The 57,389-nt window shown below is 69.1% G+C and carries 50 protein-coding genes, 2 tRNA genes, 1 other RNA gene and 1 pseudogene (1 of these 54 running past the window's edge); 21 read left to right on the top strand and 33 right to left on the bottom strand.

Features of this window, described 5'->3' with window-relative positions; translation table 11 throughout:
* On the top strand, positions 1 to 651 hold the 3' portion of the coding sequence (locus tag GP2_RS14235; protein WP_006901223.1) for an SDR family NAD(P)-dependent oxidoreductase. The gene continues 81 nt to the left of window position 1, outside the view; the window shows 651 of its 732 coding nt (coding positions 82-732); its start codon lies off the left edge, out of view; the stop codon is at positions 649 to 651.
* Positions 652 to 774: 123 nt separating this feature from the next.
* A complete protein-coding gene (locus GP2_RS14230; protein WP_006901222.1) occupies positions 775 to 2,238 on the top strand; it encodes a flavin-containing monooxygenase in 1,464 nt (487 codons plus the stop codon).
* A gap of 140 nt (positions 2,239 to 2,378) precedes the next feature.
* Here the strand turns inward: GP2_RS14230 and GP2_RS14225 are convergent, their stop codons facing one another.
* Positions 2,379 to 3,368 carry a hypothetical protein gene (locus GP2_RS14225; protein ID WP_006901221.1) on the bottom strand — a complete coding sequence of 330 codons (990 nt, stop codon included), beginning with the start codon at positions 3,366 to 3,368 and terminating at the stop codon, positions 2,379 to 2,381.
* Positions 3,369 to 3,493: 125 nt separating this feature from the next.
* Here GP2_RS14225 and GP2_RS14220 point away from each other — a divergent pair, with 125 nt between their 5' ends.
* On the top strand, positions 3,494 to 4,450 hold the full coding sequence (locus GP2_RS14220) for a hypothetical protein (protein WP_006901220.1): 957 nt from the start codon (positions 3,494 to 3,496) through the stop codon (positions 4,448 to 4,450).
* Here the strand turns inward: GP2_RS14220 and GP2_RS14215 are convergent.
* Positions 4,447 to 5,079, bottom strand: a complete 633-nt coding sequence (locus tag GP2_RS14215; protein ID WP_006901219.1) for a GNAT family N-acetyltransferase — start codon at positions 5,077 to 5,079, stop codon at positions 4,447 to 4,449. The two genes, GP2_RS14220 and GP2_RS14215, sit on opposite strands and share 4 nt — an antisense overlap.
* Positions 5,080 to 5,182: 103 nt before the next feature.
* On the opposite strand from GP2_RS14215, the gene GP2_RS14210 reads away from it, so the two are divergent.
* A complete protein-coding gene (locus GP2_RS14210; protein ID WP_006901218.1) occupies positions 5,183 to 5,704 on the top strand; it encodes a DUF1275 family protein in 522 nt (173 codons plus the stop codon).
* 26 nt (positions 5,705 to 5,730) lie between these two features.
* Here the strand turns inward: GP2_RS14210 and GP2_RS14205 are convergent, their stop codons facing one another.
* The 4 genes from GP2_RS14205 to GP2_RS22210 all read right to left on the bottom strand — a co-directional run bounded on the left by GP2_RS14205 (position 5,731) and on the right by GP2_RS22210 (position 9,011).
* Positions 5,731 to 6,816, bottom strand: coding sequence for an HNH endonuclease (locus GP2_RS14205; RefSeq protein WP_006901217.1), 1,086 nt, complete (start codon positions 6,814 to 6,816; stop codon positions 5,731 to 5,733).
* 171 nt (positions 6,817 to 6,987) lie between these two features.
* On the bottom strand, positions 6,988 to 7,506 hold the full coding sequence (locus GP2_RS14200) for an OsmC family protein (RefSeq protein ID WP_006901216.1): 519 nt from the start codon (positions 7,504 to 7,506) through the stop codon (positions 6,988 to 6,990).
* Positions 7,507 to 7,601: 95 nt separating this feature from the next.
* Complete coding sequence (locus GP2_RS14195) at positions 7,602 to 8,423, bottom strand: universal stress protein (RefSeq protein WP_006901215.1); 822 nt, start codon at positions 8,421 to 8,423, stop codon at positions 7,602 to 7,604.
* A 138-nt stretch (positions 8,424 to 8,561) separates the two neighbouring features.
* Positions 8,562 to 9,011 (bottom strand): PASTA domain-containing protein, encoded by a 450-nt coding sequence (locus tag GP2_RS22210; protein ID WP_051997228.1) that lies wholly within the window; start codon positions 9,009 to 9,011, stop codon positions 8,562 to 8,564.
* A 258-nt stretch (positions 9,012 to 9,269) separates the two neighbouring features.
* On the opposite strand from GP2_RS22210, the gene GP2_RS14185 reads away from it, so the two are divergent.
* From GP2_RS14185 to GP2_RS22205, 3 genes are all read left to right on the top strand, one after another.
* Positions 9,270 to 10,928, top strand: coding sequence for a nuclease-related domain-containing DEAD/DEAH box helicase (locus GP2_RS14185; protein WP_006901213.1), 1,659 nt, complete (start codon positions 9,270 to 9,272; stop codon positions 10,926 to 10,928).
* A gap of 195 nt (positions 10,929 to 11,123) precedes the next feature.
* Positions 11,124 to 11,732, top strand: a complete 609-nt coding sequence (locus tag GP2_RS14180) for a DUF5995 family protein (RefSeq protein ID WP_006901212.1) — start codon at positions 11,124 to 11,126, stop codon at positions 11,730 to 11,732.
* Positions 11,729 to 11,968, top strand: coding sequence for a hypothetical protein (locus GP2_RS22205; protein WP_006901211.1), 240 nt, complete (start codon positions 11,729 to 11,731; stop codon positions 11,966 to 11,968). The genes GP2_RS14180 and GP2_RS22205 overlap by 4 nt, the downstream gene beginning before the upstream one ends.
* 64 nt (positions 11,969 to 12,032) lie before the next feature.
* On the opposite strand, the gene GP2_RS21660 is transcribed toward GP2_RS22205, so the two are convergent.
* Positions 12,033 to 12,257 (bottom strand): amphi-Trp domain-containing protein, encoded by a 225-nt coding sequence (locus tag GP2_RS21660; RefSeq protein WP_006901210.1) that lies wholly within the window; start codon positions 12,255 to 12,257, stop codon positions 12,033 to 12,035.
* A gap of 175 nt (positions 12,258 to 12,432) precedes the next feature.
* On the opposite strand from GP2_RS21660, the pseudogene GP2_RS14170 reads away from it, so the two are divergent.
* Positions 12,433 to 12,848 (top strand): annotated as a pseudogene (locus tag GP2_RS14170) (NUDIX hydrolase).
* Between the two features lie 90 nt (positions 12,849 to 12,938).
* Positions 12,939 to 13,015: transfer RNA gene (locus GP2_RS14165), tRNA-Asp, on the top strand.
* Between the two features lie 25 nt (positions 13,016 to 13,040).
* Here the strand turns inward: GP2_RS14165 and GP2_RS14160 are convergent.
* The 16 genes from GP2_RS14160 to GP2_RS14085 form a co-directional block, all read right to left on the bottom strand.
* Complete coding sequence (locus tag GP2_RS14160; RefSeq protein ID WP_006901207.1) at positions 13,041 to 14,786, bottom strand: penicillin-binding transpeptidase domain-containing protein; 1,746 nt, start codon at positions 14,784 to 14,786, stop codon at positions 13,041 to 13,043.
* Between the two features lie 364 nt (positions 14,787 to 15,150).
* Positions 15,151 to 16,947, bottom strand: a complete 1,797-nt coding sequence (gene nuoN, locus GP2_RS14155; protein WP_006901206.1) for an NADH-quinone oxidoreductase subunit NuoN — start codon at positions 16,945 to 16,947, stop codon at positions 15,151 to 15,153.
* Entirely contained in the window at positions 16,944 to 18,572 is a 1,629-nt protein-coding gene (locus tag GP2_RS14150) for an NADH-quinone oxidoreductase subunit M (protein WP_006901205.1), read from the bottom strand. Before GP2_RS14150 ends, nuoN begins: the two co-directional genes overlap by 4 nt.
* A complete protein-coding gene (gene nuoL, locus GP2_RS14145) occupies positions 18,569 to 20,482 on the bottom strand; it encodes an NADH-quinone oxidoreductase subunit L (RefSeq protein WP_006901204.1) in 1,914 nt (637 codons plus the stop codon). The genes GP2_RS14150 and nuoL overlap by 4 nt, the downstream gene beginning before the upstream one ends.
* Before the next feature lie 11 nt (positions 20,483 to 20,493).
* Complete coding sequence (gene nuoK / locus GP2_RS14140) at positions 20,494 to 20,793, bottom strand: NADH-quinone oxidoreductase subunit NuoK (RefSeq protein WP_006901203.1); 300 nt, start codon at positions 20,791 to 20,793, stop codon at positions 20,494 to 20,496.
* Between the two features lie 4 nt (positions 20,794 to 20,797).
* Positions 20,798 to 21,619 (bottom strand): NADH-quinone oxidoreductase subunit J, encoded by an 822-nt coding sequence (locus GP2_RS14135; protein ID WP_040527084.1) that lies wholly within the window; start codon positions 21,617 to 21,619, stop codon positions 20,798 to 20,800.
* Positions 21,616 to 22,221, bottom strand: coding sequence for an NADH-quinone oxidoreductase subunit NuoI (gene nuoI, locus GP2_RS14130; protein WP_006901201.1), 606 nt, complete (start codon positions 22,219 to 22,221; stop codon positions 21,616 to 21,618). The genes GP2_RS14135 and nuoI overlap by 4 nt, the downstream gene beginning before the upstream one ends.
* Positions 22,214 to 23,581, bottom strand: a complete 1,368-nt coding sequence (gene nuoH, locus GP2_RS14125; RefSeq protein ID WP_006901200.1) for an NADH-quinone oxidoreductase subunit NuoH — start codon at positions 23,579 to 23,581, stop codon at positions 22,214 to 22,216. Before nuoH ends, nuoI begins: the two co-directional genes overlap by 8 nt.
* The gene (locus GP2_RS14120) at positions 23,578 to 25,989 is read right to left on the bottom strand and encodes an NADH-quinone oxidoreductase subunit G (protein ID WP_006901199.1); all 2,412 of its coding nucleotides are present in this window, start codon (positions 25,987 to 25,989) and stop codon (positions 23,578 to 23,580) included. Before GP2_RS14120 ends, nuoH begins: the two co-directional genes overlap by 4 nt.
* Entirely contained in the window at positions 25,986 to 28,049 is a 2,064-nt protein-coding gene (nuoF, locus tag GP2_RS14115; RefSeq protein WP_006901198.1) for an NADH-quinone oxidoreductase subunit NuoF, read from the bottom strand. The genes GP2_RS14120 and nuoF overlap by 4 nt, the downstream gene beginning before the upstream one ends.
* On the bottom strand, positions 28,046 to 29,422 hold the full coding sequence (gene nuoD / locus GP2_RS14110; protein WP_006901197.1) for an NADH dehydrogenase (quinone) subunit D: 1,377 nt from the start codon (positions 29,420 to 29,422) through the stop codon (positions 28,046 to 28,048). Before nuoD ends, nuoF begins: the two co-directional genes overlap by 4 nt.
* Positions 29,422 to 30,174, bottom strand: a complete 753-nt coding sequence (locus tag GP2_RS14105; RefSeq protein WP_006901196.1) for an NADH-quinone oxidoreductase subunit C — start codon at positions 30,172 to 30,174, stop codon at positions 29,422 to 29,424. The genes nuoD and GP2_RS14105 overlap by 1 nt, the downstream gene beginning before the upstream one ends.
* Positions 30,171 to 30,725: a NuoB/complex I 20 kDa subunit family protein gene (locus GP2_RS14100; protein ID WP_006901195.1), complete on the bottom strand. Its 555-nt coding sequence runs from the start codon at positions 30,723 to 30,725 to the stop codon at positions 30,171 to 30,173. Before GP2_RS14100 ends, GP2_RS14105 begins: the two co-directional genes overlap by 4 nt.
* Positions 30,726 to 30,766: 41 nt before the next feature.
* On the bottom strand, positions 30,767 to 31,159 hold the full coding sequence (locus GP2_RS14095; RefSeq protein WP_006901194.1) for an NADH-quinone oxidoreductase subunit A: 393 nt from the start codon (positions 31,157 to 31,159) through the stop codon (positions 30,767 to 30,769).
* Between the two features lie 148 nt (positions 31,160 to 31,307).
* On the bottom strand, positions 31,308 to 31,727 hold the full coding sequence (locus tag GP2_RS14090) for a DNA-binding transcriptional response regulator (RefSeq protein ID WP_006901193.1): 420 nt from the start codon (positions 31,725 to 31,727) through the stop codon (positions 31,308 to 31,310).
* Positions 31,728 to 31,832: 105 nt separating this feature from the next.
* A complete protein-coding gene (locus GP2_RS14085) occupies positions 31,833 to 32,909 on the bottom strand; it encodes a D-alanine--D-alanine ligase family protein (RefSeq protein WP_040527083.1) in 1,077 nt (358 codons plus the stop codon).
* Between the two features lie 185 nt (positions 32,910 to 33,094).
* Between GP2_RS14085 and GP2_RS14080 the strand changes: the two genes are divergently transcribed.
* Positions 33,095 to 34,399 (top strand): UDP-N-acetylmuramoyl-tripeptide--D-alanyl-D-alanine ligase, encoded by a 1,305-nt coding sequence (locus tag GP2_RS14080; protein WP_006901191.1) that lies wholly within the window; start codon positions 33,095 to 33,097, stop codon positions 34,397 to 34,399.
* A 17-nt stretch (positions 34,400 to 34,416) separates the two neighbouring features.
* On the opposite strand, the gene GP2_RS14075 is transcribed toward GP2_RS14080, so the two are convergent.
* From GP2_RS14075 to GP2_RS14055, 5 genes are all read right to left on the bottom strand, one after another.
* Positions 34,417 to 35,469, bottom strand: a complete 1,053-nt coding sequence (locus tag GP2_RS14075; RefSeq protein ID WP_006901190.1) for an AraC family transcriptional regulator — start codon at positions 35,467 to 35,469, stop codon at positions 34,417 to 34,419.
* Positions 35,466 to 36,143 (bottom strand): hypothetical protein, encoded by a 678-nt coding sequence (locus GP2_RS14070; RefSeq protein ID WP_040527082.1) that lies wholly within the window; start codon positions 36,141 to 36,143, stop codon positions 35,466 to 35,468. Before GP2_RS14070 ends, GP2_RS14075 begins: the two co-directional genes overlap by 4 nt.
* 96 nt (positions 36,144 to 36,239) lie before the next feature.
* The gene (gene gad, locus GP2_RS14065) at positions 36,240 to 37,637 is read right to left on the bottom strand and encodes a glutamate decarboxylase (protein ID WP_006901188.1); all 1,398 of its coding nucleotides are present in this window, start codon (positions 37,635 to 37,637) and stop codon (positions 36,240 to 36,242) included.
* A 120-nt stretch (positions 37,638 to 37,757) separates the two neighbouring features.
* Complete coding sequence (locus GP2_RS14060) at positions 37,758 to 39,719, bottom strand: YhgE/Pip family protein (RefSeq protein ID WP_006901187.1); 1,962 nt, start codon at positions 39,717 to 39,719, stop codon at positions 37,758 to 37,760.
* A gap of 5 nt (positions 39,720 to 39,724) precedes the next feature.
* Positions 39,725 to 40,456 carry a P-loop NTPase family protein gene (locus GP2_RS14055; RefSeq protein ID WP_006901186.1) on the bottom strand — a complete coding sequence of 244 codons (732 nt, stop codon included), beginning with the start codon at positions 40,454 to 40,456 and terminating at the stop codon, positions 39,725 to 39,727.
* Positions 40,457 to 41,149: 693 nt separating this feature from the next.
* Here GP2_RS14055 and GP2_RS14050 point away from each other — a divergent pair.
* A complete protein-coding gene (locus tag GP2_RS14050) occupies positions 41,150 to 41,965 on the top strand; it encodes a tyrosine-protein phosphatase (RefSeq protein ID WP_006901185.1) in 816 nt (271 codons plus the stop codon).
* A 40-nt stretch (positions 41,966 to 42,005) separates the two neighbouring features.
* On the opposite strand, the gene GP2_RS14045 is transcribed toward GP2_RS14050, so the two are convergent.
* Positions 42,006 to 42,803, bottom strand: coding sequence for a MerR family transcriptional regulator (locus tag GP2_RS14045; protein WP_083900247.1), 798 nt, complete (start codon positions 42,801 to 42,803; stop codon positions 42,006 to 42,008).
* Positions 42,804 to 42,862: 59 nt separating this feature from the next.
* Positions 42,863 to 43,357: a hypothetical protein gene (locus GP2_RS14040; protein WP_006901183.1), complete on the bottom strand. Its 495-nt coding sequence runs from the start codon at positions 43,355 to 43,357 to the stop codon at positions 42,863 to 42,865.
* Positions 43,358 to 43,479: 122 nt separating this feature from the next.
* On the opposite strand from GP2_RS14040, the gene tgt reads away from it, so the two are divergent.
* From tgt to GP2_RS14025, 3 genes are all read left to right on the top strand, one after another.
* On the top strand, positions 43,480 to 44,739 hold the full coding sequence (tgt, locus tag GP2_RS14035; protein WP_006901182.1) for a tRNA guanosine(34) transglycosylase Tgt: 1,260 nt from the start codon (positions 43,480 to 43,482) through the stop codon (positions 44,737 to 44,739).
* Between the two features lie 276 nt (positions 44,740 to 45,015).
* The gene (locus tag GP2_RS14030) at positions 45,016 to 46,446 is read left to right on the top strand and encodes a hemolysin family protein (RefSeq protein ID WP_006901181.1); all 1,431 of its coding nucleotides are present in this window, start codon (positions 45,016 to 45,018) and stop codon (positions 46,444 to 46,446) included.
* Complete coding sequence (locus GP2_RS14025) at positions 46,439 to 47,449, top strand: hemolysin family protein (RefSeq protein WP_006901180.1); 1,011 nt, start codon at positions 46,439 to 46,441, stop codon at positions 47,447 to 47,449. The genes GP2_RS14030 and GP2_RS14025 overlap by 8 nt, the downstream gene beginning before the upstream one ends.
* A gap of 9 nt (positions 47,450 to 47,458) precedes the next feature.
* On the opposite strand, the gene gluQRS is transcribed toward GP2_RS14025, so the two are convergent.
* Positions 47,459 to 48,373: a tRNA glutamyl-Q(34) synthetase GluQRS gene (gene gluQRS, locus GP2_RS14020; RefSeq protein ID WP_006901179.1), complete on the bottom strand. Its 915-nt coding sequence runs from the start codon at positions 48,371 to 48,373 to the stop codon at positions 47,459 to 47,461.
* A gap of 184 nt (positions 48,374 to 48,557) precedes the next feature.
* Between gluQRS and GP2_RS14015 the strand changes: the two genes are divergently transcribed.
* Both GP2_RS14015 and GP2_RS14010 read left to right on the top strand, forming a co-directional pair.
* Positions 48,558 to 49,610, top strand: coding sequence for an ATP-dependent DNA ligase (locus GP2_RS14015; RefSeq protein WP_006901178.1), 1,053 nt, complete (start codon positions 48,558 to 48,560; stop codon positions 49,608 to 49,610).
* A gap of 5 nt (positions 49,611 to 49,615) precedes the next feature.
* Entirely contained in the window at positions 49,616 to 50,698 is a 1,083-nt protein-coding gene (locus GP2_RS14010) for a DNA polymerase domain-containing protein (protein ID WP_006901177.1), read from the top strand.
* Positions 50,699 to 50,753: 55 nt separating this feature from the next.
* Here the strand turns inward: GP2_RS14010 and GP2_RS14005 are convergent, their stop codons facing one another.
* Both GP2_RS14005 and GP2_RS14000 read right to left on the bottom strand, forming a co-directional pair.
* On the bottom strand, positions 50,754 to 51,710 hold the full coding sequence (locus tag GP2_RS14005; RefSeq protein WP_006901176.1) for a calcium/sodium antiporter: 957 nt from the start codon (positions 51,708 to 51,710) through the stop codon (positions 50,754 to 50,756).
* Positions 51,711 to 51,822: 112 nt separating this feature from the next.
* A complete protein-coding gene (locus GP2_RS14000; protein WP_006901175.1) occupies positions 51,823 to 52,671 on the bottom strand; it encodes an NmrA/HSCARG family protein in 849 nt (282 codons plus the stop codon).
* A gap of 80 nt (positions 52,672 to 52,751) precedes the next feature.
* On the opposite strand from GP2_RS14000, the gene GP2_RS13995 reads away from it, so the two are divergent.
* The 5 genes from GP2_RS13995 to GP2_RS13980 form a co-directional block, all read left to right on the top strand.
* Positions 52,752 to 52,837: transfer RNA gene (locus GP2_RS13995), tRNA-Ser, on the top strand.
* A gap of 125 nt (positions 52,838 to 52,962) precedes the next feature.
* An RNA gene (gene ffs, locus GP2_RS21255) (signal recognition particle sRNA small type) lies at positions 52,963 to 53,057 on the top strand.
* Positions 53,058 to 53,131: 74 nt separating this feature from the next.
* The gene (locus tag GP2_RS13990; RefSeq protein ID WP_006901174.1) at positions 53,132 to 54,406 is read left to right on the top strand and encodes an aspartate aminotransferase type Ic; all 1,275 of its coding nucleotides are present in this window, start codon (positions 53,132 to 53,134) and stop codon (positions 54,404 to 54,406) included.
* Between the two features lie 109 nt (positions 54,407 to 54,515).
* Entirely contained in the window at positions 54,516 to 55,964 is a 1,449-nt protein-coding gene (locus GP2_RS13985) for a glycosyltransferase 87 family protein (protein ID WP_040527080.1), read from the top strand.
* A gap of 43 nt (positions 55,965 to 56,007) precedes the next feature.
* The coding region (locus tag GP2_RS13980; RefSeq protein WP_006901172.1) for a DNA polymerase III subunit gamma and tau at positions 56,008 to 57,389 on the top strand (1,382 nt) is incomplete at its 3' end.

Here is a 57,389-nt window from a genome sequence, read left to right as displayed (position 1 = left end):
CGCGTGGTGGCGACCGACATCAAGCCGGAGCGGCCCGCCTCGCTGCCCGACGATGTGCGGTACGTGCCCCTGGATCTGCGTTCCGGTGATCTGGACGAGCTGCTGAGTCCGTTCGCCGACGGCGGCCTGGACCACCTCGTCAACGCCGCGGGCGTGGCGTTCTTCGACCGGGACGGGTCGGCGCTCGACGCCGACGAGGCGGTGTGGGATGTGACGCTCGGCGTGAACCTGCACGCAACCCGTGCGCTCATCTCCGCGGCCGTCCCGGCGCTGCGGAAGGGCAAGGGACGCAGCATCGTCAATGTCGCCAGCATCGCCGGCACGCGGGGGATGGATTCGCCCCTGGACGCGTATCAGGTCAGCAAGGCGGCGATCGTGTCGCTGTCCAGGTCTCTCGCACTGCAACTGGCTCCGGAGAACATCCGGTGCAACACGGTCTGCCCGGGCGCGATCCTCACGCCCATGATCGAACATCTCTACGTGGAGGATCCGGCGCGCCGGACCGACATGGAGGAGCGCACGCCGATGCGCAGGCTGGGGTACCCCGAGGAAATCGCCGCAGCGATCGCATTCTTGCTGTCGGATCAGGCATCTTTCATCACTGCCACGGACCTCGTCGTCGACGGCGGCTGGAGCGTGCAGGTCAAGTAGGGAAGGTGTCCGAGTAGGGCACAAGAGGCCCTTGACACATCCAAATAAGGTCTAAAGACTAGGCCAATAGTCAACAACCGCCGTGAGTGGTCGGCGTCGGATCATCAGCAGGGAGACATCCACATGGCAACACCAGTACGAGTGGCGATCATCGGAACCGGGTTCAGTGGTATCGCCGCGGCCGTCGAGTTGCAGCGCAAGGGAATCGACGACTTCGTCATGTTCGAGAAGGCCCCCGGCCTCGGTGGCACCTGGTTCTACAACCGGTACCCCGGGGCGGAGGTGGACCTGGAGTCCCACATCTACTCGTTCTCGTATGAGCGCTACGACTGGTCCCGCACCCACGTCGACTGGCAGGAGCTGCTCGGCTACCTCAATTACGTGGCCGCCAAGCACGGGCTGATCGAGCACATGCGGTTCAACGAGGCGGTCGAGGACGTGACCTGGTCGGACGAGAAGCGCCAGTACACGATCAAGACGAGCTCGGGTGAGGACCACGGGCCGTTCACCGCGGTGATCAGCGCCGTCGGATTCCTGAACATCCCGCTCATCCCGCCCTTCGCTCGCGGCGACCACGATTTCGAGGGCGCCATCTGCCACACGTCGCGCTGGATCGAGGGACTCGACATGGCCGGCAAGAAGGTGGGTGTCGTCGGCACCGGCTCGTCTGCGGTGCAGATTGTGACCGAGGCGGAGAAGGTCGCCTCCGAGGTCAAGATCTTCCAGCTCGAGCCGAACTGGATCCTGCCGAAGAACGCCCGGGAGTTCACCGCGACCGAGCGTCGCCTGAACCGGTTCGCCCCGGTGTACTGGTACCGCCGTCTGCGGCTGTACTTCGACTACGACAAGCGCCAGTTCTTCGCCGGCCACGCCCGCGCCAACGGGCGGCCGAACCGAATGCGGTACGCACAGTCGCTGGCGTTCCTGCAGAGCGAGCTGGGCTCCCATCCGGAGCTGTTGGAGATGGCCACCCCGAAGTTCGCGTTCGAGGGCCGCCGGACGGTCCTCAGCGACACGTACTACAAGGCGCTGAAGAGTCCGCACGTGACGCTCGTCCCGCATGGTGTCAAGGGGCTGACCAAGCAAGGTGCGATCGACGCGAACGGCGACGAGCATGATCTCGACATCATCGTGCTCGCAACCGGTTTCGACGCGGCGAACTACCTGGGCAACTTCGAGGTGCATGGCGAGGGTGGGGCCGATCTACACGAGCAGTGGGCCGGTGAACCCGACGCTCTGCTCGGCATGATGGTGCCGAACTTCCCCAACTTCTTCATCATGTACGGCCCGAACACCAACTCGGTTCCGCTCGTCTCCTTCTACCAGTCCCAGGCGAAGTTCGCCGCCGGCCTGATCGCGAAGCTGCGCGACAAGTCCCTGACCCGGGTCCGGGTACGCGAGCGCGCCTACGCCATGTACAACGAGTGGCTGCAGGACCAGCTGGCGAAGACGGTCTGGGCGGACACCTCCAACTACTTCCGCGCGAAATCGGGCAAGGGCAGGATCGTCTCCCAGTGGCCGCTGGGTGCCACCCCCTACCTGGTCGCCACCAAGGTGGCCCGTCGACTCGGTACGCGCGCGGACTGATCCGGCCGGTGCCACCACCCGGTGGCGAGGGCGGCCGCCCCAGGAGGGCATGACGAGTGCGGGGTCGCCGGTCCCGGAAACATCGGGGCCGGCGACCTCGCGCGGTCAGGGGACGTAAATGACATCCTGTGGATGCCCGATCATGATCCGACGACGTGCGGCTGCGGCGGGGTGAAGCTCGTGTTGTCCGGCAGCGGCGACTCGCCCTTCTCTGCGCCGATCTCCTTCACCGTCTTGATCGACGAGAACTTCGAGTCGCCCTGGCGGGCGAGTGAGTCGTCGTACCACTCGAACCACGGGTAGCCGTGTTCGACGTACTCGGCAATCGTGGGCGGCTCGTGGTGCGGCCGGGTGCCGGTGAGGGCCTCCCAGTCGGCGCTGTTGACGATGCGCAGGGTCGACCGGCTGGTCGCGGTGGTGTCCCAGTTGCCGCGCGGCTCGACCGGCGTCGCGATCGACTGGGTGATCGTGCCCCCGGCGCCAAGGCCCATGCCGGTCGCCCCGTCCGGGTCGGGCACACCCTCGCACAGGAGGCCGTCGAACACCGCGCCGGCCGGCATCCCCGGGGTAGCGATGTCGTGCCGGGCGGCGACCCGCTCCTCCCAGACGTCGGCGCGCAGCGGCGTGACCTCGATTCGGATCGATCCGTCGTCGTCGCCGGTCAGTTGCTCGGCGGCGGTGTAGCCGCGGCCGAGCGGCATCGCGACGAACTGCCGAACGGTCGTGGCGTCGACGCGGAACCCGTCGAGCCACGGTTGCTCCGGCACCTCGAAATAGTCCTCGCCGAAGAAGTCGATCTCCTCGGCGAAGTCCTCGCCGGTGACGGCGTTCACCCCGCCGACCGAGATCCGCACCAGGAACGGGTAGTCGGACGGGCAGTGGAAGCTGAACCACGCGGCCTCGGCCTGCCACATCGGGAGCACCACGTCGGTCGGTGTCCAACCGTGCGCGCGTGACCAGGTGTCGGCGGCGGTGCGCAACTCGAATGTGCCCATTCCCGGCGGCAATCCGTAGGTGGTGTCGTCGTCGGGGACGCGAAGGGTGCGCATGACGTTGATGCGGAGACGTGCGTCGGCGTGGAGTTCTGGGAAGGCGAAATCGAGGGATCTCTCGGTGACGGTGACGGGCATGCGATGACCTCCGATCGGGATGGACACAAGGCACGTTAGGCCCGGGGTACGACAGGCCCGCGACGCCTCGTTATCGGTGCTAAAGAACTGCTCCGACGGTGGGCTCGTCGTGCTCTACTGGACTCATGGTGTTCGTCGCGGTGGCCGTCTTCGTGGTGGTGCTCGCGGTGGCCCTCGTCCTCCTCGCGTCGGCGGCCATCGGAGCCTTCTCCGCGATGTTCGGCGGCATGAAGAGGGACCTCGGCCGCCGCCGCTCGGGTGCCGCCGTCACCGCGGACGAACGCCCGGCACGTCTGGTCGGCGCCGCCGACGCCGCGGGTGATCTCGCCGACCGGCTGCGCCTCGCGCGCGCACGCCGCTGGACCGCCTGCCAGGACATCCAGCAGCGTCTCGAGGGCTCACGACGTCCCGACGACGACGGGGTCGGCGACTTCGGGGTGCTCGCCCTCGACATCTGGGCGGGCCGTCCGCTCGACGACCAGCAGATCTCGCAGTCCACCCGTCGCCACCGGCCGGGCCGGGAGGAACGCGCCGAACTCGAGAACATGGTGCGGGACCCGGTCGGCCGGATCGCGTGGACCACAGCGCTCGTCGCCGACCGCGTCAGCCGGAACCCGGCCTGGGGGCTGGAGTTCTTCGACCTGCATTCCGTGCGCGTCGACCTGGCCGGCGAGGTGACCGCGATCGCCCGGGCCGCCACCCGGATCCGCGACCAGCTCGCGATCCTCGGCGACCCGCCGGACGGTCCACTCGGCACCGACGACGAGGTGATGGCGACCTACGCGGAGAAGGCGGGGCTGCTCTCGACCCGGCTGGACGGTCTCGTCGAACGTCTGGAGGCCTTTGCGAGTTACGAACAGATCGTCGCGCGCATCCAGCAGCGTCAGGAGAAGCAGGCGTGGCTCGACCGGGTCAGCGCGATCGACGAACTCGAGCACGCCATCGACGCCGAACGCGATCGGGCCGAGGGCGATCGGGTTCGCAACATGGCCGACGAGTCGGGAATCCTCGCGTCGATCTACCTCGACGAGATCGCGCCGCTCGCGAGATCGCTGAAACGCGACGTGATCCCGGGTTCCTAGGGTGCCACCGCCCTCTGGAACACGACCTCCATGCGCACGACGAACCCGAGACGCTCATAGAGCCTGATCGCGGTGGTGTTCCGTCCGTCGGCGTGCAGGATCGGTGTCTCGCCGCGGTCCCGGATCTGCTGCACGAGTGCGAGAACCAGGCGTGTCGCGAGACCTCGGCCCCGATGGTCGGGATCGGTGCACACCGCGCTGATCTCGGTATGGCCCGGCAGGCGCAGTCGTTCTCCGGCCATCGCAACCAACCTGTCGTCGTGCCGGATTCCCAGATATGTGCCGAGTTCGATGGTGCGGGGCCGAAAGGGGCCGGGTCGGGTTCGTCGTGCCAGGTCTGTCATCTCGGGGACGTCGTCGGTGGTGAGGAGCACCGCTTCGGGGACGGCGAACAGGAGCAGTGCCCCGCCGGGGCCGACGAGTTCGGCGGCATCGGACCAGTCGCTCCCCGTCGGTGCGGTCGGCAGCGCGGCGATCGGGGCGACGCCGGGGTGGAATCGGACCGCGCGCCCGACGCGCTGTGCGAGCCCCGCGTGGGGGCCGCTGAGCGAGAACCACGCGGGATTGTCGAGCGCGGCGTCGTCGGAAGGCCGTGTCGGAGCCGCGGATTCGTCGTCGTATCCGGCCACGGGACGACGATACCCGGCGACGTGGTGTGCACTCCGCCGGTCGCGGAGGCGGACGAACCGGCATACGATCTGCTGGATCGTGCGATCGCGGGAGGAGTCGAGCGTGGGCACAGACGAGATCGCCGCGAGTTCGCCCGCGCCGCCACCGAGGCCTACCGGCGGTACCCGTGACCTCGTCCTCATGCTCGTTCTGACCTTCACCACCGGGATCGTCGACGCCGGAGGCTTCCTCGCGTTCGACACGGTGTTCCTCGGCAACATGACCGGAAACGTGCTGATCCTGGGCATGGGAGCGGCCGGTGCCCATGGGTTGCCGGTGTTCTCGCCGGCCCTCGCGCTGCTGGCGTTCATCGCCGGAGCAGGGGTCGCGAGCCTGTTCCTGCGGGCGGGGCCGGCGGGCTGGAGTTCCAGGCTGGTCTCGGTCCTGTCGGTCTCCACGGTGCTGGTCGCCGTCACCGCGGTGCTGACGGGATTCGACGCCGGCGATCACGCGGCCCGGTTGTCCGCGGTGGGACTGACCGCCGCCGCGATGGGGATGCAGGCCGCGGCGGTGAGTGCCGGGGTGGTGGTGTGCGGATACGTCCTCGCCGCCCATGCGGGCGCCGACCCTGCGACTTCCGTGTGACGAGACCGGGCCGAGTCGTCTGGTCCTCAGAGCGGCAGGTGGTCGTGGAACCAGGAGATATCGGCGCGAGTGAGCGCTCGCACGGCGGACCGCCCCTCCCACACCGGGGTGTTGATCGGCTGGGTCAGATACAGGCCGTGTCCGGCTGCCACCACCCGGTCGTACTGGCTCGGCCAGTTGATCTGGGCGGCGAGTTCATCGAGGGTGCCGCGCCCCCGGTCGAGTGCGCGGGTGACATGGGCCGGTGCAGGCAACCGGTCGGACTTGCTGCTGTTGCAGCCTCGGCAGGCCAACACCAGGTTCGCCAGCCCGTCGATTCCCACACGCGACCATGGCAACACGTGATCGACGTGGCGTGACCGTCGGACCGCCGCGTTGCAGTAGAAGCAGGAGGGATCGAACGCCTCGGCCAGCACGTCGCCGGCGCGTTGGAGCGAGATCCGGTCGGCCCCGAACAGGTGTTGCGCCAGATCGGGGCCGTCGGAGAGGAAGTCCTTGTTCATGCGTCGGACGTCGTCGACCCACGCGAGCTGGAAGGCGGGCTTCAGCAGCGGTGCCAGGCGGGCAATCGTGTGACAGACACCGGGATAGAGGGTCAGCTTGTTTCCGTGCTCGGCGATGCGCTTCACCGAATCCGTTCCCATCCACGAGTCGTCGTAGAGAAAGCGCTCCTCGGAACCCCCGGAGGTGAGGTTCTGCACCAGCTTCAGCGGGTAGCGCACCAGGGTTCGTTTCACGCGGAGGTGTGTGGCGAGGTACTCGTCCGGGTGAGAAGCCGCCACGGCGCGGAGACCTGGTGGTCGCCGACCCGCCGCGGCGTCCTCCGCCAGGCGGGCAAGCGCGTCGAAGATGACGCCGCGTCCGTCGTTGGACTGGCGCAGTCGATGTCCGTCGAGCGGACGCAGTTGCCGCCAATACAGCTCGATGACGCGTGTCGTGAGCTCGTCGAGATCGATGTCCACGGCGGCATCGGGGTCCTCGGGAACCGATTCGACCGCCAGATCCAGCAAGGCCATCAGGACCGCGAGTTTGTAGGTGGCGGTGCGCCGTCCGTCCTCGAGGACGGCGACGAGCCGCTGGCCGAGCGTGAGCGGATCGACGGTCAGGGGCACGGGTCAGAGTCTATGAGTGGTGGAGCCATGAGGCAGTGCAGATCCCGACAGTGGCGCGGCATGTGAGGCGGCCACGACGAGCAAACAGCCGGCGAGCACCATCGGAGTGCTCGCCGGCTGTCTTTCAGGTCCCGGCCGAACGGTCGCCGGGCCCGAGGTCGGTGGCTGCGATCAGTTGAGGACGATGTCCACCGGCACCGCGTTGCCCAGCGTGTGCCCGACGGGCGAGCTCGCCTTGACCCGGGCGTGCAGCTCGTCGAGCTTCTCCTGCGGGGCGTCGGAGTCGATGGTGACCTTCGCGGTGATCGAGGTGAAGCCGGCGTGTCCCTCGGCGAGTCCGAGGAAGACGCTCAGGTCGAGGTCGCCCTTCAGGTCGATGCGCAGATCCTTGAGCTCGATGCCGGCGAGCGTGGCGTTGGCCGCGTACCCGACGGCGAGGCAGTTGCCGAGGGCGCCCAGCAGCTGTTCGACCGGGTTGGGTGCGGTGTCGCCGCCGCCGAGCGCCGTCGGCTCGTCGGACGCGATGGGCGAGAAATTGCGGACGCGGGCCTGCGAGGCGAACGCGCCGTTCCACTGGACATGGGCCGCCCAGGTGGTCTGCGCCTTGGATTCGTCGGCGCGGATGCCCTCGAAGAGATGCCCGACGGCGGCGATGTCGACGTCGTTGAGGCGGGTGGCGGTCTCGGTCATGGTGCTCCTTCGCGTGGGATCCGGTGCCGACGAAGCTAGCCGTAGAACCGGGAGCGGACACCGTTCAGCGTCACGGTGATCCGAACTCGCCGAAGTCAGGACACGGAGTGGTCGACCACCGCCACCGGGTACTTCGACGCGTGGTGGGCGGCGCGTGTCACCGACGTGATCCAGGCGGGGAACAAGACGCCGGACCGCGGGCGGCTGATCACCAGCAGCGACGCGTGCGGGACGGCCTCGGCCAGCGAACGATGCGGGTCGCCGTTGATGAGCTGGATGGTCACATGCCGGTCGGGGTAGCGCTGCCGCCATGGCGCGAGAAGCGCCTCTGCGCGCGCATAGGCATCGGAGATCTCCTCCGGCGCAGCATCATCCGAGATCGCGGAGATGACGGTCACCGGCTGGTCGATCTCACGGGCCACGTCGAAGGCGCCCTGGAGCGCCTGCTCCGACGGCGCGTCGACGTCGATCGCCGCGACGACCGGCCCGTCGAAGCAGAGGTTGCCGAACGGAACCGTGACCACGTTGCACTTCGCGCGGGCCGCGACCGCGGCGCTGACGCTGCCGGCGGTGAGCCGCTCGAGCCAGCCGGCCCGATGGTGCCCCAGGACCAGGAGCCGCACCTCCTCCGACACCTTCAGCAGGAGGGGGATGGGGAGATCCGGCCGGATGAGGGTGTCCACGCGCAGGGTCGGATGGTCGTCGCGTAGGGCGGCGGCGACGGCGTCGGCGCGCGCGATGGCGGCGTCGCGGATGTTCTCGATGTCGAACTCGGCGAGACCCTGCGCCGTTCCCGTCGGCGCATAGCCGTGGACGAGCAGCAGCCGGGCATCACGACGGATCGCCGCCGGCGCGGCCCAACGAGCTGCCGCCTCCGACTCCGGGCTGTGGTCGAGCCCCACCGCAATGGTCGTCATCGTCCCGAGTACGACCTCCCCCTCCGCGAACCGGGGCGGCCGATGTCCGGGGCCGCCACGTGGCCGGTCTCGGAGGAAATGCTAGTCGGACAGCCGTGCTTCGCAGGCGGGTCGGGCGACGATCCGTCGACCTCGCGGTCAGCAGTCGTGGGGCTCGCCGATCTTGACGACGGCGAGAACGGCCTCTCCCTCACCGAAAGGCGTTCCGGGACTCGGTGTCTGGCCCACCACGATCCAGTTGCGATCGAGGATCTGCGATCGTCGCCGGCCGGTCGCGTCCTCGCTGCGGGAGAAGAACACGCCGGCCTCCTGGATCCTGTCCTGCGCGTCCTGGAGGTTCATGCAGACCACGTCGGGCATGATCGGCGCACCGGTGGTGGGTGGTGGCGGCGTCTCGGTCTGGCTTCGTCGGGCCGGTCCGGGGGCGGGCGCCGGGGTCGTGCCGGTCACCGTCTCCGTCACGGTGGTCGTCGGCAGCGGTGACGTCACGGCGGCCCCGGACCTTTCGTCCGTGGTTGCGCCGCAGGCCGTGGCCGCGGCGAGCGAGACGCTCACCGCAGCGGCGAGCGGGACGAAGCTGCTGCGCATGATGTCTTCGATCTCCTGGGGCTGCGTTTGTCGGGCGAACGGTAGATCCCGCCGCGGGAGCGAGTCGTTAGCCCGGGACAGGCGATTGGTCCGATCGGAGGAATCGAGACGCATCTGCCCGCGGCGCGCTGGACCCGTCGCCCGGACGCGGTAGCGTGCGGCGAGGCCGGAATCCGACGAGGCGCCCGCCGAGTGACGGGTGCGGGCGCGGTGGCCCCGGGATTCGAGCGAGCAGATTGTGGGAGGACGAGACACGACATGCCGACGGTGATCCCCGCGAACCCGCGCTTCGCGGCAGCCAGCGAAGAGATCGTCTTCGACGCCTTGGCCGCCCAGCTCGCCGACGAGGACCTGCTCGTCGTCGGGCAGCGGGTCACCGATCACGTGAAAGATCACGAGATCGACTTCGTCGTGGCGATCGAGGGCGCCGGGATCGTCTGCGTGGAGGTCAAGGGCGGCGAGGTCTGGCACGACGGCGAGTCGTGGTGGCAGGAGCGGGTCGGGCAGGCGCCGAAGCCCATCGACCCGGTCGCGCAGGCGCGGGAGGCCTGCTACGCGCTGAGGGAGTTCGTCGAGTCCGACCCGCGCTGGACCGTCGGCCGACTCCGCTGGGATCACGTCGTCGTGTTGCCCCACACCGAGGTGGGTCCGGCGTTCGCGCTCCCGGACTGCCCCCGGTGGAAGATCGTCGACCGGACCCAGCTGGACCAGCTCATGCCGCTGATCCGCAGCGTCGTGCTGAAGAGGGGCCTCGACCTGCCGCCGATCGACGCCGACGGCATCCATCAACTCGGTATCGCGTTGGGCGGCAGGGGATTGCCTCAGCGGGACGTCGTGGCCAGGGCGCTCGAGAACGAGAGCGTCGCCGACACGCTGACCTCCCACCAGGCGGTGATCCTGCGGGCGATCACCCAGCTCAACCGCGTCGAGGTCCGGGGCGGGGCCGGCAGCGGGAAGACGTTTCTGGCCGTCGAGCAGGCGCGGCGCCTCGCGAAGTCGGGCCGGCGCGTGGCCCTGGTCTGCTACTCCCACGGGCTGGCGTCCTATCTCGAAAGGCTCACCGCCACATGGGGGCACAAGGAACGTCCCGCCTACGTGGGGGAGTTCCACGAGCTCGGCATCACCTGGGGTGCGGCGACGGGTCCGGACGAACGGGAGCGCACCGAGGCCGCCCAGGAGTTCTGGGAGCACACTCTGCCGCGTCAGATGTACGAACTGGCACAGCAACTCCCGCCGGGAAAGCGGTTCGACGCGATCGTCGTCGACGAGGCGCAGGACTTCGCCGACGACTGGTGGAAGCCGTTGCTGGCCTGCCTGAAGGACCCCGAGAACGGGGGCATCTACGTGTTCATCGACGAGGCGCAGCGGGTCTTCGCGCGGCAGGGTTCGCCGCCGGTCGACCTCGTCCCGCTGGTCCTCGACCACAACCTGCGCAACACCAAGCAGATCGCCGAGACATTCAAACCGCTTGTCGGGCAACGGATGCAGCTGCACGGCGGCGACGGTCCCGAGGTCCGGTTCATCCCGTGTTCTCCGGAGGAGGCGCTCGACGTCGCCGACGACCAGATCGATCTGCTGCTCGACGAGGGGTGGCGTCCGGAGGATATCGCGCTGTTGACCACCGGAAGCCGCCATCCCGAGCAGAAGGCTCGGCAGGCCGAGGGCAACAAGGCCTACTGGGCGTCGTTCTGGGACGACGAGCAGGTCTTCTACGGGCACGTCCTCGGTTTCAAGGGGCTCGAGCGCCGGGTCGTCGTCTTGGCGCTCAACGAGAAGAAGGCCTGGGACCGGTCACGTGAGCGTCTCTACGTCGGCCTGTCCCGGGCGCGCGACGAACTCGTCGTGTGTGGCGACCCGGACTTCGTGTGCGAGGTCGGCGGACCGCAGGTAGCCCGTCGTCTGGGAATCGGGGTGTGATCTCGGGGAGCGCGGCAATGCGTCCGGTGCACTGGGACGGCTGTCCATTCCCGACCCGTTCCAAAGTGTGCCAGAGTGAACGAACGCTACTTTCACACAGGAAATCTCGCCGCCACATGATAGCGACCACGGAAACGGGACATATCGGTCGGGGTGTGTAGGTCGACTTACGTGCCGTGCATATGCCGACCCGTCATGAACGTCAGACGTGCCCTGTGCGCAGGCCTCGTGGCCGCTTCTGTCCTGGTCGGGGGAGCCGGCCTCGTCGGAGCGGAGGCCGCAGCCGCGCCGGCGACCCGTTGTGTGCCCGCGTCGACTCCCGAGAGCGAGAAGCGCCTCGCGGAACTCACCGACGTATCCGGGATCAAGACCTTCGACGATGCGCGCACCGCGATCAGCAACCTGCGCAAGGAACTCAGCACGTCGGACAACTATCTCGGCACGTTCCCGATCGCCTTCGACAACATCCTGCAACTCGTCGGTCCGAGCATCGCCTCGGGGACCTACGACGATCCCGAGTGGGCCGAGGCCCTGGCAGTCGAGGTCGTGCGGCTGTACGTGGGCAACCTCCACGAGTTCGTCACCGGCGGCACCCCGCAGGCGCACTGGGCCGAGGCCTTCAAGCTGACCAAGAAGTGCGACCGCAGTCCCGGCCGCGTCCTCCTCGGGCAGATCTTCGCCCACCTGATCGTCGACTTCCCGTATGCGCTGGAGAACATCGGCACCACCGCCGAACACACGCGTGACTACTACGCCTTCGGCAACGCGCTCGTCGACGCCACCCCGACCATCGTCGGGACGTGAAGAAGACCTACGGCGTGGACCTGCATCCGCTCTTCACCGCCTGGTTCCTGGGCGACGTGATCGGTGACAGCCAGGCCACGACCCTGCTGTTCCAGTCGACGCGCACCGTCGCGCTCGTGAACAACTTCGGTCTGCAGAACCCGGCGACCCGCGGTGCGACGGTCGCCGAGATCGACGCGATGTACCGCACCTCGCTGTTCGCCCTGGATCAGATGGAGAACCTCGGTAAGATCTGATCTCCACCCACGACGAGAAACGGGCCGGTGACGCTGTGTCACCGGCCCGTGTGGTCTTCAGGGCTCACCAGGAGATCTCGACCTCGATCTCGCCCTCGCCCTCGCCGCTCTCGAACTCGATCTTCAGCTCGACCTCTGCCGGGACGTCGATACGGACGGTCTTGTCGTTCTGCACGTATGACACCTCGTTGTGGCGCGCGATCGCGTCGGCGAGTGCGTGGAGTCGCTTCGCCGCGTCCTCGCGCGTCAGCGTGGTCTTGGCCTTGTGCTCGAACAGTTCGTCGCTCATGGGTTCATCTGAGCCGATCGCGAACACCGGGTCAAGAAGTCGGGCACGGATTGGCAGGCGGCCGTCGCCGGGCAGGTCCCGGCGCGGAGCTGCGGTCCCGGTGTGCCCGACGGGCTGCCGGAGATCTGCGACATGATGGCCCAGACGACCGCGCAACGGGAAGGGGAGTGGCCGCATGGAGCCGATCCGGGTCAGTGCAGTGGTGATCCGTGACGCCGACGGGAGGGTGCTGACGGTTCGCAAGCGCGGCACGAGCATGTTCATGTTCCCCGGCGGAAAGCCCGATCCCGGTGAGCGACCCGTCGACGCGGCGGTGCGCGAGTGCCTCGAGGAGCTCGGGGTGTCGATCTCGGCCGACGACCTGGAGCGCTCGGCGAGTTCGAGGCGGCCGCGGCCAACGAGAGCGGGCGGCGGGTGATCGCCGACGTGTTCGAGCACCCCTACGTGGAGGTCGCCGCCCCGAAGGCCGAGATCGCGGAGGTGTCCTGGCGCGACCTCGACGACGAGACCGTGGCCCCGCTGCTCCGGGACGCCGTCTTCCCGTTCCTGCTCGCCGGCTCCGCGGAGCTCGGGGAGGCGGGCGAGCGCTGACCGGCGTGGGCCCGGGGAAGGCGCCCGTGATCGCACTGGTGGGGGTGGTCGAAACCCGGGTGACGGGATGCAGTACTTTGTTCGCAGCAAGGCCCTGTGGCGCAGTTGGTTAGCGCGCCGCCCTGTCACGGCGGAGGTCGCGGGTTCGAGCCCCGTCAGGGTCGCCAAAGTGCAGACATGGTCTGCGTGCATCTAGTTCCGAAGCGGTCGCAGGAACTCCCCGGTGACACCCACGGCCGGTGCCGACGATCCGCCCCCGACGACCAGCGTCGCGAACGCCAGATCGCCGGCGATCCCGGCGAACCAGCCGTGCGGGTTCTTGTTGTCGCCGTACTCCGCCGTCCCGGTCTTGCCGCCCAGGCCGGGGACGTCGCGTAGCGCGGTGGCGGTGCCGCGGGTCACGGTGTCGCGCATCATGCTCCGCAGCGGGCCGGTGACCTCCTCGGGGATCTTCCTCGGTTCGACGTCCCCGCTGGTGCTCTGTCCGTCGACGAGCACCGGGGAGACGGTCTCGCCGCGCGCCAGGCTCGCCTCGGCCAGCGCCAGCCCGAACGGACTGACCGTCACCGTGCCCTGGCCGATGCCGTTCTCGACGCGCAGAGCCGGGGAATCGGCGACGGGAACCCTGCCGGTCACCGTCGTGAGGCCGGGGACGTCGTAGTCGGCGCCGATGCCGAATCGGCGTGCCATGTCCGTCAGCGCGTTCTCGGGCAGCTTGTTGGCCAGCGCGCCCATCGAGGTGTTGCAGGATCGGGCGAAAGCCGTCGCGAGTGGCACTGTTCCGAGATCGAAGTCGTTTTCGTTGGGGATCGTGCGGCCCTCGATCGTCGTGCGGCCGGGGCACGGGACCTGCGACGTGGGTTGCACGACCCCGTCGGCGAGCGCGGCGGCGGTGGTCACCGTCTTGAAGGTCGAACCGGGCGGGTACAGGCCGCTGAGCGAGACGGGCCCCGACTTGTCGGCGGCGTCGTTCTGCGCCACGGCGACGATCCCGCCGGTGGACGGTGCGATCGCGACGATCATCGCCGGCCGTCGCTCGGCGTCGACGGCGCGCTGGGCCTGGGTCTGGATGTCGCGGTCGATGGAGGTCTGCACGGGTGGGGTCGGCCGGGGTTGCGCTGAATCCACGAGGTGTGCCGCGGATCCGTCGTCGTTGACCAGCAACACCGACCAACCCGCGGTTGCGTCGATGGTTTGGCGCCAGATCCCCTCGAGCCCCGACATCGCCGGGGAATGAAGGGATTTCGTCGCACTGAGCAGGGCGCCCTGCTCGGACGTGGTCACACCCGGGATGGACTGGACGGCGCGCTGCACGCGTTTCCAGTCCGATTCCCGCAGTCTGATCACGTTCTGCTTGGCCGCGTCGTTGCCGTCGAACAGCTTTCGGATCCCGGCGCCGGTCATATCCGGTTCGACGGGGCGCAACGCCCTGGCCAGCGCGTCCGCCGAACCGATCTGTGCGCGATCGAGGTCGACGAGCGAGACGGCCTGCCAGGTCATCAGCGGCTGTCCGTTGACGTCGAGAACCGGGGTGCGATAGGCGCGGTCGTCGCTGTATGAGAACGTCTGGCCGTCGCGGAGCTGACGGTGCAGCACCGCTGGTTGCCAGCGGATGCGCCAGCCGGAGCCGCTGTCCACCAGCGTCGCATCTGTCTGGTATTCGACGGTGTCGTCTCGGATCTGCCAGCGGTGTTCGAGCGTGCCGGTCACCTGCTTGTCGTCGACGAGGTCGGCGGAGACGCTCAGCTTCGGCTTGGATCCCATGCCGTCGAACATCGACTGGATCGCGGCGCGAGCGGCCGGCGGGTCATCCGTGAGGCCTGCGGCAGCTGCGACGTCACCCTTCTGCAGGTTCTCCGCGAATGACCGAAGGGTGTCCTCTGGCGAGTCGGAGAACAGCGAGCACCCCGACAGGGTGCCGACGGCCAAGAGGATCACGCCCAGGATTGCCGGCCATCGGCGCTGTGTGCATCGACGCTCCGGGCGGCTTCTCGCCTCCCCGACGTGGACTTTCTCGGCTCCGGTGGTCGAAGGTCGCGGGTGCCTGATGAGATCCACGGTTTCCAGGGTGGCACGGATTTGCCGTCGACCGCGCGGACTCGCCGTTTGGCGTGGTCCAGGCCGCGAGGCGAAGGGCCACCGACAACCGTGGCCCTGCGAGACCACTCGGTGCTCGATCAGGCCGTCCACCAATCCGTTTGCCGGCCGGGAGCCGAGAGCGACAGACCAGAAGCCCGGCCGCACGACACGTGGCGACCCACGCTGGGACACGGGATGTCGGTGCCTGAGGCTACGTCGGAGATCACCGCAGGAACGATGCCGCGGCGTCGGCGAGGTCCAGCACTGGTTGGGGGAAGATGCCGAGCACGACCGTGACCAGGGTGCATACCGCGACACCGGACATGGTCAGCACGCTGGGCCTCACCACGTGCGGGGCGCCGTCGACCGGCACGTCGTCGAAGAACATCGCGACGATGATCCGGATGTAGACGTAGGCGGCGATCGCGCTGCTGACGACGCCGATGACCACCAGTACTCCGCCACCGTTCCCGGCGGCCGCGGCGAAGACGTCGAACTTGGCGATAAAGCCGCTCGTCAGCGGGATGCCGGCGAAGGAGAGCAGATAGACCGCGAACATGGCCCCCACCAACGGATACCGACGCCCGAGTCCCGACCACTGGGTGAGGTCGGTCGCCTCGCGCCCGGACAGGTGTGGGTTGCGGACCGGCGCCGACGGCCCGCGGATCGCTGCGGCGCGGGCGGATGCGGTCGCGTCGGCGTCGGGTTCGCGGATCACCGCGACGAGGGCGAACGCGCCCAACGTGGTGAACGCGTAGGCGGCCAGGTAGAACAGGGTCGCGCCGAGTCCGGCGTCGTCGAAGGCGATGAGTCCCAGCAGGATGAAGCCCGCGTGGGCGATCGACGAGTACGCGAGCATGCGCTTGACGTCGGTCTGGGTCACCGCCATCACCGACGCGATCACCATCGACGCGATCGCGACCGCCCACATCACAGGTTCCCACTGGTCGCGTAACGCGCCGAAACCCACGTAGAACACCCGCAGGAGCGCGCCGAACGCGGCGATCTTGGTCGCCGACGCCATGAACGCGGTGACCGGGGTCGGGGCGCCCTGGTAGACGTCGGGGATCCACGCGTGGAACGGCACGGCACCGACCTTGAACAGCATGCCGACCGCCAGCATCGCCAGGCCGATGAGGGCGAGCGTGGTGTCGCCGCCCAGGCCGGCGACCTCGCCGATCGACGCCCCGATGGCCGCCAGGTTCAGCGAACCCGTTGCGCCGTAGACGAATGCCGCTCCGAACAGGAAGAACGCCGACGAGAACGCACCCAGCAGGAAGTATTTCAGCGACGCCTCCTGCGAGATGAGGCGACGACGCCGGGCGAGACCGCAGAGCAGATACAGCGGTAGCGAGAACACCTCGAGCGCGATGAACATCGTCAACAGGTCGCCGCACGCGGGGAACAGCATCATCCCGCCGAGCGCCAGCAGCGCCAGCGGAAACACCTCGGTGGTGACCGCGCCGGCGCGGGTCGCCTCGAACTCGGCGTCGGTGTTGGGGACCGCCGCGCCCGACGGCGTGAACATGTCGGCGTCGACGCCGCCGTTTCCACCGCCACCGCCGCTGACCCCGGTTCTGCCGGAACGGTCGTCGCCGACCGACGCGCCCGCCAACCGGCGCATGTCCACCGGCGCCACCACGCGTTCGAGCCGGCGCTCGGCCATGAAGCCGACGGCGATGATCCCGACCACCAGCAGCAGTCCCTGCAGGTAGAGGGTCGGGCGATCCATCACCACCGCCCCGGACATCGTGATCTGTCCGTTGGCGCCGTTCGAGGTCTCGGCGGCGGCGACCGCGATCAGGGCGCCCAGCGCGACGAGGAGGCCGCCGAGCGAGAGGACGAGCTGGACCGGATAGCGCAAGCGTCTCGGGGCGAAGGCCTCCACCAGGACGCCGATCACCGCGGCCCCGAAGACGACGAGCATCGGCGACAGCGCGCCGTAGGCGATGCTCGGCGCCTCGATCGCGGCCAGGGTGGTCGGAGTCGAGGAGACGGGGGTGAGGCCGGTGGAACTCATCGGTGTCCCTCCGCTTCGGTTGTGGTGCCGTGTGTTCGGCCGTCTCCGGGCTCTGCGACCGCGGGCTCGGGAGCGGTGACCCCGACTGTGGTGAGCGTGTTCTGCACGGCCGGTTCGATGAGGTCGATCAGCGGTTTCGGATAAATGCCGAGGACGAGCAACAGGGCCATCAGCGGGGCCACGACGACCAGTTCGCGCCCGGCGAGGTCACGGATGCCGGGCGCCGCCGAGTCCCCGCTCTTCGGCGGGCCGCCCATCATCCGCTGGTAGGTCCACAGGATGTAGATCGCGGACAGGACCAGCGCCGAGGTCGCGACGACGGCCGCGACCGGGTACCGCGTGAACGTTCCGACGAGGACCAGGAATTCACTGATGAACGGCGCCAGTCCGGGCAGGGAGAGGGTGGCGAGACCGGCGACGAGGAAGGTTCCGGCGAGGACCGGGGCCACCTTCTGGACCCCGCCGTAGTCGGCGATGAGCCGGCTGCCGCGCCGCGACACCAGGAACCCGGCGATGAGGAACAGTGCGGCGGTGGAGATCCCGTGATTGACCATGTAGAGCGTCGAGCCGGTCTGGCCCTGCGCGGTCAGCGCGAAGATGCCCAGGATGATGAATCCGAAATGGGAGATCGACGTGTAGGCGATGAGCCGCATCACATCGGTCTGGCCGATCGCGAGGATCGCGCCGTAGACGATGCCGACGACGGCGAGCGCACAGATCAACGGGGCGAACCACCGGGATGCGTCGGGGAACAGCTGCAGGCAGAACCGCAGCATCGCGAAGGTGCCGACCTTGTCGATTACCGCCATCATCAGCACCGCGGAGGTCGGGGTGGCGGCCACCGCGGCGTCGGGAAGCCACGAATGCAACGGCCACAGCGGGGCTTTCACCGCGAAGGCGAACATGAACCCGAGGAACAGGAGTTTCGCGAGGCCGGTCGAGTCGTCGAGCTGGCCGCTCGACACCGCCGCCACGACGTCGGTCAGCGCGAACGTGCCCCCGTCGACCCCGTTCTGCGCGGTGACCACGTACAGCCCGACGACCGCGGCGAGCAGGATCAGGCCGCCGAACAGGTTGTACAGCAAGAACTTCACCGCCGCACCGGATCGGTTGGGGCCGTTGCCGAAGCCGCCGATGAGGAAGTACATCGGGATGAGCATGGCCTCGAAGAAGATGTAGAACAGCAGGATGTCGAGGGCGACGAAGCTCATCAGCACCATCGCCTCGGTCGCGAGGAACAGGGCGAGGTAGATGTGCGGGTTCTTGCGTGCGAGGCCGCCCGCGTGATCGAGCGAACCCGCCGTGTCGGCGTCGTTCCACCCGGCCAGCAGGAGCAGCGGGAGAAGCGCTGCGGTCAGCAGGATCAGCGCGAGCCCGATCCCGTCGAGTCCGAGCGAATAGCGGGTTCCGAGTGCGGGAATCCAGCTGACGTCCTCCACGAACTGGTAACGGTCGCCGGCCGGGTCGAAGCCGATGGCGAGTCCCACTCCGACGGCCAGCACGAGGACGCTCACCGTCAGCGCGAACCACTTCGCGATCACCGGTCGGTTCGCCGGAACGGCGAGCACCAGGCCCGCGGCGATCGCGGGGACGAGCCACAGAACGGTCAGCCAGGGGATGCTCACAGCACGTTCACCGCCATCACGAGAGCGAGGACCACCGCGGTGCCCGCGAACATGGACAGGGCGTAGGAACGCACGTAGCCGTTCTGCCACCCCCGTATTCGACGCGACGTCCGGGCGATCGCGGTGCCCACACCGCCGGTGAGCCCGTCGACGCCGTCGGACTCCACCGCGACGAGGCCGGCGGTCACGCGTCGGCCGGGCCGCATCAGCAGCTCCTCGTTGACGGTGTCCCCGTACAGGTCACGCCGCGCGGCGACGGTCAACAGGGAGACGTCCTCGGGGGCGGTGACGGGCACCGGGTGGGTCGCGTACTGCCGGTAGGCGACCCCGACGCCGACGGCGACGACGGCGAGGATGATGAGCGTCATCGCCCACACCGGCAGCACGTGATGCGGCGTGTGTTCGCCGACGACGGGGGCCAGCCAGTGCTCCAGTGTCCCGCCGATCGCGAGGAGCGCGCCGGAGGCCACCGATCCGATCGCGATGAGGATCATCGGGACGGTCATCACCCGCGGCGACTCGTGCGGGTGCGGAGCGGGGGCGTCGGTACCGTCATGCCAGCGCTTCTCGCCGAAGAAGGTCAACAGCATCACGCGGGTCATGTAGAACGCGGTGATGCCGGCGCCGAGCAGCGCGGCGCCGCCGAGGATCAGCCCCTTCGCTCCGCCCTCGCCGAACGCCGCCTCGATGATGTGGTCCTTGGAGTAGAACCCGGCGAACGGCGGCACGCCGATGATCGCGAGGTAGCCGACCCCGAAGGTGGCGAACGTGATCGGCATGAGAGTCCGCAGCCCGCCGAACCGGCGCATGTCGGTCTCGTCGTCCATGCCGTGCATCACCGAGCCGGCGCCGAGGAACAGCCCGGCCTTGAAGAAGCCGTGGGTGAGCAGGTGCAGGATCGCGAACGCATAACCGGCGGGTCCGAGGCCGGCCGCGAGCACCATGTACCCGATCTGGCTCATCGTCGACGCCGCCAGTGCCTTCTTGATGTCGTCCTTCGCGCACCCGATGACGGCGCCGAACAGCAATGTCACCGCACCGACGACCACGACGCCCACCCGGGCCCCCGGCGCCAGGTCGAAGACCGGCCCCGACCGCACGATCAGGTAGACGCCCGCGGTCACCATGGTCGCGGCGTGGATGAGCGCCGAGACCGGGGTTGGGCCCTCCATGGCATCGCCGAGCCAGGACTGCAGCGGCACCTGGGCGGACTTGCCGCACGCGGCGAGCAGGAGCATGAATCCCAGTGCGGTGAGGGTGGATTCGCTGACCTGCGGCGCACCGTCGAAGACCGCGGCGAACGACACCGACCCGAAGGTCGCGAACATGATCATCAGCGCCACGGCCAGGCCGATGTCGCCGACGCGGTTGACCACGAACGCCTTCTTCGCGGCGGTCGCCGCCGACGGCTTGTGCTGCCAGAAGCCGATCAGCAGGTAGGACGCGAGACCGACTCCCTCCCAGCCCAGGTAGAGGCCGAGGTAGTTGTCGGCGAGCACGAGGACCAGCATCGCCGCGAGGAAGAGGTTGAGGTAGGCGAAGAACCGTCGCCGATCCGGGTCGTGCGCCATGTACCCGATGGAGTAGACGTGGATCAACGCGCCCACGCCCGTGATCAGCAGGACGAAGCACATCGACAACTGATCGAGGCGGAAACCGAAGTCCACCTGGAGTTCTCCGACGGGGACCCAGCTGAACAGGATGTCGGAGACGCCGCGGCCGTCGGCGGACCGGGACGCCATCCCGACGAACATCGCCGCCCCGACCAGGAACGACGCGACGGCGGTCGTCGTGGCGAGCAGATGACCCCACCGGTCGGTGGCGTGGCCGCCGAGCAGGAGGACCGCCGCCCCGGCGAGGGGGAGCGCGGGAACGAGCCAGAGCAGCGACGCGGTCAGTTCGGCGTTCACCCAGTCCTCCTCTACCGCTTGAGCAGATCCGCGTCGTCGACCGACGCCGAACGGCGTGACCGGAAGATCGTCATGATGATGGCCAGTCCGACGACCACCTCTGCGGCGGCGACGACCATCGTGAAGAAGGCGATCACCTGGCCGTCGAACGACTGCGTCATCCGCGCGAAGGTCACGAATGCCAGGTTGGCCGCGTTGAGCATGAGCTCGATGCACATGAAGACGACGATCGCATTGCGGCGCAACAGGACACCGGAGGCGCCGATCGTGAACAGCAGGGCCGAGAGGTAGAGGTAGTTCTCCGGGTTCATCGCCTCACCGCCGATCCGAGCCGGGTCGGTCCTCGCCCGCAGGCCGGCGATCGCCGGGACGACGCAGCGTTCGGGCGGCCAGTATCGCGTTCACCGACAGGTCCGAGGGGCTCCCGTCGGGCAGCCGCGCCGGGACGTCGACCGCGTTGTGTCGCGCGTAGACACCGGGACTCGGCAGCGGGGTGAGGTTCACGCCGCTGCGGAACCGGGCCTTCGACAGCTCCTTCTGGGTGAGCCGCGGGCCGAAGCGCTCCCGGTGGGCCAGCACCATCGCGCCGAGGGTCGCGGCGATCAACAGGGCCCCGGTCAGCTCGAACGCCCACAGATAGCGCACGAAGATCAGTTCGGCGATCGACTCGATGGCCGAGTTGCTGTCACTGGCCAGGGCATACGGTTCGGTGGCGCCGGCGGTGACCGCGACGGTCGCGCTGCCGATCCCGGCGATCAGCAGGACGCCGAAGCCGATCCCGATCAGTCCCGCGGCGAACCGTTGTCCGCGCAGCGTCTCCTTCAGCGAATCCGACGAGTCGACGCCGATGAGCATCAGCACGAACAGGAACAGCATCATCACCGCGCCGGTGTAGACCACGACCTGCACGACGCCGAGGAACAGCGCGCCCTGCGCCACGTAGAACACCGCGAGAACGATCATGGTGGTCGCGAGGAAGATCGCCGAGTACACGGCCTTGGTGGCGAAGACGACCCCGAGTGCGCCGGCGACGGCCACGGCGCCGAGGACCCAGAACTGGATGGCCTCGCCGGTCGAGGTGCGCACCGATTCCGCGGCCAGCAGGCCCAGCGTGCCGGCCGTGTCCCAACCGGTCATGCCCGTGACCCCCGGGCATCGTCGGGTCGGACGTCGTCGCCGGTCGTCGCACTCGGCGGCGCACCGGGAGATCCGGTGCGCGGCACCAGCCTTCCTTCCGCGGTGATCTCTCCGCGGTAGTAGTTCTCCTCCGTCGAACCCGGCGCCATGTCGTGCGGGGGCGCCTCGGCGCCCGGCGGGAGCGGTGCGAGCAGACGGTCCTTCTCGTAGATGAGGTCGGCTCGGTTGTCGTCGGCCAGCTCGTAGTCGTTGGTCATGGTGAGTGCGCGGGTGGGGCAGGCCTCGATGCACAGGCCGCAGCCGATGCATCGCAGGTAATTGATCTGGTAGACGCACCCGTACCTCTCACCGGGCGAATACCGTTCCTCTGGAGTGTTGTCGGCGCCCTCGACGTAGATGGCGTCGGCGGGACAGGCCCAGGCGCACAGCTCGCAGCCGATGCACTTCTCCAACCCGTCGGGGTGGCGGTTGAGCTGGTGCCGACCGTGATACCGGGGAGCGGTGGGCCGCTTCTCCTCCGGGTACTGTTCGGTGATCGTCGGCGAGAACATGCCGCCGAACGTGACGCGGAAGCCGTCGACCGGCTTGAGGAAATCAGGCATCGGTGGTCTCCCTGCTCGGCGCCGGCTCGACACCGGCCGGTGGGGATGTGGCGGCGGACCCGGTCGCCTTCGGGTCGACGACCTGCCCCGGCATGGGCGGGACGGGGAAGCCGCCGGCCATGGGGTCGAACGGCTCGGACCGGCCGGGGCCCGCCCGGTCGGACCCGGGGTCGGGTGCGTCGGGGTCGGTCGGGACCCGCATCAGCCGCCAGATCGCGTAACCGATCAGCGCGGTCACCACCAGTCCCGCGGCCGTGGAGACGAGGGCGCGCACCAGCGTGTGGTCGCCGGCCGAGACCCGGATGATCGCGACGACCATCACCCAGGCCAGCGAGATGGGGATGAGGACCTTCCAGCCCAGGTTCATGAACTGGTCGTAGCGCAGTCGCGGCAGGCTGGTGCGCAGCCAGATGAACACGAACATGAACGCCCAGACCTTCAGGGTGAACCAGAGGATCGGCCACCACCCGGAGTTGGCCCAGTCGAAGGCGCTCAACGGCCACGGCGCCTGCCAGCCGCCCAGGAACATCGTCGTGGCCAGCGCGGAGACGGTGACCATGTTGATGTACTCGGCGAGCATGAACATCGCGAACTTCAGCGACGAGTACTCGGTGTGGAACCCGCCGACGAGTTCGCCCTCGGCCTCGGGCAGATCGAAAGGCGCACGGTTGGTCTCGCCGACCATCGAGATCGCGTAGATCACGAACGAGGGCAGCAGGAGCATGAAGTACCAGTGGTGCTCCTGCGCGGCGACGATCCCCGAGGTGGACATGGTCCCGGCGTCGAGGAACACCGCGGCGAACGTCAGTCCCATCGCGATCTCGTACGAGATGACCTGTGCGGTCGAGCGCAGGCCGCCGAGGAGCGGATAGGTCGAGCCCGACGACCACCCGGCCAGCACGATGCCGTAGACCCCGACCGACGTCACGGCGAGCACGTAGAGGATGCCGACCGGCAGGTCGGTGAGCTGCAACGGGGTCTGGTGGCCGAACACCGACACCATCGGCCCGAAGGGGATCACCGCGAACGCCACGACGGCCGGCACGACCGCGATGATCGGTGCGAGGAGATAGATCACCTTGTCGACTCCCGCCGGGATGATTCCTTCCTTCAGTGCGAGTTTCACGCCGTCGGCGACGCTCTGGAGGATCCCGCGGGGTCCCACGCGGTTGGGGCCGATGCGGCCCTGCATCCGCGCCATGATCTTGCGCTCGAGGAGGATCGCCGCGAGCGGGTTGAGGACGAGGAACGCGAAGACGCCGAGGGCCTTGAGGATCACGAGCCAGATCGGGTCGTGCCCGAAGTCGGCGAGGTCGGGATAGTCGATGGCCAGGGTGGCGGCGTCGGCGGCGAGGATCATCGGTCGCCTCCGGGGACGTCGGCCGCCGAGGCGGGCGACAGAGCCACCAGGTCGCCCGCCTGCGCACGCAGGTCGGGGTGGACCCGGGAGCCGGGGGAGTTCAGCGGGACCCACACGACCCGGTCCGGCATGTCGGTGAGCTCGACCGGCAGCGTGATGGCGCCGTCGGCGGTGCTGATCCGCACCCGGCCGTCGACCGCGACGCCCGCCTCGGCCGCGGTGGCCGGCGACATCCGGGCGACGGGGGTGCGCGCCGTGCCGGCGAGGTACGGCTCGTCGTCCTGCAGGCGTCCGAGGTCGAGGAGCATGCGCCAGGTCGCCAGGACCGCCTGGCCGGCCGCCGGGGTGTGCCGGGGACGGTCGTGGGCGGCGATGGCCGTCCGCTTGCCCGCCCAGGCGCCGATGCGACGAAGGTCCATGTGGATGGTCTGCGGGCCGTCGCACCGGAGATCGACGCCCATGCGACGCGCCAGCGCGTGGAGGATCCGGTGATCGGGCAGGTGCCCGGTCTCGGTGAGCGCGGTCGTGAAGCTGCGCGGGCGGCCCTCCCAGTCGACGACGGTGCCCTCCTTCTCGGCGACCGCCGCGACGGGGAACACCACGTCCGCGTGGGCGGTGACGGTGGAGTGCCGCTGCTCCAGGCTGACGACAAATGGTGCGGCGGCGAGTGATTCGGCCGCCGCGGCAGGGTCGGGCAGGTCGTCGAGGTCCACGCCGGCGATCAGCAGCGACAGCCCGTGACACCGGGCCGCGTCGAGGATGCCGGTGGTGTCGCGGCCGGCCCGTGTGGGGAGGTCGGCGCCCCACACCGAGGCCACCGCCGCCCGGGCCTCCGGATCGGCGAGGGGGCGTCCGCCCGGCAGCAGCCCGGAGAGCGCCCCGGTCTCGAGCGCACCGCGTTCACCCGCGCGCCGCGGTATCCACGCGAGATGCGCGCCCGTCCGGTCGGCGAGGTCTGCGGCCGCGGTCAGCGCTCCCGGGCTCGCTGCGAGACGCTCGCCGACGATGAGCACCGAACCCGGTTCGCGGAGATGGTGGGTCGCCTCGGCGGAACTCAGGACGGACCGCTCGGCGCCGGGCACGGCGGTGAACAGCTGCGCATCGAGCTTGCGCACCCCGCGACTGGCGAACGGCGCCACCGTCGCGACGCGCAACCCGCCGGCGCGGACGGCGCGCCGCAATCGCAGGAAGACGATCGGCGATTCCTCCTCCGGCTCGAAGCCGGCGAGGAGAACCGCGGGAGCGGCCGACAGGTCGTCGTAGGTGGTCTCGAGTCCGCGCCCGGCGACGCGGGCGGCGAGGAAGTCGGCCTCTTCGCTGCTGTGGACGCGGGCCCGGAAGTCGATGTCGTCGGTGCGCAGCACCGTGCGGGCGAACCGCGAGTACGCATACGCGTCCTCGACGGTCAGCCGACCGCCGGTCAGGACGCCGGTGTTCCCGATCGCCGTCGAGAGGCCTTCTGCGGCAACGCGGATCGCATCGGCCCAGCTGGACTCGCGCAGATCCCCGTGACGATCGCGCACGAGCGGGGCGGTGATCCGGTCGGCGGCGGTGGCGTAGGCGAAGGCCCAGCGGCCCTTGTCGCAGTTCCACTCGGAGTTGACCTCGGGATCGTCGCCGGCGAGGCGGCGCAGCACCTTTCCCCGACGATGGTCGGTGCGTTGCGCGCACCCGCTGGCGCAGTGCTCGCACACGCTCGGCGTGGACACGAGGTCGAAGGGCCGTGCGCGGAAACGGTATTGCGCGCCGGTCAGGGCGCCCACCGGGCAGATCTGCACGGTGTTGCCGGAGAAGTACGAGTCGAAGGGCTCGTCCTGGTAGATGCTGACCTGTTGCAGCGCACCGCGATCGGCCAACTCGATGAGCGGGTCGCCGGCGACCTGGGTGGAGAAGCGCGTGCACCGCGCGCAGAGCACGCACCGCTCGCGGTCGAGGAGCACCTCCGACGACAGCGGCACCGGTTTCACGAACGTCCGCTTGACCCCGTCGAACCGGGACTCGCTGCGCCCGGTGGCCATCGCCTGGTTCTGCAACGGGCATTCGCCGCCCTTGTCGCAGACCGGGCAGTCGAGCGGATGGTTGATGAGCAGCAACTCCATCACCCCGCGTTGGGCGTCGGCGGCGACCTTCGAGCTCATCTGCGTGTGCACCACCATGCCCTCGGTGGCGACCGTCGTGCACGAGGCGAGGGGCTTGCGCTGCCCCTCCACCTCGACGAGGCACTGTCGGCAGGCGCCGACCGGATCGAGGAGCGGGTGATCGCAGAAGCGGGGGATGGTGATCCCGATCTGCTCGGCGGCGCGGATCAACAAGGTGCCCTTCGGAACCCGGACCGGCCGGCCGTCGATGACGATCCCCACGAGGTTGTCTGCCTCGGTGGACGGGTCGCTGCCGTGGGTGAGGGTCATCGGGCACCTCCGACGGCCCCGGCCGACGGCGCCCAGGCCGTCGACAGCGAATGGTCGAACGGGCATCCGTGGTCGAGGTGGGCGAGGTACTCGTCGCGGAAGTACTGCAGCGAGGAGACGATCGGGCTCCCCGCGCCGTCGCCGAGGGCGCAGAACGACTTTCCGACGATCGAGTTGGTGACGTCGGCGAGGGTGTCGAGGTCCGCGGCGGTGCCGCCCTCGTGCTCGAGGCGGTCGAGCAACTGCACCAGCCAGTACGTGCCCTCCCGGCAGGGAGTGCACTTGCCGCAGGACTCGTGTGCGTAGAACTGCGTCCAGCGCAGCACCGCGCCGACGACGCAGGTGGTCTCGTCGAAGATCTGCAATGCCTTGGTGCCCAGCATCGAACCGGCCGCGCCGACCCCCTCGTAGTCGAGTGGGACGTCGAGGTGCTCGGGTGTCAGCAGCGGCGTCGACGACCCGCCCGGCGTCCAGAACTTCAGCCGGTGGCCCGCGCGCACCCCGCCGGCGCGCTCGAGGAGTTGTCGCAGCGTGATGCCCAGCGGCGCCTCGTACTGGCCGGGGTGGGTGACGTGCCCCGACAACGAGTACATGGTGAAACCGGGCGACTTCTCGGTGCCGAACGAGCGGAACCATTCGACGCCGTTGCGGACGATCGGCGGGACGCTCGCGATGGACTCGACGTTGTTGACGACGGTGGGGCTCGCGTAGAGACCCGCGACCGCCGGGAACGGGGGACGCAGCCGGGGCTGTCCGCGCCTGCCCTCGAGGGAATCGAGGAGTGCGGTCTCCTCGCCGCAGATGTACGCGCCGGCGCCGGCGTGGACCACGAGTTCGAGGTCGAAGCCCGAGCCGAGGATGTTCTGGCCGAGAAAGCCTGCGGCGTAGGCCTCGTCGACCGCGGTCCGCAGGCGGCGCAGGACCGAGGCGACCTCGCCGCGCAGGTAGATGAACGCGTGGTGCGCCCGGATCGCGTAGGCCGCGATGACGACGCCCTCGATCAGCGAATGCGGCGAGGCGAGCATGAGCGGCATGTCCTTGCAGGTGCCCGGCTCCGATTCGTCGGCGTTGACCACGAGATAGTGCGGGGGACCGGACTCGGCTTCCGACGGCTGCTGTTGCGGGATGAACGACCACTTCATGCCCACCGGGAAGCCGGCGCCGCCGCGACCGCGCAGCCCGGAGGCCTTGACCATCTCGATCACGTCGTCGGGCGGGGTGTCCAGGGCGATGCGCAGGGCGCGGTAACCGTTGTGCCGCAGGTAGTTGTCGAGTGTCCAGGAGTTCTGGTCGTGCCAGTGACGCGACAGGACCGGCACCTCGGCGGGTTCCGGCTCGGGCGCGGCGCCGACGGGAGTGTCCGCGTGCATGGGCTGCCGGGCGGGCGCGTCCTGGCCGGTCACCCCGGCGAGGTCGCGCGCGGTCTCCCGGAACGAGCGCACCCGCCCGGTGCCGCGGGCCGGCTCGACCGTGACGCCGGCACGCAGGTCCTCGACCAGCTCGACACCGGACTCGGGCGTCTGGTTGTCGAAGAACTCCCAGTTCACCATCACCACCGGTGCGAAGTCGCAGGCCGCATTGCACTCCACGTGCTCGACGGTGATGCGCCCGTCGGCGGTGGTCTCGCCCGGCTGCACGCCGAGGTGCTCGCACAGGGTGCGCAGGATCTCGTCGCCGCCGAGCGTCGCGCACAGGGTGTTGGTGCAGACCCCGACGAGGTACTCGCCGGTCGGCGTGCGGCGGAACATCGAGTAGAAGGTCGCCACCGACGCGATCTGCGCCGGGGTCAGATCGAGCTGTTGCGCGCAGAACTCGATGCCCGCGCGGGTGATGTGACCGTCCTCCGATTGCACGAGGTGCAGCAGGGGCAGCAGCGCCGACCGGGCCTGGGGATAGCGGGCGATGATCGGCCCCGCCTGCGCAGCCAGCCGCTCGGTCACCTCGTCGGGATACCGGTCCGGCCCGCCGAAGCCGATGGGCGGCGCCGGAGCGCACGGTGTCGGTGCCGCCGGCTCCTGGGGAGGAGAGGTCGACAGGTCCACGAACACGGGATCGGTCATCGGTCCACGCCTCCCATCACCGGGTCGAGGCTCGCGACGGCGGTAATGACGTCGGCGACCATGCCGCCTTCGCACATCGCCGCCACCGCCTGGAGGTTCGTGAACGACGGGTCGCGGAAGTGGACCCGGTAGGGGCGCGTCCCGCCGTCGCTGACCATATGCACGCCGAGTTCGCCGCGCGGCGACTCGACGGCGATGTAGACCTGTCCGGCGGGCACGCGCATTCCCTCGGTGACGAGCTTGAAGTGGTGGATCAGCGCCTCCATCGAGGTGCCCATGATCTCGGCGATGTGTTCGGGGGAATTGCCGAGGCCGTCGGGCCCGAGCGCCAGGTCGGCCGGCCAGGCCAGTTTGCGGTCGGCGATCATCACCGGTCCCGGCTTCAGCCGGTCGAGGCACTGCCGGACGATGCGGACCGACTCCTGCATCTCCTTCACGCGGATCAGGTAGCGGCCGTACGAGTCACACGTGTCGGTGGTGATGACGTCGAACTCGTAGGTCTCGTAGCCGCAGTACGGCTGCGCCTTCCGCAGATCGTGCGGGTAACCGGTGGAGCGGAGCACCGGGCCGGTGACGCCCAGGGCCATGCAGCCGGTCAGGTCGAGATAGCCGACGTTCTGGGTGCGCGCCTTCCAGATGTAGTTGTCGGTCAGCAGATCCGAGAGCTCCTGCAGCCGGCCCGGCAGGGCGTCGACGACGCGCGCGATCTGCTCGGGGGCATCCGGCGGGAGGTCCTGCGCGACACCTCCGGGCCGGATGTACGCGTGGTTCATCCGCAGGCCGGTGATCATCTCGAACAGGTCGAGGATGAGTTCGCGTTCCCGGAATCCGAGGAACATCGCGGTCACCGCGCCGAGCTCCATGCCGCCGGTGGCCAGCGCGACGAGGTGGCTGCTGATGCGGTTGAGTTCCATCAGCATGACGCGGATGACCGACGCCCGTTCGGGGATCTCGTCGGTGACGCCGAGCAGCTTCTCCACGCCGAGGCAATACGCCGTCTCGTTGAAGAACGGGGACAGGTAGTCCATCCGCGTCACGAACGTGACGCCCTGCGTCCAGTTCCGGTACTCGAGATTCTTCTCGATCCCGGTGTGCAGGTAGCCGATTCCGCACCGGGCCTCGGTGACCGTCTCGCCCTCGATCTCCAGGATGAGGCGCAGCACGCCGTGCGTCGACGGATGCTGCGGCCCCATGTTGACGACGATGCGCTCGTCGCCGGGCTGCTGTTCGGCCCGGGTGCGCACGTCGGAGACGATCGAATCCCAGTCCTGGCCGGACACCGTGTAGGTGCGGGTCGGTTTCACGTCCTGGTCGGGCCCTGGGGCGGCGTCGGTGGACCCGGGGTTCCCCGGGCCGGTGACGGTGTCGGGCATCAGCTGTACGACCTCCTCCGGTCTGGTGGGTCGACGCGGGTCCCCTTGTACTCGACCGGCACCCCGCCGAGCGGGTAGTCCTTGCGCTGGGGGTGTCCCTCCCAGTCGTCGGGCATCTCGATCCGGGTGAGCGAGCGGTGCCCGTCGAAGACGATCCCGAAGAAGTCGTAGGTCTCCCGCTCGTGCCAGTCGTTGGTGGGGTAGATGTCGCAGATGCTCGGGATGTGGGGATCGGCGTCCGGCGCCGACACCTCCAGACGGACCCGGCGGTTGTGGGTCAGGGAGGCCAGCGGATAGACCGCGTGGAGTTCGCGTCCGGGATCGCCCGGGTAGTGGACGCCGTTGACGCCGAGGCAGAGCTCGAAGCGGAGGTCGGGGCAATTACGAAGTGTGAGAGCGACTGTGGGGAGGTGGTCACGCCGCACGTGGATCGTCATCTCGTCGCGGAAGATCACGATCTTCTCCACGGCGGCGTCGTACCGGTCGGCGAGTTCGCGTTCGAGGGCGTCGGCGATCTCGTCGAAGTACCCGCCGTAGGGGCGCGTCGAGCTCGGTGGCAGGGTGATCGGCTGGACGAGTCCGCCGTAGCCCGAGGTGTCGCCGGTGCCCGGTGTCCCGAACAATCCGTGCCGGACGCCGATCACCTCCGGATCGGGTGGATCCGGTTCTGGTGTCGGGGGTTCGGGGCCGAGGTGTGCGGGGCCCGTGTGGGCCGGGTCGCCGCGTGTGGGGTCGAGGTCGTCGGGCTTCATCGCAGCAGCCCCTTCATCTCGATGGTCGGGGTCGCCTCCAGGGCGGCGCGCTCGGCCGCCCAGACCGCCTCCTCGCGGTTGACCCCGAGGGGCATCTCCTGGATCTTCTCGTGCAGCTCGAGGATCGCGTTCAACAGCATCTCGGGCCGCGGTGGGCACCCGGGTAGGTAGATGTCGACCGGGACCACGTGGTCGACGCCCTGGACGATGGCATAGTTGTTGAACATCCCGCCCGACGACGCGCAGACGCCCATCGCCAGAACCCATTTGGGCTCGACCATCTGGTCGTAGATCTGGCGCAGCACCGGCGCCATCTTCTGGCTGACTCGGCCGGCGACGATCATCAGGTCGGCCTGCCGGGGCGAGGCGCGGAAGGCCTCCATGCCGAATCGGGCCAGGTCGTATCGTCCGGAGGTGGTCGACATCATCTCGATCGCGCAGCAGGCGAGCCCGAAGGTCGCCGGCCACAGCGACCCCTTGCGCATGAAACCGGCCAGCTCCTCGACGGTGCTCAGCAGGAAGCCGCTCGGCAGACGTTCCTCGAGTCCCATCTCTCACCTCCTGGTGACGGTCGTGAACCGGCGAAAAGCCCCTAATCCCAGCTCAGTCCGCCCCGTCGCCACTCGTAGGCGTACGCGACGGAGACGTTGACGATGAACAACAGCATCGCGGCGAGGCCGAACCATCCGAGCGAGTCGAATGCGACCGCCCACGGATAGAGGAAGACGATCTCGATGTCGAAGATGATGAACAACATCGCGGTCAGGTAGTACTTGACCGGCACACGCTGGACCTGGCGGACCGCGCCCGCCCCGCCCGAGGGGGCCAGATAGCTCTTCTCAACCGGTTCGATGCCGCATTCGTAGGCCTCGAGTTTGGCGCGGTTGTACCGTTTCGGCCCGATCGCGACGCCGACGAACACGCTGAAGACGGCGAACGCCACGCCGATTGCCCCGAGGATCATGATCGGGACGTAGGCGTTCACAGCGTGGACTCCTCCTCGCTCAGGGTGCCGGCATCCACCTGGTGGGTGGATCGGTTCGGCGGTTGTCCTCATCGCGCGGGCGGCCGGTCCGGCCCCTCCCACACGTATGTGAGCTACGACACAAGCCTAGGTGGTCGTCTGGCGGGCGTCAGCCATTTTGGGACAGTTCGGCGTTTCCCAGCATCTCGACGAAGGCCTCGGGGAGGGCGATCGGATCGACGGGCAGGTGCGCATACGCGTCGGCGCGCGACCAGTCGGCCAGCCATCGGTCGTCGGCGCGACCGAGCAGCACCAGGACGGGCGGACAGGGGTCGAGTTCGTCCTTCATCTGCTTCGCGACGCCCATGCCGCCGTACGGGGTCGCCTCGCCGTCGGCGATCACCGCGTCGACGACGCCGGCCTCGAGCTGGCTGAACAGCATTGGAGCCGTGGCGACTTCGGTGAAGGCGAGCTCTGGCAGGGCGCTCGACGGGCGGGATCCCAGGGCGGCGATGACCTGCGCCCTGGTGTCGGGATCGTCGGAGTAGACCAGCACGCGCAGCGCCCGGGGAGGCAGGGTGTCGGTCACGGCAGCGATGCTACCGCCGTTCGGCGTCCGCTTCGGGGAGTTGGCCAACCGGAGTGGCGATTGCCGTCCGGCCGGGGGCGGGTGCACGGGCCCCGGCCGGGGAGGTCAGTGCTCGGTCGAGAACCCGACGCGGCGTCGATGGACGTCGAGCGCGAAGGTGACGAGCTGGTCGATCAGATCGGGGTAGGCGATCCCGGTCGCCTCCCACAGCTTCGGGTACATCGAGCCGGGGGTGAATCCGGGGATGGTGTTCACCTCGTTGAGCAGCCACCCACGTCCGGACTCCTCGTAGAAGAAGTCGACGCGGGCCATGCCGCTGCAGCGCATCGCGGTGAACGTCCGCGCGGCGAGCTCCCGGACCTGTGCCACCGCCTCGTCGGGCAGCGGGGCGGGGATGACGAGCTTCGCGGCGCCGGTGACGTACTTGTCCTCGTAGTCGTAGAAATCGCTGCCGGGTTCGATCTCGCCGGGCAGGGATGTCTCCGGCGCGGTGTCGCCGAGGACGGCGATCTCGATCTCGCGGCCGTCGACGTTCTCCTCGATGATCACCACGTTGTCGTAGCGGAGGGCGAGGTTGATCGCCTCGTCGACCTCGGCGGCGTCGTGGGCCTTGCTGATGCCGACCGACGACCCGAGGTTCGCGGGCTTGACGAAGACCGGGAGGCCGAGCTCCTCGACGACGCGTCCGACGATGGCGCGCGGGTCGTCGACGCCGTCGCGGAACTCGATCCAGCGGCACTGCGGGATGCCCGCCTGGGCGGCGACGATCTTCGCCATGGCCTTGTCCATGCAGAGCGCCGACGAGAGCACGCCGGAGCCCACGTAGGGCAGCTTGAACAGCTCGAGCATGCCCTGGATGGTGCCGTCCTCGCCGTGCGGCCCGTGCAACAGCGGCAGGACGACGGTGACGGCCTCGCCGGCGTGGCCGCGGAGTTCGGTGAGGGGGTCGATGGCGGTGCCCGCCACCTCGAGCGAGTCCGGCAGGGCGGTGCCGTCGGCGAGGGCGGCGATGGCCTTGTCGTTGCGGAGCCAGGTGCCGTCCTTGGCGATGCCGATGGGGACCAGGTCGTATTTCGTCCGATCGGCGGCGGCCAGGACGTGAGCGGCTGTCACCCGGGACACATCGTGTTCGGCGGAGACTCCGCCGTAGAGGACCACAAGACGCAACAGCCGGGATGACATGCCTGTCACGATACGGGCACCGGCGAGCGGGTTCTCGCGGAGTCGGCGCGGATGTGGAGTTCGACACGGTCGCCCGCCGCCTGGCATACCTCCTCCGCGAGCACGCCGGCGCCGACGAGCAGGGTGCCCCGGTCGGCCGAAGGGGCCGGGCGGCGCCGTCGGCTAGCGTGGAGCACGTGCATTTCATGGCGAGTGAGGTCGCGGCGGCGACCGGCGGCGAGTTGTCGGGTCCCGACGTCCGGATCGACGGTGCGAGCATCGACTCGCGCAACATCCGCCCGGGTCAGCTGTTCATCCCCATCGTCGCCGAGCGCGACGGCCACGATTTCATCGGCAAGGCGCTCGAGGCGGGGGCGCCGGCCTACTTCACCTCGAGGCCCGAGACGGCCGGCGGCACCGCGATCCGCGTCGCCGACACCGCGCTCGCACTCGCCGATCTCGGACGCGCGGTGCGCCGCCGCATCCCGGACCGCGTCGTCGGCATCACCGGCTCCGTCGGCAAGACCTCCACGAAGGATCTGCTCGCCGGGGTCCTGAAGACCACTTACCGGACCGCGGCCAGCGAGAAGTCCTTCAACAACGAGCTCGGGCTGCCGCTGACCCTGGCCCTCGCGCACGACGACGTGGAGGCCGTCGTGCTGGAGATGGGCGCCCGCGGGATCGGGCACATCGAGCTGTTGTGCTCGATCGCGAGCCCGACGGTCGGCGTGATCACCCGCGTCGAGGGCGCGCACCTCGAACTGTTCGGCGACATCGAATCCGTGGCCCGCGCCAAGGGGGAACTCGTCGAGGCCCTGCCCGCCGACGGCATCGCGGTGCTCAACAACGACCACCCGTACGTCGCCCCGATGGCCGAGCGCACCTCGGCGCGGGTGCTGCGCTACGGACTGTCCCCGGACGCCGACGTGTACGCCTCCGACATCGTCCTCGACGACGAGTTGCGAGCGTCGTTCCGTCTGCACACCCCGTGGGGATCCACCGACGTGCGTCTCGGCGCGCGCGGCGAGCACCAGGTGCCCAACGCCCTGGCGGCCGCGGCGGCCGGCGGGGGACTGGGGGTGTCGGTCGCCGACATCGCGTCGGGGATGTCGGCCGCCGAGCTGTCCGGTCTCCGTATGGAACTGGGGAGGTCGAGCGGCGGCGTCACGATCATCAACGACGCCTACAACGCCAACCCCACGTCGATGTCGGCGGCACTGCGGTCGCTGGCGGCGCTGCCCGCGGGACGGCGCGTCGCGGTGCTCGGCACGATGGCCGAACTCGGCGACGACTCGGCGCGCGAGCACCTCGCGATCGCGGAGCAGGCCGCGGGCCTGGGGATCGCTCTCGTCGCAGTGGACGAGCCGGACTACGGGGACACGGCACGGCACGTCTCGGGCATCGACGAGGCAGTGGCCGCGCTCGACGACCTGGGGCCCGGGGATGCGGTGCTGGTCAAGGGCAGCCGTGTCGCCGCCCTGGAACGCGTCGCGCAGGCACTGCTGGGCTGAGCGCGCCGGTGCGACCCTCAGTCGGCGGCTTTGTTGCGCCCGAGGTGGATCACCCCGTCCTCGAAGGCGGCCCGGGTACGGTATTCGCTGGGACCGCAACCGAACTCGGCACGGAACCGGTTGCGCATCGTGGGACTGGACGGGAATCCGGAGAGGCGCGCGACGTCGGCGACCGACAGGTCCGGACGTGTGCGCAGGAGCTCGCACGCGGTCTTGAGTCGTCGATCCGCGATACGTGCGGCCAGCGAGTCCTCGGTGTCCTCGAAGTGGCGGTAGAGCTGTCGGCGGCTGATGTGCAGAAGACGCGCGAGCCGGTTCGGCGTGAACGACGGATCGCGGTGATGGCGTTCGATGAGGTCGCTCACCGCCTCGCGCACGAAGAGCGCGTTGTCGGTGATGGGGCGCTGCTCGAAGTCGAGCTGACCGAGTGCGGCACGCACGAGTTCGATGGCGGCCATCTCGGTTTCCTCGGTGGCCTCGGCGACCTCGACTGCCGTGTCGGAGGTGAACTGGAGGATGAAGGACGCGGTGGCGCGGGCCAGCAGAGTGCCGGACGCGACCGGGCGTCGCGCCTGCTCGGCGATGCGGCGCTGACTGCCGAGTAGTTCGAGAGGGACGATGAGTCCGGCGGGGTCGTTGATTTCGTAGGTGCGCTCGACGTAGGGCGCCGCATTGCTGACGAATGCCAACTGCCCCGGCCGATATGCGTAGTCGCGTGTGCCTTGGCGGACGGTGTGGCGGCCCCGCATGGTGTGGACGGCGATGATGAGGTCGTCAGAGGGGGTATCGAGAACGAGCTGCGGTGTGCGGGTCAGTTGGAATGGCGTGTGCAGGGCGCAGAATGTCGTGATCAACGACAACTGCCGCGTGTAGATGAGCGAGTCGAACTTCTCGGGGTCCTCGACCTGTACCTCGATGATCGGACTGTAGTTCTCCACGCCCTCGGGCCCGGAGAGGCGGAGCGGTTGGGCTCGTCCCTCGTTCCGGTTTGCGCCGATCCGATCACGCCAGGACTCGACGACTGGCGTCGGGATGCCGAAATCCATTGCGTCATCGAACAGTTCGGTCATGCTGCTGCAGCCTCCGGCTTGCTGCGGGTCCACGCGGGCAGAACGACGAGCGAGGACAGGAAGAAGCAGATGGCGCCGATGAAGGTGCCCCAGTTGGCCATCGCGGTGTCGACGGTGACCCCGGCCTTGGAGACGTAGGCGCCGACGGCGGCGACGCCGAAGGCGATGCAGCCGATGAGGTTGATCTGGACCGACCACCAGTCGGCCGATCGGGGATCGAACCAGGTGTGCGCGTGCCGGTAGCCGCGCACCGCGAGGAAGCCGCTGATGAGGAAGAGGATCGAACCGCCGGCATCCGGCGACCACACGAACTCGCGTTGCGACGGAATCGAATGTGCAGTGAGGGCCGCCGTGGTGCTCACGTTGAACAGGACGGTGCCCAGCGACTGCGTCGAGGCGGCGAGCCAGTCGGCCCGCACCATGACGCCGCTGCCGTAGTCGACCTTGGTGGTCACCGGGCCGCTGAGGATCAGCTGGATCAGGCCGGCCGCGGTGAAGAACCAGGCTCCGATGAAGCAGCACAGGTTGACGGCGCCGGAGCCGGCCCAAGAGCCGAAGCCGGGTGCCGAGCTCAGCGCGAACAGGGACGACCCGATCATGAAGCCCCAGCACTGCTTGTTCAGTGTCGGGACGAACACTGTGCTGCGCCCGGGGGTCGACGCGGCAACGCTCATTGTCTACCTACCTGTCTGCGACGAGCCTGTTTGCGACGAGGTCCCCGGCCCGGCGGGGGCCCGGGCCGGGGACCTCGACTGGCGATGATCTGGCGATCAGTGGTGGAAGTGGCTGCGCTCGCCCTCGGCCGGGATCGGGCCCTCGAGGCGCTCGAGGAACTCGACCTCGGTCTTGATGTCGGCGATGAGAGCGCGGGCGAGGTCATGGCTGAGGCCGGCACGGACGACGATGCGCTGGACCGTCATGTCTGCCAGGTCGTCGGCCATCGGGTAGGCGGGAACCAGCCAGCCCTTCATGCGCAGGCGATCCGACAGGTCGTAGAGGTTCCAGTTGTCGGTGTGGCCCTTCTTCATGCGCCAGGCGAACACGGGGATGGTGTCGCCCTTGCTGACCAGCTCGAAGGCGTCGATCTTGGCGATCTCCGACGACAGCCACTGGGCGACGTCGAGCGAACCCTGCTGGACCTGGCGGTAGCCCTCGAAGCCGAGACGCAGGAACTGGTAGTACTGCAGCAGGACCTGGGCGCCCGGACGCGAGAAGTTCAGCGCCAGGGTGGGCATGTTGCCGCCGAGGTAGCTGCAGTGGAAGACCATGCTCTCCGGCAGGTCCTCGACGCTGCGCCACACGACCCAGCCGACACCCGGGTAGACCAGGCCGAACTTGTGGCCCGAGGTGTTGATGGAGACGACGCGCTCGACGCGGAAGTCCCACTCCAGATCGGGCTGGCAGAACGGGGCGATCATCGCGCCCGACGCGCCGTCGACGTGGATCTTGACGTCGAGGCCGGTGTTGGCCTGGATCTCGTCGAGCTTGGCGGCGATCTCCTTCACCGGCTCGTACATGCCGGTGTAGGTCTGGCCCATGATGGCGACGACGCCGATGGTGTTCTCGTCGACGTACTTCTCGAGGTCATGGCCGTCGAGGACCAGGTGCTCCTCGCTGATCGGGACCCAGCGGGGTTCGACCTCGAAGTAGTTGCAGAACTTCTCCCAGCACACCTGGACCGCGGTGGACAGCACCAGGTTCGGCTTCTCGATGGACTTGCCCTCGGCCTTGCGGCGGGCCTGCCAGTGGCGCTTGAGGGCGAGACCGCCGAGCATGCAGGCCTCCGACGAACCGATCGTCGAGGTGCCGATGGCGTTGTCGACGTCCGGGTTGTGCCACAGGTTGGCGATGATGCGCCAGCAGCGATCCTCGATCGCGGCGGTCTGCGGGTACTCGTCCTTGTCGATCATGTTCTTGTCGACCGACTCCGCGTACAGCCGCTTGGCCTCGTCGTCCATCCAGGTGGAGACGAAGGTCGCGAGGTTCAGGCGCGCGTTGCCGTCGAGCATCGCCTCGTCGTGGACGATCTGGTAGGCGGTCTCGGGCAGCAACATGTTGTCGGCGAGCTTGAACTTCGGCAGATCGGTCGCCTCGCCCGGTCGGGTGAAGACGGTGCGCAGGTTCAGGTCGTCGCCGATGTTCGTGTTCGCACGAGCTTGGGAAGTCAAGGTGTTTCCTCCTGGATCTTTCAATGCGGGTTCACTGGTGCCGATTTCGGGGGTCGGACGACTGCACTCGGTGTTACCCGAAACAGCCGTTTCTCGTGGGGGTTTGGTGTTTTGACCTCCCTAGACTTCCACCGGCGGATACAGCCGATCCATCGTGTACTGGCGGTTTCGTCGCGCGGCCCATGCGGAGATGAGCAGGCAGACGATGGTGATACCGGCGAGCACGCCGATCGCCAGCCAGAGTCGATAGTCGATGCCGCCGACCGTGAGCTGTCTCAGGCCTTCCACGGTGTAGGTCATCGGATCGACGTAGTGGATGTACTGGAACGGTTTCGCGGTGGTGGGCACCGGATAGATGCCGCCCGCGGACACCAGCTGGACCATGAGGAATGCCAGTGTCACAACGCGTCCCACGGCTATGCCGAACACGGCGTCGAACATCTGGATCATCGCCATGAAGGTCGCGACCACCAACAACAGGAACAAGAACGTCGCTATCGGATGGACGGCGCGCAGGCCCACCGCGAAGGTGACGACCGAGTACAGGATGGCTGCCTGGGCGAAGCCGATCGTGAACGCCGGGGCGTACGAGGCGAGGACGACGCGCATCGACGAGAAGCCCTGCACGATCGGGCGGGACTGCAGCGGCGTCAGCAGCATCCAGGTGATGATGCCGCCCACGAACAGCGCGAGGGACATGAAGAACGGGGCGAAGCCGGTGCCGAAGGTCGGCGCCTCGTGGGTGTAGTCCTCCTTCAGCGCGACCGGGTCGGCGAGGGTCGCGGCGATTTCTTCCTTCTGCTGCTTGGTCCACGCCGGGATGGCCTTGACGCCCTCGTCGAGGCCGGATGCGAGTTCCTGGGAGCCGGAGGCCAGTTCCTTCATGCCGGAGGCCAGCTGGTCGGCGCCGGCGCTCAGTTCGCCGAGGCCCGTGGCGAGCTCGGCGGAGCCGCTCGCGAGCTCGTTGGCCGCGCCGCGGGCCGCCAGGATGTCGTTGCGCAGGCCGCCGTTCTCGGCCAGCGAGAGGCCCAGGCGCAGCGGGCTGTTCGGGTTGCCGAGCTGCTGCGACAAGACGGTGGCGTCGGTGTTGAGCTGGCTCAGCTGGTTGTTCGCATCGGGGCCGAGCCCGCTGGTGCGCAGGAACTGCTGTGCCGGGGCGAGCGCATTGGCGAGGCCGCGCACGGTCGGGTCCGACGACGCGCTCAGCTGGCTGACCACGTTGTCCAGCGCCTGGCTGGCCTGGGACTGCTGGTTGGCCGCGGCGCTCAGTTCCTTCGAGGCCGCGCCGGCATTGCGCGCGAGACGATCTGCGGCGGCGTTGACCTCGGCTGCGGAGAGTCCGGTCTGGTCGGCGCCGAGAGCGTTCAACAGCGGATCGGTCGCCTTGATGAGCGCGGAGTCGAGCTCGCCGAGGCCGCTAGCGAGCTGATCGGCGCCGTTCTTGGCGGTGACCATGTTGGTGGCGATCTCATCCGCGCCGGTGTTGGCGGTCTTGAGCCCGGAGGCGAGTTCGTTCGCGCCGTCGGCGGCCTGGGTCAGCTTGCCGGTCACCCCGCCGACGTCGTTGAGGACGATGTCGAAGGTCTGGGTGCCGACCTGGGCGCTCACCTTGTTGACGACCTGCTGAGCGGCATCCTGGCCGATGATCGTGGCCAGGTAGTTGTTGGCGTCGTTGTAGGTGAACACCAGCTGTGCGGACTTCGGGGAGTCGCTCGTCGGGGACGCGATCGCCTCGCTGAAGTCCTCGGGCAGGGTGATCGAGAAGTAGTACTTGCCGTGGGCGACGCCGTCGGCGGCCTCGGCAGGCGAGACCTCGTGCAGGTCGAGCTGCTTGGATTCGATCAGGCCCTTGGCGACCTGCTCGCCGGCGTTGAGCTTCTCGCCCATCACCACGGCGCCCCGGTCCTCGTTCACAAGCGCGACCGGGATCTTGTCGGCGGCGGCGAAGGGGTTCCAGAAGGCCCACAGGTACATCGCTCCGTAGAGGAGCGGCATGAGCATGATGACGACCAGTGCGAGCCGGGGCATCGTGCCGCGGTAGTACCGCTTGATGTCGCTGCCCGGGGAGAATGCGGCAAACATGTTCTCTAGGTCCGATCTTCGTGGTCGAGGCCGAGGAACTGGCCTTCTGTCAGGTTGTCGACGGGGATCACGGCGCGCACGCCGCCCGCGGGTGCCACGGCGTTGACGTCGGCGGTGATGACCGTCTGCGTCCGGCCCAGATCGACGAGCCGCTCCATCAGGAGGACCTGGTTCTCGCGCCGCGTGAGCCTGTCCACGCCGCCGATGACCAGCAGCGGGGGACGCCGGTGGTTGCCCACGGCGATGCGGAACAGCGCGGAGCTGAGCTCGGGCAGCTCCTCCACGAAGGCCTCGAGGTCCGGGAGCGGGTAGGAGCCGAAGACCGGGCGGCAGACGCGCTCGAGGTCGTCCTCACCTGCCGGCGTGACCCACTTCCACCAGGGAGAAGACCAGCGCTTGAGCTCGGTCACGACGTCGCGGATGCGGATGGCCTGCTGGATGCCGTCGACCTCGTCGATCCACGCGACCGCGGCGCGGTTGAAGAGGTGCTGGGCGTCATTGGTCCGGCCGAAGGCGGTGAGCTCTCCCCTGCTCGGGCGCATCCGGCCGGCCACGGTGAGCAGCAGCGCGGCGCGTCCGCGGCTCTCCGGCCCGGCGAACACGGTGACGCCGCCTTCGGCGACGGTGAAGTCGACCGGCCCGAAGATGTGCCCCCACGAGGCGTTCACCGTGAGGCCGCGAGCTTCCAGGAGCGGAAGGCCGGAGGAGGAGCCGCTCGGCTCCGGGACGTCACTCATCGTCGCCCGTTCTGAAGGCCGCACATCGTCCAACTTTCTTTCGTCGTACTTCGAGCACAGGTTCTCGGTTGCTCAGCCGGGATGGCCGAACAACCGGAGAAGAATCAGAGAATCTTTCGGGGAGTGGTTCCGGCAGTGGATGCGGGATTCGTCAGGGCGCCGACGTAAAGGTCCGTGCCATCGAGGAGTTCTCGGGACGCATTCTTCCGCAACCGCACGGTGGCGCGGGATGCGCCACCGTGAACTGCCACTTTCCAGGACATGGCATGGAACCTAGCCCACGGCCTTCGGCGGGTTCAACGGATTGCGTGCAACATGCAGCATCTGTGATGGCACGGATTTTGCTCCGACCGCCGTAACGCTGTCCCTGAGGGTCGCCGAGACCGGACAACCCTGCTCTGGCTGCGACGACAGTGCGGTGCTCGGGGGCCATTTTCAGGTTGCCGGGCCGGCGGCCGACGCCCGATTCCTGCCCCTCGAGCGCTGTCGCAACGGTGTCGGAGCGCGTGTCGGCAAGATGGCACGCGATTTCACTTACCGGCCGGGAAGCTCCATCTTCCAGGGGTTGTCGGGCTTCGGCGGGCCGCATCCGCCGCCGAGCCGTCCGCGGGCGGCTCTTGAGCGGCACGATATCCGCTTTCTTCCTCGGATACGCGGGATCGGGACGATCGGGGAACTGTCAGAATCGTCGCCATGACCCAACCGAAACATGCTCACGCCATCGAACTCGCGACCGTTCCCAATCTCCGCGACCTCGGCGGCTGGGTGACCGCCGACGGTCGGAAGGTGCAGACCGGCCGCGTCTACCGGTCCACCGAACTCCACCGTCTCGCCGGAGACGACCGGACGAAGTTCGAGGAGTTGGGCATCACGCTGATCTTCGATCTGCGGACCGCGGCGGAGCGGCAGGCCGCGCCCGATCCGAACCTGCCCGGGGTCACCGACGTGCCGCTCGACGTTCTGGCCGACTCCGCGACGGCGATCCCGGCCCACCTCAACGCGGTGCTCGCAGACCCGGCGATGGTCGCCAAGGCCAACGAGGCACTCGGCGGCGGCAAGGCCGAGAGCCTGATCGAGGGCACCTATCGCCAGATCGTCACCCTGCCCAGCGCCCGGGCGGCCTACCGGAAGTTCTACGAGGAGCTGGCCGAGCCGTCGACCTCGGGTGCGGCGCTCTTCCACTGCACCACCGGCAAGGACCGCACCGGCTGGGCGACGGCCACGTTCCTCACCGTGCTGGGCGTGAGCCGGGACGAGGTCTTCGAGGACTACCTGCTGACCAACGACGAACTCATCCCCGCCCTGCACCCGATCTTCGCGGCCTTCGAGAAGGCCGGCGGCGACCCGGATGTGCTGTCGGCGCTCCTCGGCGTCCGGCGCGAGTACCTCGAAGGCGCCTTCGACGAGATGGCCAAGGAGTTCGGCGATATCGACGGCTACTTCACCAAAGGCCTGGGGCTGGATGCGTCGGTTCCCGAGAAGCTTCGGGAGCGCTACCTGGAACAGTGAGGCCGGCCGCCACGGCCGGGATGCGGGCCGATGCCGCGGATCACCCGCGCTTCGCGGCGTTGGCCCGGATCACCTCGCGCAGGTAGACCGCGAGGCCTGGGGCCGCCTCGTCGTAGTGCGCCGTGAAACGCGGGTCGGCGACGTACATGTCGGCCAGGCCCACGTGCATCTCGTGGCTGCAGTCGTAGAACCGCCCGACCTGCGCGCGATGTTCTTCTGCCAGTGCGTCGGCCTCCGCCGATCCCGGCGTCACCCCGCGCAGCATGGCGTCGGCCAGACGGCGCTCGAGGTCGTCTGACTCGGCCTTGATGCGCTTCCAGTCCTCCTTCGAGTACTCGGACGCGCGCGTCTGGCTCTGGCGCCACGCATCGGTGTCGCCCCAGCGTTCCTCCGCCTCGGCGGCGTATGCGTCCCCGTTCCAGTCGTCGCCGAAGATCTCCGCCTGCTCGGTGGCGGACAACCGGATTCCCTGCTTCTTGGTGGCCATCATCTCCTCCACGGCCGCGACCATCCGACGGAGGCGATCGATCCGTTTCGTGAGCATGTCGCGCTGGGCGCGGAGGTGATGCAGTTCGTCCGCATCGGGATCGTCGAGCAGGGTCGCTATCTGCTCGAGAGGAAAGCCGAGTTCCCGATAGGTCAGGACCCGGTAGAGCCGCTCGACGTCGGCGGCGTCGTAGACGCGGTACCCGGCCGGGGTGCGCGCCGAGGGCGTGACCAGTCCGATCCGGTCGTAATGATGCAACGTGCGGACACTGACACCGGCCATGCCGGCGACCGCTCCGACCGTCAGCGGCGGCGTCGGTCGTGCTCGTCGGGAGCCTTCCCCATCACTCACATCGCTCACCTTCGGGCCTGACGCCGCGTCAGGGTCAAGTCCTGCGCGCCGGGCAGGGGCTAGGGCGCGAAGCCGATGACCGACTCGCCCTTCTGGCACGCGGAGAGGACACCGCGCAGCTGAGACGGGCCGCAGGTCCAGCCCGACACCTCGTGCTGTGTGCCGGTGGCGATCTTCGGGCCGTACTCCGCCCCGATCTCGTCGGCGGTCTCGCAGCTCACGTCGCCGGCGAGGATCGTGACGGTCAGTGCGCCGTCGGGGCCGGGGACGGTGCCGCACTGGGTGCCGGGACCGCCGGCCTCGGAGGCGGTCGCCCCGGAGGTCGTGGTGCGGGAGGTCGCGGGTGTCGTCGCGGGCTTGCGCCCGGCCACGACGGGCGCGGAGGCGTTCGGGCTCGCCGGCGCAACCGCGGCGCTCGAGGTGGCCGTGTCGGTGACATCCTGTTCGCCGCCGCACGCGGTGAGGGTCAGCAGGGCGAACGACGCGCCCACTGCCGCGGTGGCGACACCGGTGGCGATCTTCCTCGGGCGGGTCAGCACTCGTGGGCTCGACATGGTCCCACCGTATCGAACGGCGCCGTCGCGCCATCGCGTCGTCGCGGCGACGCAGGCCGATGCCGGGACCCGCCCGCGTCGCCGGTTTGGGATGGGCGTCGGCGACCTGCGAAGATGCTGCGGTGAGCAGTACCGAGAGTTTCGTCGCCGATCGTCCTTTCACCGTCGGCACCACCCTGCCCGGCACCCGGGGGCGCACCGGGGTGATCTCGACTCCCCACGGACAGATCCGCACGCCCGCCTTCATCCCGGTGGGCACCAAGGCCACGGTGAAGACCGTCCTGCCCGAGTCGGTCGCCGACCTCGGGGCGCAGGCGGTGCTGGCCAACGCCTACCACCTGTACCTGCAGCCCGGCCCGGAGATCATCGACCAGGCCGGGGGCCTCGGCAAGTTCATGAACTGGCACGGGCCCACCTACACCGACAGCGGTGGCTTCCAGGTCATGTCCCTCGGGGCGGGCTTCAAGAAGGTCATCGCGATGGAGGTCGGCAACCCCGACGACACGCTGACCGCGAACGGCCGCGAACGGCTCTCGCGCGTCGACGACGACGGCGTGACCTTCAAGTCGCATCTCGACGGGTCGGCGCACCGGTTCACGCCGGAGGTGTCGATGCGGATCCAGCACCAGCTCGGCGCCGACATCATCTTCGCCTTCGACGAGCTGACCACTCTGATGAACACCCGTGCATACCAGGAGAACTCGCTGGAGCGCACCCGGCTGTGGGCGATTCGTTGCCTCGCCGAGCACAACCGGTTGAGTGCCGAGCGCGCGCATCGCCCGCAGCAGGCGCTGTGGGGCGTGGTGCAGGGGGCGCAGTACGAGGACCTGCGGCGCAAGGCCTCCCGCGATCTCGTCGCCCTCAGCGAGGCGGACCGCGCCGCCGGTGGAAAGGGCTTCGGCGGGTACGGGATCGGCGGGGCGCTCGAGAAGCACAACCTCGGCACGATCGTCGGCTGGGTCAACGACGAGCTGCCCGAGGACGCGCCGAAGCACCTGCTGGGCATCAGCGAACCGGACGACATCTTCACCGCCATCGAGAACGGCGTGGACACCTTCGACTGCGTCTCGCCCACCCGCGTGGCCCGCAACGGCGCCATCTACTCGCTCGACGGCCGGTACAACATCACGAACGCGAAGTACCGCAACGACTTCCGTCCGCTCGATCCCGAGATCGAGAACTACACCTCGCAGTACAGCCGCGCCTACATCCATCACCTGTTCAAGGCGAAGGAGGGGCTCGCCGCGACTCTCGCGACCCTGCACAACGTGTCGTTCATCGTTCAGCTGGTCGATCGGGCCCGCCAGGCGATCGAGGACGGGAACTACGTCGAGTACCGCGACGAGTTCCTGCGTCGCTACTACGCCTCGAAGAAGGACTGAGCGTTCCGGACCCACCGGCGGATGTGGGGCGGGTCACGGAACCCGGCCGCGGTGCCGCACGTTGTCTGACCAGCGCAGACTTGCGCGACCGGTCGACGACTCGGCACCCTGTACGGGTACCCGAGCCCAGCGAGAGAGAAAGATGAGACGCGCCAAGCGCCGAAAACGCCGACGGCACCACCCGGCACACAGACCTGAATCGAGTCCCGACCCCGCGGCCGCCCGCGGGGACTCCCACCCTGACGCTCTCCTCGTCGCCGACGATCGGACGCTCTCGTGCTGACGATCGCAGGCATCGGCCTCGGGGTGCTGGTGGTCCTGCTGATCACCGCCCTGACCGGCTACTTCGTGGCCCAGGAATTCGGCTACATGGCGGTCGACCGCTCCCGCCTGAAAGCCCGCGCCGAATCGGGTGACCCCGCCGCCCGGCGCGCGCTCTCCGTCACCCGTCGCACGTCGTTCATGCTCTCCGGGGCCCAGCTCGGCATCACCGTCACCGGCCTGCTCGTCGGTTATGTCGCCGAACCGCTGATCGGCTCGGGGATCGGCGACCTGCTCGGCGAGGTCGGCATCCCGCTCGGCGTGGGTGTGGCGATCGGCACCGTCGTCGCGATCGGCTTCTCGACCGTCATGCAGATGGTCTTCGGCGAACTCTTCCCCAAGAACCTCGCGATCGCGCGCGCCGAGCCCGTCGCCCTGTGGCTGGCGAGGTCGACCACCGTCTACCTCGCTCTCTTCGGCTGGCTGATCGCGCTCTTCGACAAGGCCTCGAACCTGCTGCTGCGGGCCCTGCGGATCGAACCGGTGCACGACGTCGAGCACTCGGCCTCGGTGCGCGACCTCGAGCACATCGTCGCGGAGTCCCGCGACGCCGGCGAACTGCCCGCCGATCTGTCGGTCCTGCTCGACCGGGTTCTCGAGTTCCCCACGCGCACGGCCGAACACGCGATGATCCCGCGTCCGCACACCGACCACGTCGACGCCTCGGTCACCGCCGAGGAGTTGCTCGCGCTGATGGGCGGCGGACACACCCGCTACCCGGTCGTGGCCGGCCCCGGCGACGAGGTGCTGGGCGTGGTGCACCTGCACGATCTGCTCGACTGGTCGCACGCGATGACGACGACCCCGGCGCAGGCCGACCCGCATGCGACGGCCGGAAGCCTGTGCCGTCCGGCGGTCGTCGTGCCCTCGACACTGCCCCTTCCCGAGGTGCTGGAGACCCTGTCCGACGCCGACGAGGAGATGGCGATCGTGATCGACGAGTACGGCGGCTTCGCCGGCGTGGTGACCGCCGAGGACATCGCCGAGGAACTGGTCGGCGAGATCGATGACGAACACGATCCCGAGACGTCCGCCGTCGTCGAGAAGACCGGGGACGGCTGGATCGTGCGCGGTGACGCCCACGTCGACGAGGTGTCGCGGGCGATCGGACTCGAACTGCCGGAAGGGGATTACGAGACCGTCGCCGGTCTGGTTATCGCCGTGTACGTCGGCCTGCCGCAGGAGGGGGAGACGGTGACCGTCACCATCGAACCCGACCCCGCCGCGATCCTCGACGACGAGGAGCCCGACCCTCGGGTCGTCCGGGTGACGGTCCTCGAGGTCGACAAGCACGTCCCCGCACTCGTGTCCATGCGACCGGAGGCGGGCGAGGCCCGCGATCTCGTCGCGGGGGCCGGCGCAGGGCAGGAGGCCGACGATGAGTGACCCGTGGATCGTCGCGGTGCTCACGGTGGTCCTGATCGCCGCGAGCGCATTCTTCGTCGCCGTCGAGTTCGCCCTCATCGCGGCCCGACGCCACCGGCTCGAGGACGCCGCGGCGTCGAGCAGCAGCGCACGCGCCGCACTCCGCAGCGCGTCGGAGCTCTCGGTCCTGCTCGCGGGATCGCAGCTCGGCATCACCGTCTGCACCCTGGCGCTGGGTTCGGTCACCAAACCGGCTGTGCACCATTGGCTCACGCCGTTGTTCACCGGCTGGGGACTGCCCTACTGGTCGGCCGACATCGCGGGCTTCGTGCTGGCCCTGGTCATCGTGACCTTCCTGCACCTGGTGGTGGGGGAGATGGCGCCGAAGTCGTGGGCGATCGCGCACCCGGAGCGGTCGGCGATCGTGCTGGCCCTGCCGATGCGCGCCTTCATGTGGGTGACGCGCCCGGTGATCGTGCAGCTGAACCGTCTCGCCAACTGGTGCCTTCGGCGTGTGGGTGTCGAACCGGTCGACCAGGTCGCGGCCGGCCAGGACAGCGACGCGCTGCGGCACCTGGTGGAGCACTCGGCGACGGTCGGCACCATCGACGAGCGCTATCACGCCCACCTGACGAGCGCGCTGGAACTGGAATCGCTCACCCTCGGCGACGTGGTCACCCCCCGCGACCGGCTCGGCTCGGTCCCGCCGGCGGCCGGCCCCGCCGACATCCAGACGGCCGGGCGGACCTCGGGGCATCTGCGGCTGCTCGTGCGGGAGCCGGGCGGCGGAACCGTGCACGGAGTCGTGCACGTCCGCGACAGCCTGCAGGCCCCGGCCGGGACCACGGCCGCCGACCTGATGCGACCGGTCCTGCGGATCGACGCCGGCCGGCCGGTGTACGAGGCCCTGGCCGCCATGCGCGAACGCCGTGCCCACCTGGCGCTGGTCACCGACTCCGGTCGCGCGATCGGTCTGGTGACCCTCAACGACCTCCTGCAGCGGCTGCTGGCGACAGCGGCGTAGGGGGCGGGGTCAGTCCCACTCTCCCGGATGCAGGATCCAGGGAGTGCGGGGGAGTGCTGCGGGGTCGAAGCGCTCCGCGAGCGTGGGAAGGTCGGCGACCTCGCCGGGCGCGGCGAGCCCGAGCGACCGCGCGATGTGCGCCAGCACCCGCTCGGACGACACGCCCCGGGCCGCCAGGTCGGCGAGGGTCACCGCGCCGTCGCGCTTCGACAGGCGCACGTGTTCGGGGTTCAGCACCATCGGCACGTGCGCGTATGTCGGCGGCGTCTCGCCGAGCAGGGTGGCGAGGTAGGCCTGACGCGGGGCCGAGGAGAGCAGGTCGTCGCCGCGGACCACCTGGTCGACCCCCTGTGCCGCGTCGTCGACCACCACCGCGAGGTTGTAGGCCGGGGTCCCGTCGTTGCGCTGGATGACGAAGTCGTCGACCATCCCGGTGTAGCTGCCGTGGAGCAGGTCGGTGACGGTGAACTCGCTGGTCTCGGCGCGGATGCGGACGGCCGGGGGTCGACCCGCGGCGATCTTCTCGGCGCGCTGTGCGTCGGTGAGGTCGCGGCACGTACCGGGGTAGGCGCCCTGCGGCGCGTGAGGCGCCGACGGGGCCTCGAGGATCTCGCGACGAGTGCAAAAACACTCGAAGGTGCGCCCGGCAGAACGCAGTTCGTCGATGATCCCCGCGTAGATCGCGCGCCGGTCGGTCTGGTAGACGACCGGTTCCTCCCAGTCGAGGCCCAGGGCGGCGAGGTCGTCGAGCTGGCGCCGGTCGGCCCCGTCGACGGCTCGATCGAGGTTCTCCATCCGGATGAGGAAGCGGCGGCCGGTGGTCCGTGCGAACAACCAGGCGAGCACAGCGGTACGGAGGTTGCCGACGTGCAGGTCACCGGAGGGCGACGGGGCGTACCGGCCCGCTGCGTGCTGTGTCGACATCGCGTCGAGGGTACCGCTTCGGAGGCGGCGAATCCGGCGCGCCCGGGTCGGGCGATGAGAAATCGGGGCCTCGCCGGTCTGTCCCTCACGATGCACCCACCCGAGCATGACCCTGCCGCGGCGGCCGCCGCGATGCCGGCCCGAATCGTTGCGCCCGCCACGAGATGTGAGGAACAGTGAACCCATGGATCTCCCGGTGATGCCACCCGTCGCCCCGATGCTGGCGAAGGCGGTCACCGCCGTGCCCCATCAGCCCGACGGCGAGACGGTCTTCTCGTACGAGCCCAAGTGGGACGGATTCCGGGCGCTCGTGTTCCGGGACGGGGACGAGGTCGTCATCGGCTCGCGCGGGGGCAAGGACCTGGCGCGATACTTCCCGGAGATCGTCGAGGCGGCCAGGGCCGAACTGCCGGACAAGGTCGTGCTCGACGGCGAGATCGGGGTGCCGGCGCTCATCGGCGGCACCCACCGTCTCGACTGGGACTCGCTCACCCAGCGCATCCACCCCGCCGAGTCGCGGGTGACCATGCTCGCCGAGAAGACGCCGGCGATCTTCATCGGGTTCGACGCGCTCGCGCTGGGCAACACCTCGGTGGCCGACGAGCCGTTCGAGGTCCGGCGCGAGGCGCTGCTGCGCGCGGTGGGGCGCCCCGAGCGCGATCGCAGCTTCCACGTCAGCCGGGTGACCACCGACCCGGCCGTCGCCGAGGACTGGTTCTCCGCATTCGAGGGCGCCGGCCTCGACGGCGTGGTGGCCAAGCGCCTCGACGGCCCGTACGTCGAGAACAAGCGGGAGATGCTCAAGGTCAAGCACAAGCGGACCGCGGACTGCGTGATCATCGGCTACCGGATTCACAAGTCGGGCACCGGACTCGGCTCCATGCTGCTCGGACTGTACGGCGACGACGGCGAACTCCGGATGGTCGGCGGCGCCGGCGCCTTCTCCGACGCCAAGCGGATCGAACTGCAGGAGATGTTCGAGCCGATGCGGCTCGACCCGGACAAGGCATCGCCCGGGGAGCCCACCCGCTGGCGGTCGGAGAGATCGGGGGAGTGGATACCCATCCGCCCGGAGCTCGTGGCCGAATTCGCCTACGACCAGATGGAGAAACAGCGCTTCCGGCACACCGTGAAGTTCCTGCGCTGGCGGCCGGACCGCGACCCCGAGAGCTGTGGTTACGACCAACTCGAGGTCCCGCTCACCTACGACCTGCACGACGTCCTCGAAGGGGAATGACGCCCATGCCATCTCGTTCTCCCGCAGAAGAACTCGACGTCGACGGGATCGCCGTGCGTCTGAGCAACCCCGACAAGATCTACTTCCCCGAACTCGGCGAGAACGGCGGTCGCAAACGGGATCTCGTGGGCTACTACCAGACGGTGGCGCTCGGCGTCGACGGCGGAGGCGACGGCCCGCTGATGCGGGCGACGCGGGACCGGCCCACGTTCCTGCAGCGCTTCCCCGACGGCGTGGAGGGCGAGGAGATCTATCAGAAGCACATCGCCAAGAAACGGCCCGAGCACGTGCAGGCGACGCCGATCGTGTTCCCCTCCAAGCGAACCGCCGATGCCCTGCGCCCCACGGTCCCCGCGGACCTGGTGTGGGCGGCCAACCTCGGCACCGTCACCTTCCACACCTGGCCGACCCTCCACCCCGACAACGATCACCCCGACCAGTTGCGCATCGACCTGGACCCGCAGCCGGGGACCACATTCGACGACGTGCGCCGGGTGGCCATCGAGGGGCTGAAGCCGCTGCTCGACGAGCTCGGCTACAGCGGCTTCGTCAAGCTGTCCGGCGGACGCGGCATCCATGTGTACGTGCCCATCGAGCCGCTGTGGGATTTCATCGCCACCCGGCGCTGCGTCATCGCGATCGCCCGCGAACTCGAACGCCGCGACCCCGACAACGTCACCACGTCGTGGTGGAAAGAGGAACGCGGGGAACGCATCTTCATCGACTTCAACCAGAACGCCCGCGACCGGACGATGGCGGCCCCGTACTCGGTGCGGCGCAGCGCGATCGGGCGGGTCTCCGCGCCGGTGACCTGGGCGGAGCTGGCCGAGGTGAACCCGGACGACTGCACGATGGCGACGGTCCCGAAGATGCTCGCCGAGCGCGGCGACCCGTGGGCCGACATCGCCGACCACCGCCGCGGGATCGAGAAGCTGCTCGAGATGGTCCACCGCGACGACGAGAACGGGCTGGGGGACATGCCGTATCCGCCGAGCTACCCGAAGATGCCGGGGGAGCCGCCGCGGGTGCAGCCGTCGAAGAAGGTCGCCTCGCACTGGGACGAGAAGGGCAATCGGATAGCGGACTGACCTCGCGGCCGCGATCACCGACGGGCCGAACACCGACGGGCCGAACACCGACGGGCTACGTGCGGAACACGAGCAGGACGACCAGGTAGATCACGTACAACGCCACGAACCCGATGCCCTCGAGCCGCGACACGCGCCGGCCGGAGACGAACACCGGGATGCAGAGCACGGCGACGGCGGTCATCAACGGAATGTCGACCCGGATCAGGTCGCTGGTCACCTCGATCGGCTTCACCAGCGCGGTCACGCCCAGGATGAACACGATGTTGTAGACGCTGGAGCCGATCAGGTTGCCGATCGCGAGGTCGCGGTCGCCGCGGATGGTCGACATCAGGGTCGTGACCAGTTCGGGCGCCGACGTGCCGATCGCGACGATGGTCAGGCCGATGAACGCCTCGCTCACCCCGAGGTCGGTCGCGATCGACACCGACCCGTCGACCAGCCAGTCCGCCGCCACCACCACCGCCGCGATGCCGCCGAGGAGTTCGAGGGCGCGCAGCCACAGCGGGCCGCCTTTCGCGGGCAGCTCCTCGGCGATCTCCTCCTCCACGGGGGTGGCCCGCTCCCGGAGTTCCGACCGGATCGCCGCGGCCGTGTAGCCGATGCCGAGGAGCAGGAGGATCACGCCGTCGATCCGCCCGAGCGAGCCGTTGAGGCTCAGCACCAGCATCAGCACCGCGCTGATCGACATGGCGGGCAGGTCGAGGCGCAGGGTCTGCTTCCCCAGGGCCAGTGGCACCATCGCCGCGGAGAGGCCGAGGATCAGCAGGATGTTGACGATGTTGGTGCCCGCGATGTTGCCGACCGCGAGGGGCCCGGCGTCGTTGAGCGTCGCGTCGATGCCGACCGCCAGCTCGGGCATGCTCGTCCCGACCGACACGATGGTGAGGCCCACGAGCAGCGGGGACACCCCGAGCCGGGTGGCGATCGCCGATCCGCCGCGGACGAGGAACTCCGCGCCGATGACGAGCCCGGCGAGGCCCGCGACGACCAGTCCTGCGTCTACGAGCATGCGTGCGCCCGACTCGTCAGATGCTGGGCTCGGTGGGTGTGCACCCGACGATCATGCGGCATCGGACGGCAGCGCGCCGCGCCGAGTTCGCGGGATCGGCGGTGCCGCCGGATCACCGATGCAGGGCCTCGGCCGCCCAGTTGGCGAAGGACTGCCAGCCGACGTCGGGGAAGCGGGCGTGCAGGGCCGGGATGTCGACCTCGTAGCCGCGATCGCCGAGGAAGGCGAACATCGCGCTCATGTCCGGGGACGGGATGCGTTCGGGATCATATGATTCCGCGATCACCCGGGTGCCGAGGACCTCGCCGGCGATCCGGGCCATCTCGTTCGGGGTGGGTTGATCGGAGGCGATCTCGATGCGCTCGCCCACGTGGTCGTCGGGTGTCGCGAACAGGCCGGCGACGAACCGGCCGAGGTCACGGCGCGAGAGTTGTTGCAGCGGTTTGTCGGCCGGCATCGCGATCGGCATGACCCCGGCGGCCAGCGCGTCCGAGCTCGCGAGCAGGTTGTCGTAGAAATACGCCGGGGCGACGACGGTGTGCCGGATGTCGGTGGCCGCCAGCATCTGCTCGACCTCGAACTTCGAGTCGAAATGCGGCACCCCGGTGCCGCGGTCGGCCGAGGCCACCGACGAGAACACCAGGTAGGGAACCGACGCGGACGTCGCCGCCTCGATCAGCGCCCTGCCCTGCGCGATCTCCGCGGAGACCCCGGACTCGAACGGCGTCGTCATCGCGAACACCCCCGAGGCGCCGGTGAACGCGTCCGCGAGCCCGATGCCGCTGACGACGTCGCCGACGGCGATCTCGACTCCGCGCCCGGCCAGCGTCGCGGCCTTCGACGACACCGCATCGCGGACCAGGGCCCGCACTCCGAAACCGGCCTCGAGCAGCGCGTCGACCACGGCGCCGCCCTGGCCTCCGGTTGCCCCGATCACGACGACGGGAGAGGAATCGGACATGGCTTCGACCCTAATGCGGGTGACGCGGGTCGCAAGCGGTTTGGGCGAGCGGACGTCAGGCCGCTATCATCGCCAGCGTTGGAGGATTCGCCTAGTGGCCTATGGCGCTCGCCTGGAACGCGGGTTGGGTTAACAGCCCTCAGGGGTTCGAATCCCCTATCCTCCGCCGCGAGAGGTCCGCGGTGATCGTCACGATCGCCGCGGACCTTCGTCGTTTCTCGGGGTTTTCGCAGGTCGTGACGTTGGGGAAGGGTCGGTGTCGCACCCCTTCGAGCGCTCGCTACACTGGACGACGGATCCCGCGCGGCGTGCATCCTGTGAACTCCCCCAGGGCCGGAAGGCAGCAAGGGTCAACGGGCTCTCTCGGGTGCGCGGGGTCCCCTTATCTCCCATTCACATTTCTCTGGTCTGCGGCGTCGGAACCCCCGCATTTCGGCGTCGTGCCGCGAAAGGTCCTACGTTGAATTTCCACTCGATGAGTGCCGACCGACTTCGCGACACCCAGGCGGATCTGAAGAAGCGTTACGACGACCTCAAGGCGCTGGGCCTCAGGCTCGACCTCACCCGCGGCAAGCCGGCGCCGGAGCAGCTCGACCTCTCGAACGCGCTCCTGTCGCTGCCCGGCGAGGACTACCGGGACGGCACCGGCACCGACACCCGCAACTACGGCGGCCTCAAGGGCCTGCCCGAGCTGCGCGCGATCTTCGGCGAGCTGCTCGCCGTCGATCCGGAGAACCTCATCGCCTTCGGCAACTCCAGCCTCGAGCTGATGCACGACCTCACGGTCTTCGGGCTGCTGCACGGCACCCCCGACTCCGACGAGCCGTGGGGCCGCCAGAAGATCAAGTTCCTCTGCCCCGTACCGGGTTATGACCGGCACTTCGCCATCACCGAGAGCTTCGGCATCGAGATGATCCCGGTTCCGATGCTCCCGGACGGCCCCGACGTGCGCCTGTGCGCGGAGCTCACCGCCGGCGACCCGAGCATCAAGGGCATGTGGGCCGTGCCCACCTACTCGAACCCGACCGGCGTCACCTTCTCCGAAGAGGTCACCCGCGGGCTGCTCGAGATGCCCGCCGCGCCCGACTTCCGCATCTACTGGGACAACGCCTACGCGGTGCACACCCTGGTCGACGCGCCGCCGACCCCGCTGCCGGTCATCGAGATGGCGGCGCAGGCCGGTCACCCCAACCGCGTGTACGTGCTGGGCTCGACGTCGAAGATCACCTTCGCCGGCGGCGGCGTCGCGTTCTTCGGCTCGTCGCCGGAGAACGTCGCGTGGTTCTCCAAGTACCTCGGCTTCAAGACCATCGGCCCGGACAAGGTGAACCAGCTGCGCCACCTGCGGTTCTTCGGCGACGCCGACGGGGTGCGCGCCCACATGGCGCGCCACCGCGAGATCATCGAGCCGAAGTTCAAGATCGTGCTCGACATCCTCGAAGACCGGCTCGCCGAGTCGAAGGTCGCCTCCTGGTCGGAGCCCGAGGGCGGCTACTTCATCAGCCTCGACGTCATCGACGGCGCGGCCCGCCGCACCATCGAGCTGGCCAAGGAGGCCGGCATCGCGCTGACCGCGGCCGGCTCGGCGTTCCCGTACAAGGTCGACCCGCACGACCGGAACATCCGGCTCGCGCCGACCTTCCCGAACACCGACGACCTCCGGGCCGCGATGGACGGGGTGTCGACCTGCGTTCTGCTCGCCTCCGCCGAGACGCTGCTTGCACAGCAGTCCTGACCGGCCGACGCGACACGCCGTCGGCGAAACGCGGTGGCGGAGTTAGATTGATCTCATTGGCGGGCGAGCATCCCGGTATGGACCGTCTCTTATGACAGTCTTGTAAATCGTGAATCTGCCCAGGCCGGTTCTTCTCGCATCCGGGTTCGCCATCTTCGGGGTCGTCGCTCTGGCACTCCAGGATGTCGTCGTGCCCTGGGGAGCCCAGTTCTGGGGTCTGATGAACAATCAGATCGACCTGGCCGTCTACCGACAGGGAGCGGAGGCGGTCACCGAGGGCGCGAACCTCTATGACATGAAGATGATCGGCGACCTCGACTACACGTACTCGCCGTTCTCCGCGTTGCTCTTCACACCCTTGGCGCTGATCTCCTTCGACGTCGCGCGCTGGATCTGGACCATCGGGATCGTCGTGGCGCTCTACGCGGTGGTCATGCTCAGCTTCCGCGCCCTCGGCCGGACGCCGACCTGGCCGTTGCGGGTCGTCGCGATGTCGCTGGTCGCGGCGTCGATGCTGCTCGAGCCGGTGCGCACGACCATCTGGTACGGGCAGATCAACGTCTTCCTGATGCTGCTGATCCTGGCCGACCTGACGCGTCCGGACACCTCGCGGACCAAGGGTTTCGGCGCCGGCATCGCGGCGGGCATCAAGCTCACCCCGCTGATCTTCGCCGGGTACTACGCCGTCCAGCGGAACTGGCGGGCGTTCAGCGGCGTCCTCGGCGGGTTCGCGCTGACCGTGCTGGTCGGCTTCGCCGTGCTCCCGCGGGACTCCTGGGCGTACTGGACCGACAAGCTGTTCCAGTCCGAACGGGTCGGCTCCGCGCAGCTGCGCGGCAACCAGTCCCTGCGCGGGATGCTGGCCAACCACCTCGACACCGATCACCCGCCGACCCTGCTGTACGGAGGGCTGGCGCTGGCCGCTCTCGTCGCCGGGTTCGCGGTCGCGACCTACGCCCACCGCAAGGGGCAGGAGCTGCTCGCGCTGAGCATCGTCGGCATGACCGCGTGCGTGGTGTCCCCGATGTCCTGGGGTCACCACTGGGTGTGGTTCGTGCCGGTCATCGTCATCGGCGTCCACCTGGCCCTCGACGCCCGGCTCGCCCCGGTACGCCGCGGACTCGCCGCGGCCGGGGCGATCGCCCTGTTCCTGATCGTGTTCGCGTGGCCGACGCACGTGCCCGAGCTGGTGCCCGACGCCTACTACACGGGCCTGTACGTGAAGACCCGCGTCACCTGGATGAACTGGTTCACCGTCAGCCCCTACCTCTGGTGCTACCTCGGAATCCTGGTCGCCGCCGTCGTCGCGCTGCGGGTGTCCGGGCGTCGTGGCGCGACGGCCGACCCGACCGCGCCGGTCATCGCGAGGGGCGTCGCAGCGGCCGTGATCGCCGACGGCGGCCTGCCCGCGGAACCGGCCGCGTCCTCGTCCGACGGCGATGGTCGACCGGTGGACGCGGGCACGCGGGATGCCGCCGCCAGAGGTGATGACCTGGTCGGAACGGCCGGCGAGCCGATGGCCGACAACCCGGACACGGGGGCCACCCCGGCAGTGTGAGGCAGGGTCCTCGGGTGTCACCGTCCGCCGGTACTCTCGACGCGTGGCTCTGTATCGCACCTATCGCCCGGCTACCTTCGCCGACGTCGTGGGGCAGGAGCACGTCACCGAACCGTTGAGCCGCGCCCTCGACTCGGGGCGCATCAACCACGCGTACCTGTTCTCGGGTCCGCGCGGTTGCGGCAAGACGTCGTCGGCGCGAATCCTGGCGCGGTCGTTGAATTGTGTCGAAGGCCCCACATCCCGTCCCTGCGGTGTGTGCGCATCCTGCGTCGCGCTCGCCCCGGGCGGCCCCGGCAACCTCGACGTGATCGAACTCGACGCCGCCAGCCACGGCGGTGTCGACGACACCCGTGAACTCCGCGACCGGGCGTTCTACGCGCCGGCCGAGTCGCGCTACCGCGTGTTCATCGTCGACGAGGCCCACATGGTCACCAACGCGGGCTTCAACGCGCTGCTGAAGATCGTCGAGGAGCCGCCGGAGCACCTGATCTTCGTGTTCGCGACCACCGAACCGGAGAAGGTGCTGCCCACGATCCGGTCGCGCACGCACCACTACCCGTTCCGCCTGCTCGCGCCGCCCGTCATGCGCGGCCTCCTGGAGAAGATCTGCGAGAAGGAGGGCGTGCGCGTCGCGCCCGAGGTCTACCCGCTGGTCATCCGCGCCGGCGGCGGATCGCCCCGTGACTCGCTGTCGATCCTCGACCAGCTCCTCGCCGGTGCCGACGAGGACGGCGTCGCCTACGAGCGCGCGCTCGCGTTGCTCGGCGTCACCGACATCGCACTCATCGACACCGCCGTGGAGGCGTTGGCCGAGGCCGACGGCGCCGCGTTGTTCGGCGCCGTGGAGAAGGTCGTGGACGCCGGGCACGATCCACGGCGATTCGCCGTCGACCTGCTCGAGCGCCTGCGCGATCTCATCCTGCTGCAGGCGGTCCCCGACGCCGCCGACCGCGGACTCGTGGAGGCGCCGGGTGATCAGCTGGCGCGGATGCAGTCCCAGATCGCCAAGCTCGGTCCCGCGTCGTTGACGCGGTTCGCCGAGATCGTGCACGACGCGCTCGGCGAGATGCGCGGCACCACCTCGCCGCGTCTCCTGCTCGAGGTGATGTGCGCGCGGATGCTGCTCCCGGCCGCATCCGCCGACGACGCCGCGCTGCTGCAACGACTCGAACGCCTCGAGTCCGGCGTCGGCACGACGTCGATCCCGGTGCCGCCGAAACCGGCCGAACCCGAACCGGAACCGAAGTTCATCCGGCCCTCGCAGCGCAAGGCGATGGAGGAGGCCAGGGCCGCCGAGGAAGCCCGGCGCGCTGCGGCCGAGGCCGCCGAAGCCGATGTGGCAGAACAGGTTCCAGTCGCGCAACCGATGCGGCCGGCACCCGACGCGCCGTCGGCGGCAGCCCGGCCGGTGCCGCCCGAGCC

Origin of the sequence: Gordonia paraffinivorans NBRC 108238 (assembly GCF_000344155.1) — a bacterium.
Lineage (GTDB): Bacteria > Actinomycetota > Actinomycetes > Mycobacteriales > Mycobacteriaceae > Gordonia > Gordonia paraffinivorans.
The sequence above is the reverse complement of the archived record's forward strand: the minus strand, read 5'-3'. Positions and strand labels throughout refer to the sequence as shown.

Excerpts from the sequence above, each read along its gene's own strand:
- GP2_RS14180 (WP_006901212.1), top strand. The coding sequence starts at position 11,124 with ATGAACGTCAGACGTGCCCTGTGCGCAGGCCTCGTGGCCGCTTCTGTC.
- GP2_RS14220 (WP_006901220.1), top strand. The coding sequence starts at position 3,494 with ATGGTGTTCGTCGCGGTGGCCGTCTTCGTGGTGGTGCTCGCGGTGGCC.
- GP2_RS14000 (WP_006901175.1), bottom strand. The coding sequence starts at position 52,671 with ATGTCCGATTCCTCTCCCGTCGTCGTGATCGGGGCAACCGGAGGCCAG.
- nuoF (WP_006901198.1), bottom strand. The coding sequence starts at position 28,049 with ATGACCGATCCCGTGTTCGTGGACCTGTCGACCTCTCCTCCCCAGGAG.
- GP2_RS21660 (WP_006901210.1), bottom strand. The coding sequence starts at position 12,257 with ATGAGCGACGAACTGTTCGAGCACAAGGCCAAGACCACGCTGACGCGC.
- GP2_RS22210 (WP_051997228.1), bottom strand. The coding sequence starts at position 9,011 with ATGCGCAGCAGCTTCGTCCCGCTCGCCGCTGCGGTGAGCGTCTCGCTC.
- GP2_RS14135 (WP_040527084.1), bottom strand. The coding sequence starts at position 21,619 with ATGACCGGTTGGGACACGGCCGGCACGCTGGGCCTGCTGGCCGCGGAA.
- gluQRS (WP_006901179.1), bottom strand. The coding sequence starts at position 48,373 with ATGTCGACACAGCACGCAGCGGGCCGGTACGCCCCGTCGCCCTCCGGT.
- GP2_RS14225 (WP_006901221.1), bottom strand. The coding sequence starts at position 3,368 with ATGCCCGTCACCGTCACCGAGAGATCCCTCGATTTCGCCTTCCCAGAA.
- GP2_RS14040 (WP_006901183.1), bottom strand. The coding sequence starts at position 43,357 with ATGTCGAGCCCACGAGTGCTGACCCGCCCGAGGAAGATCGCCACCGGT.
- GP2_RS14005 (WP_006901176.1), bottom strand. The coding sequence starts at position 51,710 with ATGCTCGTAGACGCAGGACTGGTCGTCGCGGGCCTCGCCGGGCTCGTC.
- nuoN (WP_006901206.1), bottom strand. The coding sequence starts at position 16,947 with ATGAGTTCCACCGGCCTCACCCCCGTCTCCTCGACTCCGACCACCCTG.
- GP2_RS14050 (WP_006901185.1), top strand. The coding sequence starts at position 41,150 with ATGACCCAACCGAAACATGCTCACGCCATCGAACTCGCGACCGTTCCC.
- GP2_RS14070 (WP_040527082.1), bottom strand. The coding sequence starts at position 36,143 with ATGAGCGTTGCCGCGTCGACCCCCGGGCGCAGCACAGTGTTCGTCCCG.
- nuoH (WP_006901200.1), bottom strand. The coding sequence starts at position 23,581 with ATGATCCTCGCCGCCGACGCCGCCACCCTGGCCATCGACTATCCCGAC.
- GP2_RS14080 (WP_006901191.1), top strand. The coding sequence starts at position 33,095 with ATGGCGAGTGAGGTCGCGGCGGCGACCGGCGGCGAGTTGTCGGGTCCC.
- GP2_RS14105 (WP_006901196.1), bottom strand. The coding sequence starts at position 30,174 with ATGAAGCCCGACGACCTCGACCCCACACGCGGCGACCCGGCCCACACG.
- nuoD (WP_006901197.1), bottom strand. The coding sequence starts at position 29,422 with ATGCCCGACACCGTCACCGGCCCGGGGAACCCCGGGTCCACCGACGCC.
- GP2_RS14185 (WP_006901213.1), top strand. The coding sequence starts at position 9,270 with ATGCCGACGGTGATCCCCGCGAACCCGCGCTTCGCGGCAGCCAGCGAA.
- nuoI (WP_006901201.1), bottom strand. The coding sequence starts at position 22,221 with ATGCCTGATTTCCTCAAGCCGGTCGACGGCTTCCGCGTCACGTTCGGC.
- nuoK (WP_006901203.1), bottom strand. The coding sequence starts at position 20,793 with ATGAACCCGGAGAACTACCTCTACCTCTCGGCCCTGCTGTTCACGATC.
- GP2_RS14200 (WP_006901216.1), bottom strand. The coding sequence starts at position 7,506 with ATGACCGAGACCGCCACCCGCCTCAACGACGTCGACATCGCCGCCGTC.
- GP2_RS14025 (WP_006901180.1), top strand. The coding sequence starts at position 46,439 with ATGAGTGACCCGTGGATCGTCGCGGTGCTCACGGTGGTCCTGATCGCC.
- GP2_RS14075 (WP_006901190.1), bottom strand. The coding sequence starts at position 35,469 with ATGACCGAACTGTTCGATGACGCAATGGATTTCGGCATCCCGACGCCA.
- GP2_RS14055 (WP_006901186.1), bottom strand. The coding sequence starts at position 40,456 with ATGAGTGACGTCCCGGAGCCGAGCGGCTCCTCCTCCGGCCTTCCGCTC.
- GP2_RS14230 (WP_006901222.1), top strand. The coding sequence starts at position 775 with ATGGCAACACCAGTACGAGTGGCGATCATCGGAACCGGGTTCAGTGGT.
- GP2_RS14120 (WP_006901199.1), bottom strand. The coding sequence starts at position 25,989 with ATGACCCTCACCCACGGCAGCGACCCGTCCACCGAGGCAGACAACCTC.
- GP2_RS14015 (WP_006901178.1), top strand. The coding sequence starts at position 48,558 with ATGGATCTCCCGGTGATGCCACCCGTCGCCCCGATGCTGGCGAAGGCG.
- GP2_RS14060 (WP_006901187.1), bottom strand. The coding sequence starts at position 39,719 with ATGTTTGCCGCATTCTCCCCGGGCAGCGACATCAAGCGGTACTACCGC.
- GP2_RS14085 (WP_040527083.1), bottom strand. The coding sequence starts at position 32,909 with ATGTCATCCCGGCTGTTGCGTCTTGTGGTCCTCTACGGCGGAGTCTCC.
- GP2_RS14100 (WP_006901195.1), bottom strand. The coding sequence starts at position 30,725 with ATGGGACTCGAGGAACGTCTGCCGAGCGGCTTCCTGCTGAGCACCGTC.
- GP2_RS14010 (WP_006901177.1), top strand. The coding sequence starts at position 49,616 with ATGCCATCTCGTTCTCCCGCAGAAGAACTCGACGTCGACGGGATCGCC.
- GP2_RS14195 (WP_006901215.1), bottom strand. The coding sequence starts at position 8,423 with ATGACGACCATTGCGGTGGGGCTCGACCACAGCCCGGAGTCGGAGGCG.